The following is a 55,459-nucleotide window of genomic DNA, read 5'->3' as shown; positions in this document are numbered from 1 at the left end:
GAAGAGCCCCGGCCGGGCCACCTCGTCCACCGCTCCGTCCGCCCCGACCAGATCACGCAGGTGCACCACGCCGATCACGTCGTCCAGACCGGCCGGGCCGATCACCGGGGCCCGGGAGTGCCCACCCTCGATCAGCGTCCGCAGCGCGTCCGCCGCCGGGCTGCCGCTGGCCAGGGTGAGTACGTCCCGCCGGGGCACCAGGATCTCCCGCAGGATCCGGTCGGCGATCTCGAAGGCGCCGGAGATGATCTCGCGTTGCTCGGCGGAGAACTCCTGCTGGGCCGCCACCATGTCGCGGATCTCCTCGGTGGTGACCTCGTCGCGCTGGGCGTGCGGGTCCACGCCGGCCAGGCGTACCACCCCGTCGGTCACCCGGCCGAGCAGCCACACCGCGGGCCGGGAGAAGGTGGCGATCACGTCCAGTGGCCGGGCCATCAACAGCGCCCACCCCTCGGCGCGCTGCATGGCGATCCGTTTCGGGGCCAGCTCACCGAGGACCAGGGTGACGAAGGTGAGCACGATGGTGAGCAGCACGGTGGAGACCGGCTGGGCGGCCGAACCGAGGGCGCTCAGGTGCTTCTCCAGCGGCTCGGAGAACGACTTGGCGACGACCGCGGAGGCCAGGAAGCCGGCGAGCGTGATGCCGATCTGGATCGTGGCGAGAAAGCGGTTCGAGTCGCGGCTCAGGCGGGCCAGCACCTGGCCGCCGCGGGACTCGCGCTCCAGACGGTGCAGCTGGCTTTCCCGGAGCGAGATCACCGCCATCTCGCTACCCGTGAAGACGGCGTTGACCAGGGTCAGCACCAGCACAAGCAGGACTGGACCGACAAAGCCATCCATTCGTACGCCCTTCGGACTTTTTGATCATGCCGGACCACGGTAGCGAGCGGGACGGGCACACACCCGGCACTGCGCCGGATCAGAACCGGGCGAAGGACCGCACCGGCATCCGCGGGCCGAACTTCGGCGCGCCGAGACCGCCGAGGGCGAACAGATCGCAGACCCGTCCCCGATGTCCACGGAAGGGTTCGAGCAGTTCGAGCATCCGCTCGTCGGTACCGCGGGCCTCACCGGCCAGCGCCCACGCCACGGTGTTCGGGATGTGGAAGTCGCCGACACTCACCGCGTCGGGGTCGCCGTAGGCGTACCGGACCGTCTCGGCGGCGGTCCACGGGCCGATGCCGGGCAACGCCGTCATCCGGGCCGTCGCCTCCGGCGAGTCCGCGCACCTCTCCAGCCGCTCCGCGACCTGCGCCGCCCGCAGTAGTGCCTGGGTGCGGCGCTGCTCGACACCGAAGGGATGGAACGTCCAGTAGGGCGTGGCCGCCACCGCGGCCGGATCCGGCGGCAGCATCAGCTCCACCGGGCCCGGGGCGGGCTCGCCGAAGTGCCGGCAGATCGCCCGGTAGGACCGGTGCGCCTCCTTGCCGGTGACCTTCTGCTCCAGGATCGCCCGGAGCAGGCGCGGGAAGAGGCGGCCGGTGGCGGGTAGGCGTACCCCGGAAAAGGTCTTGGCCAGGCGCCCGACCAGCGGATGCCGCATGGCCAGCGGGAGAAAGTCGCTCAGATCGTCGCGCAGCCCGGCGATCGCGTCCGCGCGATCGGTGATCCATCGCGCGCCCGGCCCATGGCCGGTCGCGATCAGATCCCCGCCGGCGCGGGCCAGGTGCAGAGTGGCCGGACCATCCGGGGTACGCGCGGCGAGCCAGAAGTCGCCGTCGCGCCAGAGCCCGCAGGGGTCGTGCTTGGGCACCAGCAGCGGCCGCACCGAGGCGCCGAACTGATACCGCTCCGGCGGTGTCAGGCGGCGGATCACCTCGGACGTCACCGGAGAACTATGACACCGCGGCCCGGCTCAGGAACAGGCCGATGGCCCTGACCGTGCTCCTGGGTCAGGGCCATCGGGCGGTGACCGGACACCCGAGAAAGGTCCGGTCACCCGGTACGGAGCCTGCCCGGTGGTGGCCGGGCAGCTGCCGCATCACTCGTCCAGCAGGGGGAGGGACGGTCGCCGGTACCGAAGGGGGGCCCGGACCGGGCTGGGAGCGCCCGGTCCGGTTCGGCACCGGCGAAGCGGCAGTTGCTCCGCGTTCGTTGTCTTACGCCGGCTGGGTCAGCGGACGCGGACCCGGACCGAGTCGAAGGCCGGCGTCTGGTTGGCGCGCTCCATCATCGGGATCCGGTGCGAACCGTCACCCGCCCACGAGGAGCACTGGAAGGTGCCGCGCTCCGGCAGACCGGGCACCTGGATGGCGACCGTGTCCGGCTGGGCGCTGCCGCGGCTGTCCTCGGTCGCGACGAAGAACGCCGGGACCGGAGCCGGGTCGGGAGCCTGGCTGCGGCTGTTCAGAATGCGGCAGGCGGAGTGGAAGTGACCACGCACCAGGCCGTTCTGCAGAACGCTGCTCTCCACGTAGTAGCCGCCCTGGCCGGCCGCGAGGAACCGGTCACGGATCAGGTTGCGGGTGCTGACCTGGATCGTGAAGGGCTGGTTCACCCGCACCTGGGCCGGAGCCTGGGTGATCAGCAGCGTCGGGTTGTTGGCGGCGGCGCCGACCTCACCGAACTCGGTGGAGACGCAGCGGTCGCCACGCTGGAAACCGTCGTGCGGCGTCAGGTTGCTGGTGTCGCAGCTGTTGGTCAGGATGCCGAGGCCGGCACCGGGCGGCGGGGTGGTCTGGCCCGGGTCGGGCTGGTCCTGGTCGCCGCCCTGGTCGCCGCCCTGGTTCTGGTCGCCACCCTGGTTCTGGTCGCCACCCTGGTCGCCGCCCTGGTTCTGGTCGTCCTCGGCGGGCGGGGCGGACGCGCCGGGGTTCTCGGCCGGAGCGCTGGGGTCCTCCGCCGGAGCGGACGGGTCCCCGGCCGGCGCGGACGGGTCCTCGGCCGGCGCCGACGGCGGGGTGCTGCCGTTGTTGCCGCCGTTGTTGTTACCGCCGTTGTTGCCGCGGCCCCGGCGAGCGTTGGTGGTGGCCTCGTCCGTGGCCTCCTCGTTGGCGACGTTGTTCATCACCCACTCCCGGCAACGGGCCCGCACTTCGGCGCTGGTCGCCACATCGCCGGCGCCGTCGTCCGCGTGCTGGGTGACCTGGCCGTTGTTCGTGGTCCACGTGCCCCGCCGAGTCTCGGTGGACAACCGGGACTGGTTCGGGGCGGCCAGGTCGTCACAGGCTGCCAAGGCCCGCTTCGTGGTGCGGTCAGTGCTGGCATTCGAGACCTGGGTCACGGTCACGATGCCGCCGAACGCGACAAGCGTGGCCGCGACGGCGATGATGCGGCGCCGACCGCTGAACCACGTCGGGGAACTGGCGCGCCGGTACTTTGACCTTCGCATGGGTGACACCTTTCTTGGTCGCCGTGGGCGAGTGATACCTACCGCGCGCGGAAGATGCGCATGGTCGTGACAACCCCGACCACCAGCGCGGCGGCGAGGACGATGAGGATGACGGTGTTGCTGAGGCCCGGCACGCTGCCGCCCTCGGTGGCCGCGACGAGCATCTGGTTGTCGACCGGAACCGGGCCCTGTCCGGCCGCGGCCTTCGGCGCGGGCGCGGTGGGCAACGCGGCGTAGTCGACGATGCCGCTGCTCTCCAGCAGGGTCATGTGCGTCATGACGAACTGGTTGGTGTGCTGGGCCAGCTTGCGGACCGTGTCGTTGCGGGTGGTGGCCCGGATCGTGCCGATCGCCGGGAAGATGTTGCCGTGCGCGGCGCGGAGCCGGTCGATGAAGATCTGGTCGAGTTGCTCCGTGGTCGGCGCGTTGCGCATCTCGCTCAGCCAGAACTGCTGATCGCCGTTGGGCTGGTTCGGCAGGCTGATGCCGAGCTTCTTGGCGGCCGCGCGGGTCAGGTTGTCAAGCGACACGTGCTGCTTGGCGATCTCCTGACCGATCTTGACGACCTTCGGGTTCTCCGACTTCTCGGCGACGATGTTGCCGGCGGGAACCTCCCAGAGGCCGGCGAGCCGGACCTTGATGACGAAGTCACGGTCGGACGCGGTGAGCGTGCCGGTTCCCTTGTCGGTGAGTCCGGTGTTCGGCGGCACGGGCACTGCGTCTTCGGCGTGAGCGACCCCGGCCGGCGTCACCATGAACGCCAGGGAAAGTGCCAGGGTGGCGACCAGCCATCGGGGGATACGGCGGGCCTTCATCTTTTCCTCGAACCTCCAATGCCTCGTGAGCCGGATCAGTAGCTGTAGTCGCTGCCGGAGTCCTCAGCCGCGCCTGCGGCTTCGTCGTCGGCGGGGGGCGCGACCGGCTTCGAGATGGCGGGCAGACACGTCAGGTTCTTGGTGCCGTCCGGGTTGATGACGAACCACTTGCCGCCCACGTTCTGGCCCTTCCACTGACCCGGCTTCTTGTCGCCGAGGTAGCGGTAGAGCGGCCAGCCCTTGAGGGTCAGCTGCTTGGTGCCGTCCGCCCGGGTGACCGTGCCGACGAGATCCGCGCTGACGCCCTTGAGCTTCGGCTCACCGTCGTTGGTGAGCGCCGGCGGCCAGACCTCGGCGCAGTCGCCGTTGCAGTTCGACTTGGCCGGGTCGTCCTTGTCGTCGTCGAAGCGGTACAGGACGAAACCGTCCTGGTCCTCGACGACCTTGCCCATCCGGGGCACCTTCGTGCCGGTCAGCGAGGTCGTCGCGAGCTCGTCGCTGACCTCGGGCGTGTTCGCCTCGCCACCCGCGGGATCCGCGGGCGCCGTGGCCTCCGCGGTGCCCTCCGGCTCGGCCGTCGCCCCCGGCGAGGCGGCGACATCGTTGGACGCAGGTTCAGCCGCGTTGCCGTAGTCGGCCGCGTTGTATCCGGCCGGGGCGCAGCCGGGCAGTGCTACCACCGCCGCCAGCGCAGCGCCGACAACCATCAACTTTCGCTTCTCCGGTGCCACTGGCCCTCCAGCTGATTCAGCTCGCCTATTCCGGGCAGTAGTACGGAGAGCGTGTGAAGTCGGTTGAACAATCGACGCGATCAAATCAGGAAATTTTCTTTTGAACCTTCCGCGTCACCCGTCCGTAAGACCAAGACCACCGCGCGTGAAAATAGGCCCGGCCGCATCAGCAGCCGGGCCTATTCGTGTTCGTACGGTTACGGAACGCGAACCAGAGTCTCGCCCGGGCCGCTCTCGGTGATCTCCTGCACCTGGATGTGCGCGATGTCCTCACGGGCGGTCGCGGTGATCGCCTGGAAGAGCAGCGGGTTGGGGTTGGCGGTGGTTCCCCAGCCACCCTCACCCACGGTCCAGGTGGCGAGCTGCTCCGAGGTGCCGTCCCGGCGGACCGCGACGAGGGCGCACTGCTTGGGTCCGGTGACGTTGGAGACGGCGAAGGAGATCTGGGTGCCCCAGTCCTTCTTCTCCAAGCCGACGGCCATGGCCACGCCACTGCGCGGGTCGGTGCCGTTGAACGGCTCACCGGGCAGCTTGGTGCCGCCGATGCCCACCCCGTCGCCGTTCGGCAGCGGGTCGAGCTGGCTGCTGTTCTGCGCCTGAGGGGCCTGCGGGGTCGACTCCGGCCCGAGCCAGCGGCCACCGGCGAAGAGCGCGCCGATGGACAGCATGGCGAACACGACCACCGCGGCGGCCAGCGAGTAGAGCCGGTGGCTGTTCGCCCGCCGACGCTCGACCCGGACCTCACGGAGCATCTTGTTCAGCACGGCGCCGTCGCGCTCGGACTGCTCGGCGGCGATCAGCGCCTCCGCGTCGACAGTCGCCAGCACGTCCGCCACCTGGACGAACGACTCCAGCTCGAACGCGCACTGCGGGCAGTCGATCAGGTGGTCCTCGAACAGCGAGGCGTCCCGGTCGTCGAGCACGCCCAGCGCGTACGACGCCACGTCGAAGTGCTGTTCCTGTGTCATTCGGTCACCCCCCGCTGCTGAAGAGCCGTCCGCAGCGCCCGCAGCGCGTAGTACACCCGGGACTTGGCCGTGCCCAGCGGCAGGTTCAGCGCCTCCGCCGCTTCCGGCACGGTGCGGCCACGGAAGTACGTCTCGATGAGGATCTCCCGGTGCGAATGGCTCAACTGGCGCAGAGCATCCGACACCGTCATCGACTGAAGGACCTTGTCGGTCTCGTCGGAGGTGGTCGGGAAGCTCTCCAACTCCCGATCGTACGTCTCGGCGGGCCGGGCGTTGGCGCTCCGGTGCTCGTCGATCGCGATCCGCCGGGCCACTGTGACCAGCCACGGACGCAGCGACTGCTGGCCCTGCGCACCGAGACGGTGCGCGTTGCGCCAGGCACGCAGAAGCGTCTCCTGCACGATGTCCTCGGCGCGCTGCCGGTCACCGCCGGTCAGCCGCAGCACGAACATCAGCAGCGGTCCCGCGTGCTCCTCGTAGAGCAGCTTGACCAGCGTGTCCTCGTGGCTCGGGCTGCTGCTCGGAGCGGCCTCGTGCCGCGGCGCCTGCCGCGGGATCACCGTGCCCTCGTCGCGGTGATTGCCACCGTCGAGAGCCTGCCACCTACCACCGGAGTGTTGCCGCGCCATCACACGCACCCTCTCCGGCGCGAGCCGATACTCGGCCACCGCATGCATCGATACCTCCGCCCGGACCCTTCCCCGTCGCCTGTAGTACGGCTGGGGGGCCCGGCCGGGATCAAAGCCGGCTCGAGATTTTCCGGGGCACTCGGTCTCAACGGTCCTCCGCTGCGATCTTGATCATGAAGGCGCCCCGTCGCGGATCACCCTCCGTATTGATCTACGCCGATTCGGACGCCAGGTAAGCCGGAATGATACTCAGTGAGAAGGGACCGCAGACATGTCCGCGAGAATAATTCTCCCGGCGGCAGGAGAGCGTGATCTCGTAGCGTGAACACGCGATTCCTCAGCGTTGTCGATGCTGAGTATTGTGTGGTGAATGGCGACGTCGGCGAACCGTTCGGGTGATGCCTTTATGCCAGTCGGACTCTTTCGGGCGTCGCCCGTCCGGGAGCGCTCCCATTTATGATCGCCCTGCTCACGACGGCGTGATCCTTTCCGTGGAGCCGGCGGACAGCCCTTTCCCGGCCGCCTCGTGAAACTTTCCGCGATTTCCCGGACGATGTCCCACCGCCCGGAAGCTCGCGCCACGATGTGGGACCGTGCACACACCGGATCGGCTCAGCGCGACCGGGCGGTTGCCAGCGCGAGCGCCCGGTGCAGCACCCGGGCGTCCCCCAGCATCCCGCGCAGGCGGCGCTCCAGCCCGGCGATCGGCACCAGGTTCTGCGGCGCACGCGGATCCTTGTACGCCGACGACGCGAACCGGGGCAGGGTCACCCCGGACACCTCGGCCAGCTCGATCGCCTGATCCGCGGTGAGATCCGGCGAACACTCCACCCGGACCACCCCGGACCAGGGTGCACCGGACGAACCGGGCAGTCGCAGGTACCACGACCAGCCGCCCCAGACCGTCCCGAGGTGGAACACCGGGGTCCGCTGGCTCGGCCGCAGGCGGGGGACGATGGCCTCCTGCGCGGCCGGCAGATAGTGCTTCTGCTGGGTCTTCACATAGCCGATCGTGCGCGGCAGCTGCCGCCGGTTGCGCAACGGACCGTCCACGATCAGCAGGTCGGCTCCGTCCGAGCCGCCGTCCCGGGCCGCCGCCGAGATCTCGATCTCCAGCGCGGTCAGCGGGCCCTGCACCGCGGCCGGCAGCTTGCTGGCCTCACCGGTGCCGTGGATCCGGTGCACCTCGTAGCGCACCGAACCGGCCTGCACGTCGGTCGCCGTCGGGCTGGCGGTGAACAGGCCGCGGGCGACCCGGGCCCCGGCCAGCTCGGCGATGCCGTTGGCCAGGTCGCAGCGGACCACCCCGGCGGCGTACGAGGCGGCGAGCCCGGCGTACGACGTGCCGTCCTCCTCCGCCGTCCACAGCCCGGCGTCGTTACGCCGCACCCCGTCGACCAGGAACACCACGTCGGGCATCCGGGTCCGGGGCGAGACGTCGATCGGCGCCCACTCGGCGGCCGGCACCTCCACGTCCAGGTCGACCTGGGCGCTGCTGGACGACCCCGGCCCCTCGCCACCGTCGCCGCCCTCGTACGACGCGCCGTACGACGGGTCCCACGCGTCGACGTACATCCTGGTCACAGGCCGACCCTCTCGACGTACGCGGTCCGTGCGTCCTTGTGCACCTCGAACCGGACCGGCACCCGCTCGGCCAGTGCCTGCACGTGGGTGACCAGGCCGACCATCCGGTCACCGCGAGCCGCCAGGTTCTCCAGCGTGGCGGCGACCACGTCGAGGGTGGCCGCGTCGAGGGTGCCGAAACCCTCGTCCAGCACGATCGACTCCAGGCTGGCGGCGGTGGTGCTCATCCCGGCCAGCTGCTCGGAGAGAGCCAGCGCCAGGGCGAGCGAGGCCTGGAAGGTCTCGCCTCCGGAGAGCGTGCGCACCCCGCGCTGCAGTCCGGCGTCGTGGTGGTCCACCACGAAGAACTCGCCCTTGGTGTGGATCAGCTCGTACTGCCCGCCGGTGAGTTCCCGCAGGATCCGCGACGCCCCGTCGACAAGCAGGTCGAGGGCCTCCTCGAGCAGCCAGCGCTCGAAGTTGTTGGCCCGCAGATGGCCGGCGAGCGATTTCGCCACCCGGCCCTCCCGCAGCAGCGCGTCCCGCTGCTCGGCCGCCTCCCGGGCCTGCTGCCGCCGCTCCACCAGCCGCTGCCAGCCCGCCTCGGCCCGCTCGGCGGCGACCGCGGCGGCCCGGATCAGCCCGGCCTCGGCGTCGGCCACCGAGGTGGCCCGCTCCGCGGCGCGCGACGCGGAGACACCCGGCCGGATCACACCCGGAGCCGGACCGCCCGGCGGGTTCAGCCCGGCGGCGGTGAAGAGCTCGACGATCGCCGTGTACGCCCGGACCGTCGACTCATGCGCCGCGGCGACCGCTCGGTCCGCCTCGTCCCGGGCGGCCAGCCGGGCCTCGTGCTCCCCGCCGGCCCACTCGACGAGCGTCCGCCAGGCGCCGGCCAGGTCGTCCCGGTCGGTCGGCGGTGGTCCGAACCGGGCCAGCCCGTCGCGGACCGTGTCGAACTTGCGCCACGCCGTACGCTGCTCGTCCTCCGCGGAGCGGACCGCGTTCTGCGCACGGCGATGCGCGTCGCGTGCCGCCCGCACCGCAGCGGTCGCGGCCTCCAGCTTGTGCTGCAACTCGGCCAGGTCGGCCAGCCGGGCCTGCACCGCCTCCACCGGCGGCAGCCCGGCGACGGCGGCCCGCACCTCGGCCAGCCGGGACAGGTGGTGCTCGTACTGCCCGCGCTTGCGCTCGAGGTCGCTCTCCAGGTTGCGGGCCACCGCGTCGCGCTGCTGCCAGCGGGTGGTGGCCTGCTCGGCCGCCTCGCGCGCCGCGTTGCCGGCCGCCTCGGCCAGCCGGACCGCCGACTCGCGCGGCACCTCCGGAACGACCGTGACCGGCTGCTCGCAGACCGGGCAGGCATGGCCGGCGACCAGGTGCCCGCGCAGCGCGGTCGCCCGGTCCCGCTGCTGGGCGTCCCGGTAGTCCTGCCGGGCCTGCTCCAGCAACTGCTGCGCGCCGGTGTGCTCGGCCTGCGCCAGCTCGGCGGCGGAGAGCGCGTCCCGGTACTCCACCTCGGCGACCGACACCTTGCCGGCGAACCACTCCTCCTGCTCGACCAGCCGGGCCAGCTCGGTGTGCCGGTCCAGCATCAGCCGCAACGACCCGGCGTCGCCGGCCGCGGCCAGCTCACCGCGGACCTTCTCCTCGGCCTCCTCGGCCGCGTGCACCTCGCGCGAGGCCTGTTCGGCGGCGGCACGAGCCGCGACGATCGCGCCGGTCGCCTCGGCCAACCCCGCGGGCGTACGCACGGACGACAGCAACGTCAGCTCCGCGTCGAGCGTGTCCCGGGCGCCGAGCGCCGTGGTCTCCGCCTCCCGGGCGGTACGCAGTCCCGGTACGGCGCTCTCCACCTCCCGGGTCAGCTCGCGCATCCGCTCCAGGTACGCCCCGGCCGCGTCGACCGCCTCGTCGGTGGCGTCGTCCAGCGCGTCCATCTGCTGCTCGATCACGCCCAGCTTGGCCTCCGCGGTCTTGCCCCGCTCGGCGGCCCGGACCTGCACCTCCTCGTAGACGTGCAGGCCGAGCAGGTTGACCAGGATCTGCTGGCGAGTGGCCGGTTTCGCGTGCAGGAAGTCGGCGAACTGGCCCTGCGGCAGCACCACGCAGCTGGTGAACTGCTCGTACGGCAGGCCGACCGCGTCCTGCACGGCCCGGTCCATCTCGGCCGGGGTGCCGGCCAGCGCCTCACCGAGGTCGTCCAGGTCCATGCCGGTGTCGAGCTTCGTCACGTCGAAGCCGGGCGGCATCAGCTGGAGACCGGCACCAGCCGTCTTCACGTTGCCCCGGCCGTCCCTGCGCACCACCCGGGTGGCGATGTACCGATCGCCGGCCGACTCGAAGCAGAGCCGCACCTTCGCCTCGACGGCCGAGGGAGCCAGCGCGTTGCCGATGCCGCGGGTGCCGCCCCAGCGCGGGACCGTGCCGTAAAGAGCGAAGCAGATCGCGTCCAGCACGGTCGACTTGCCGGAACCGGTCGGTCCGACCAGCGCGAAGTAGTCGGCGTCGGTGAAGTCCACCGTGGTCGGATCGCGGAACACCGTGAACCCCGCCATGTCGAGCCTGAGTGGCCTCATTGGTTGCTGCTCACCTCGTCGTACAGCTCGTCGAATAGCTCGCGGACGCCCTCCTCGGCGTTGCCGCGACTGTCCAGGTAATCGCCGAAGAGCTCGCGCGGGGACCGGCCGGCCCGTTCCGCCGCACGCTCGGATGTCCGGTTCGGCAGCATGTCCGGGTCGATGCGCACCTCCAGCGCGTTCGGCAGCAGTTCCTGCACGTCCTCGCGGAGGCCGGGCCGGGGCGCCTCCCGGACCAGGACACGCAGCCAGGCGTCCGGAAGGTTCACCTTGGCGAGCTGGTCCAGCGAGCCGCGAACGGTGCGCAGGGTGAGCGCCGAGGTGACCGGTACGTCCCGGATCCGGGCGGCCTGGTCGGCGGCGACGTCCACGATCGCGACCGAGCTGATGTTCTCCTCCTCGCCGAAGTCGACGGCGAGCGGGCTGCCGGAGTACCGCGTCGGGCAGGGCGAGATCACCTGCTGGGAGCGGTGCAGGTGGCCGAGGGCCACGTAGTGCGCGTTCGGCGGGAAGACGGTGGCGGGAACCGCGTACCCCATGATGGTGTGGGCCTCGCGCTCGCCCCCGCCGGCGCTCGCTCCGACGATGGTCAGGTGTGCGGTGAGCAGGTTGACCACACCGGCCTCGGCGAACGGCTCGCTGAGCTTGGCGATCAGGCGGGCGACCAGGTCGGCGTACGTCTGGTTGGCCTCGGCGGCGGACAGGTCGTACATCTCGGCGGCGCGGATCGCGTACCGCTGGGAGAGGAACGGCAGGGCGACCAGCCGCCAGCGCTCACCGCCCTCGGTGGTCCCCTCGATCAGCAGATCGCTGAGATCACCCTTCGGGTACGACCCGCGCAGCTCGATGCCGGCCGCGTCGGCCCACGGCCGCAGGGCGTCCAGCGCGGCCCCGTTGTCGTGGTTGCCGCCGATCGCCACCACCCGCGCGCCGGTCTTGCGCAACGCCGAGAGTGCCCGGGTGACCAGCCGCGTCGCGTCCGCGGTCGGCGCGGCGGTGTCGTAGAGATCACCGGCGACGATCACCAGGTCGGGGCGCTCCGCCTGGGCGATCTCGATCACCTGGGCGAGCACCTTGGTGTGCTCCTCGAACCGGTTGCGGCCCTTGAGGACCTTGCCGACGTGCCAGTCGGAGGTGTGCAGGATGCGCATCGCGAAACCTTAGAACGGGATGTCGTCGTCGGATCCGCCGCCGCTGCCGACCACGGCGAACGGATCGGCGCCCTGCACGATCGATCGCATGGTCTCAGCGGGTGGCGGACCGGACTCCGACTTGCGGGTGGCCCAGGCCGGGAAGGGGAACTCGACGCAGAGCGGGACCGGGATGTCCGGCTGGTTGACGAACATCGTGCCGGGGCGGGCCAGCAGGGCGCGCTGGCGCATCGCCGGAGGAAGGAAGCCGTACTCCGGGCGGGAGGCCTCGGCCGGGTCGAGCCGGCCGACCACCCGGATCGCCGAGTTGGTGACGATCCGGCGCTCGACCTCACTGGCGGTCTGCTGGGCGCCGATCAGGATGACGCCGAGCGAGCGGCCCCGCTCGGCGATGTCGAGCAGCACCTCCTTGATCGGCGAGGACCCCTCGCGAGGTGCGTACTTGTTCAGCTCGTCGAGGACGACGAAGAGCAGCGGGCGGCCGGTGCCGGACTTCTCCTTCTCCTCGAACTCGGTCTTCAGCGTCACACCGACCACGAAGCGCTGCGCCCGGTCCGGCAGGTTGTGCAGGTCGACCACGGTGACCTGGGCACTGTTCGCGGTCTTGATCTGGTGCGGGCGGCGGGACGCCAGATCGCCGCGGATCAGCCGGGCCAGGTCGCGCTTGCTGCCGATCAGCCGCCGGGCGAACGCGTTGACGGTGCCCATGTTGATCGCGCTGCCGGCCCAGGTGGACCGGGTCTCGTCGTCGGTGAGCTGCTCGACGATGTGGTCCACCAGGTCGCCGTAGGAGTTGATGCGGCGGCCGTCGATGCTGATCCCGCCCTCGGCCGGGACCGCGAACCGGTTGAGGTGGGCGGTCACCGAGTGGACGACCATCGTGTACTGCTGGCGCTCGTCGTCGGCGTCGGCGAACACGTAGGGCAGCAGCTTGGCGGAGCAGAACTCCTCGAGCGTCCAGTAGAACGAGTCGACCCCGGTGAGGCGGCTGCTCACGTCCGGCGAGCCGGAGGAGTCGCCGGCGCGCGGCGGTGCGTAGACCCGGACGTCGGAGAACGGGCCGGCGGGCAGATCGAGCAATTTGTACGCCGCGCGGGTGGAATCGTCCAGCTTTGTATTGGGATGGTCGAGGAAGAGCAGGTCCTCGCCCTTCACGTTGAAGATCAGGGCGCGGGCGTTGGTGCCGTCCGCCCCCAGCTGCCCGGAACGGAACACCGAATAGAGCAGGAACGTGGCGAAACTGGTCTTGGTGGCCACGCCGGAGATGCCGGAGATCGACACGTGCGCGCCACGCGTCCCGTCCAGGAAGTCGGCGTTGAGGAAGACCGGCACCCCGTCGCGGCCGGTGCCCATCGGGACCCGCCGCTCCATCCGGTCGAAGTGCAGCGCCGCGTCACGGGCCGCACCGGAGGCGCGGTGCACGACCGCCCCGGGAGCGGGCGGCACATACAGCTCCGGGTCGACCCGGGTGGTGGTGATCTCGGCCGCCTCCTGGACCATCGCCGGCAGGGTGCCGTCGGCGATGGCGAAGACGTCCGAGTCGAACTGGGCACCCTCGTGGCGGGCCCGGACCTGGGTGACGACCCCGGCGATGGTCACCGGCTCGCGGTCCGGCAGATCACGCTTGGTCACCACGACGTCGTCGAGTTGCAGGTAGTTCCCGGGGGTCACGGCCGTCCAGAACTGCAACGGGGTGGCATCCGCTGTACCTAGCACTCGGCCGACGGGGTCCACGTCCGGGTTTGCATTCAGTTTTCCGCCGCGGACGGGCACAGTTTCGTCAGACACGCGGATCATGTTGCCTCAGATGTACGACAAAAAGCCTGCCAGCTTCGTTGTCCACAACTTATGGGGTCCATCCACAGAGTTATGCACAAGATATTGATCATCGGGTGGAGGCGCGCGCGTACCTCAGGAAGAGCATGTCGTCGCGCGTGAGTGCGTGCCGCAGCGACATCCGGCGCGGCGGCGCCGGCGTGCCCTGCGCGATGCGGCCCGCCGCGCCGCCCACCAGCAGCGGAGCGACCGTCAGGCACAGCTCGTCCACCAGATCCTCGGCGATCATCGAGCCCAGCAGGCCCGGACCGCCCTCGCAGAGCAGCTGGGTCGCGCCGCGTTCGTGCAGGTGCCGCACCGCCGCCGCGAGGTCGACCCGGTCCTCGCCGACCGCGATCACCTCGGCGACCTCGGCGATCCGGGCGGCAGCGGGCGCCCGGCGGCAGGTGAACACGATCGGGTGAATCGGCGCGTCCGCGAAGATCAGCTGCTCGGGGTCGAGGTCGAGGGAACCCGAGACGATCACCATGAGCGGGAACTCGGACAGCCCGTTCGCCAGCCGCCGGGCCGGATCGGGCCGCAGCGCGTCGTACTTCTCGGCCCGGACGGTGCCGGCGGCGACGATCAGCGCGTCGCAGGAGACGCGCAGCAGGTCGAAGATCTCCTTGTCGCCCGGCCCCTGGAGGCCGGCGGAGAGCCCGTCCACGGTGACCGCGCCGTCCGCGCTGGCGATGAAGTTGACGCGCAGCGTCGGGTGCGGGTTGCGCGGGTACAGCCGGGCCAGGCCGTCAGCATCGGACGGCCAGCTGTGCAGTGCGGTCACGGGCCGGCCGGACCGGTGACCGGTGGAGTCGGCTTGATCTCCCGGTGCTGGCAGTCACACCACGAGCCACCCCGGCACTCGTCGTGCCGCCGCTCCCGGCACGCCTGGCAAATCATGTCATCGACCCTACGGCAGCTTGACGACTGGGACACGACCACGCAACCAGTCAGAAACGGCGGTTCGGCAGGCTGTAGGCCGGCGGCCTCACCGGCCGTCCGCGACGGGAGGAGATTCATGTTGCTGCGGGTACGAGTCACCCTGCCGGACCGTCCCGGTGCCCTCGGACAGGTCGCGCGCACCCTCGGGGTGGCCGGCGCGGACATCGTCCAGGTCGTGGTGCTGGAACGGCTCGGCGGCCGGGCTGTCGACGACTTCACCGTCGTGTGGCCCGGCGCGTCCCGCGTGGAGCGCCTCCTCGCCGGGCTCGCCGCCATCCCCGGAGTCCAGGTGGACGGCGTGTGGAAGGCCATCGGCGCACCGGTCAACGGCGGGTACGACGCCGAGCTGCTCGCCCAGGTCGCGGCGAACCCGGTCGACGGCCTGGCCACGCTTGTCGACGCCGTACCGGGGCTGCTCGCCGCGGACTGGGCCGCCGCCGCCGTGGTGCCGGCCGACTGGGCCACGCGCAGCGGCTCCGGCAACCCGGCCGGTGAGCCGCCACGGGTGGCGTACGCGAGCTGGCGCGCCCCGTCCCCGCTGCACCTGCCCGAGGTGACCCCGCTGCGCGCCCGCCCGCTCACCGAACCCGGCGGCGCCCGGTACGCGGTCGCCCCGTTCGGCCGGGCCGGACTGGTCCTGGTGGTCGCCCGCACGGACGAGGACGACCTGACCGCCGCCGCCTTCCACATCACCGAGGTGGACCGGGTCGCGCAGCTGGTCCGTGCCGCCGCGACCATCCTCGGCGACCGGCTGGACGCCGCCGGAGTGGCTGCCGCGGCCACCCACATGTGACCGTCGTAACGCCAAAAGCCCAGCTCAAGCAATATCTAGGCAACAACGAGGGTGCACCCTTGAGGGAGGAGGAAAGGAGAGCCCGAAATGGCGTTGTGGCGAGTCAGGGCAACGGTCGACGACCGTCCCGGATACCTCTCCGTGCTGACCGCGAGTCTCGCTCTGCGATCGGTGAACATCCTCGCCGTCCAGGTGCACACCACCGAAGAGGGCGCGGTCGACGACTTCCTGGTCGACGCGCCGGACATGCTGACCGAGTCGGACATCATGGCCGCCGTGGTCAAGGGCCGCGGGCGGGACGCCTTCGTGACCCGGGCCGACCCGCAGAGCCTGGCCGATCAGCCCACCCGGGCCCTGGCGCTGGCCGGCCGGCTGGTGCACGAGCCCGAGTCGCTGGGTGAGACGCTCGCCGCCCTGCTCGACGCGACCGAGGTGCGCTGGCGGCCGGCCGCCACAGCCGACCGGCCCGGTTTCCACGGCGGCCGGATGACGCTGGCCGATCCGGCCGGCGGGGCGTACGAGGTGCTCCGCGCCCTGCCCGCGTTCACCCCGGCGGAGTACGCCCGGGCGCAGTCCCTGGTCGAGGTCGCCGGCACCGTCCTGCGACAGCACCGGGAGCAGGTCACCATGCTGCTGCCGGACGGCACCGAGCTGGTGCTCCGCCCGGCCGGCAAGGACGACCTGGCCGCGGTCCGCGAGCTGCACGAGGACTGCTCGCCCACCACCCTGCACCGCCGCTACCTCGGCGGTGCCGTTCCGGACGAGTCCCGGCTGGGCCGGATGCTGGAGCCGCCCGGCGGGGTGACCCTGCTCGCGGTCGCGCCCGGCGGGCCGGTGGTGGCGATGGCGACCCTGCTGGCCGAGGGCGACCTGGGCGAGGTCGCCGTCCTGGTCGAGGACGCCTGGCAGCGGCGCGGGCTGGGTACGGCTCTGCTGCGGCGCCTGCACGCGCACGCCGGGCGGGCCGGGCTCGCCGCGCTGGTGGCACACGTGGCCGCCGGCGATGCGGCGATGCTGGACACGCTGCGCCGCCTCGGAGCGGAGCGCTTCGAGCGCGACGGCACGGTGGTCAGCGCGACCCTGCCGGCGGCCGGACGGCCGGTCGGCGACGAGACTCCGGCCACCTCCGGGTGACTGGGTGAGAGGGTGGCGGCGGGCCCGGTTCGGACCCGCCGTCACCCATGGGTCGTGCCGTGCTCCACGCAGGTGGCCGTCCAGCCGGTCGGGACGACCTGCACCTTCATCCGGCGGCGGCACCGCGGGCAGAACCGCGGCGGCTCCAGCGCACGCGCCGCCGCACAGGCCGCGTGGTCACCCTCGGTGACCGGGAGCCCGCACCGGTCGCAGAAGGTCTGCGTCGGGCACTGCATCAGAACGTGGCCGAGAGCGACTTGACCGGCATCTTCAGGTCCTGGAGCAGGTCCAGGTCGGCGGTGGCCGGGCGGCCCAGCGTGGTCAGGTAGTTGCCGACGATCACCGCGTTGATGCCGCCGAGCAGGCCGTCACGCGTACCCAGGTCGCCGAGGGTGATTTCGCGGCCGCCCGCGTACCGAAGAATGGTTTTCGGCATCGCCAGCCGGAAGGCGGCGATCGCGCGCAGCGCGTCCTTGCCCTCCACCACCGGGCGGTCGCCGAGCGGGGTGCCGGGCCGGGGGTTCAGGAAGTTCAGCGGGACCTCGTGCGGGTCCAGCTCGGCCAGCTGGGCGGCGAACTCGGCGCGCTGCTCGATCGTCTCCCCCAGGCCGAGGATGCCGCCGCAGCAGACCTCCATGCCGGAGTCGCGCACCATCTTCAGCGTCTCCCAGCGCTCCTCGAAGGAGTGCGTGGTCACCACGTTCGGAAAGTACGACCGGCAGGTCTCGAGATTGTGGTTGTAACGGTGCACGCCCATCTCGACGAGCTCGTCGACCTGCTCCTTGGTGAGCATGCCGAGGCTCGCGGCGACCTGGATGTCCACCGCCTCCTTGATCGCCTTGACGCCGGCACGCATCTGATCCATCAGCCGCTTGTCCGGCCCGCGCACCGCCGCCACGATGCAGAACTCGGTCGCGCCGGTGGCCGCGGTCTGCTTCGCCGCCTCCACGAGAGAGGGAATGTCCAGCCAGACCGCCCGCACCGGGGAGGCGAACAGGCCGGACTGGGAGCAGAAGTGACAGTCCTCGGGGCAGCCGCCGGTCTTCAGCGAGATGATGCCCTCGACCTCGACCTCGGGTCCGCACCACTTCATCCGCACGTCGTGGGCCAGCTGCAACAACGCCGGCAGATCCTCGTCGGGAAGCCGAAGAACCTCGAGGATCTGCTCCTCGTCGAGTCCGGCACCTGATTCGAGGACCCGGGTCCGGGCCCGGTCGAGGATCTCTGACATGCCCGTACCCTACCGAGTTCCGGGCTCGGCGGAACTGTCGGTGGTGGGTGGTAGTTTCCCCTTCTCGTGATCTGTAGGGGGTGTCTTGGCGGACTGGTTGGAGGCGCTCGATCGCCTGGCCGGTGACCGGGCCAAGGCGGGTCTCACACGCCGGCTGCGGCCGCGGGCCGCCGGCGACGCCGTCGTCGACCTGGCCGGAAACGATTACCTCGGCCTCTCCACTCACCCCCGGGTCGTCGCCGCGGCGCGGCAGGCCATCGAGGCGTACGGGCTGGGGGCGACCGGCTCGCGGCTGGTCCGCGGGTCGACCGACGCGCACGCCGCTCTGGAGCACACCCTGGCCGCCTGGACCGGCGCGCAGGACGCGCTGGTCTTCTCCTCGGGATATCTGGCGAACCTCGCGGTGGTCCGGGCCGTCGGCGCGGTCTGCGACCTGGTCGTCTCGGACGCGTACAACCACGCGTCCCTGATCGACGGCTGCCGGATCTCCGGGCTTCCGGTGACGGTGGCGCCGCACAACGACCCCGGAGCCGTCGCCGCGATTCTGGACGCCCATCCCGGGCGGGCCGCCGTGGTGACCGAGTCGGTCTTCTCCGTCGACGGTGACCTCGCCCCGCTGGCGGAGCTCTACGAGGTGACGTCGGCCCGAGGCGCACTGCTGATCGTCGACGACGCGCACGCGCTCGGCCTGCTCGGGGCCGCGGGCGCCGGCGGCGTGGCGGCGGCCGGGCTCGCCGGGCGGTCCGACGTGATCGTCACGGCGACGCTCTCCAAGTCGCTCGGCGGCGCCGGCGGGGTGATCGCGGGTCCGGCGCCGTTCATCCGGCACCTGGTGGACACCGGCCGCACCTTCATCTACGACACCGCCCCACCGCCGGCCGTCGTCGCCGGCGTGCTCGCCGCGGTCGAGGTCGCTCGGGCCGCCGACGACCGGCGGCAGGTGCTGTTTCGCCGGGGCGCCGAGGTCGTCACCCGGCTGCGGCAAGCGGGCTTCGACGTCCGGAAACCGGCCGCCGGGGTGCTCTCGGTGCCGGCCCCGGGCCCGGAGGCGGCCGTGGCGTGGGCGGCGGACTGCCGCGACCGAGGGGTCGCGGTCGGCTGCTTCCGGCCCCCGTCGACCCCGGACGGCAGCTCGCGTCTGCGGCTGACCTTGAACGCGGGTGTGTCCGCTGCGGACTTCGCCCGAGCCTTGAACGTGATCGTGGAGTGCGCACCATGACCCCCTCCTATTACGCCGGCATCTCGATGGTTCCGCCGCCTCGCGGGACCCAGAGCCGCGGGCATGGCCTGCCACTCGGGCCACCACCCACCCGGAAGCCGGACGAGATGGATCCGTTGCAGACTCACGGCGGAGGCCACCCGGCCACGCCAGGCGGCACAGCCACGCCAGGCGGCACAGCCACGCCAGGCGGCACAGCCACGCCAGGCGGCACGACCACGCCAGGCGGCACGACCACGCCAGGCGGCACGACCACGCCAGCCGACCCGGTCACGCCAGGCGGCACGACCACGCCAGCCGACCCGGCCACGCCGGCCTGGACCACGCCTGCTGAGCCGGCCGAAACCGTGCCAGCTGGGCCGGCCGTGCCCGCCGGACCGGGCGAAACCGTGCCGGGCGCTGAGCCCACCGCCGAGCCCATCGCCGCCTCCGAGGTGGACGGCGAGGCCCTCGCCGAGGAGATCGACACCGAGCTCGCCGCGCAGGCCGCCACCACCACCGCCCAGCCCGCGCCGAGCCGCCCCGAATCCGCCGAGTGGCGCGGGATCGTGCTGGTCACCGGCACCGACACCGAGGTCGGCAAGACCATCGCCACCGCTGCCATGGCCGCCGCCGCACAGGGCGCCGGGCTGCGTGTCGCCGTGATCAAACCCGGTCAGACCGGGATCGCCACCGGCGCGCCCACCGACGCCGAGGTGGTGACCCGGCTAGCAGGACCGGCCACCGTCCGCACGCTGGCGGAGTACCCGGAGCCGCTCGCCCCGCTCGCCGCCGCGAAGGTGGCCGGCCTGCCCGCGCTGGACCTGTTCGACGTGGTCGACGCGATCCGGGCCGAGGCCGGGAAACACGACCTGGTGCTGGTCGAGGGCGCGGGCGGGCTGCTCGTGCCGATGGGACTGCGCCCGTCCGGCGAGCCGTGGACCTTCGCCGACCTGGCCACCACGCTCGGCGCCAACATGATCGTGGTGGCCCGGGCCGGCCTCGGCACGCTGAACCACACCGCGCTCACCCTGGAGGCGCTCAACCGCCGCGGCGTACCGGCCCGGGTGATCCTCGGCGCCTGGCCGGCCGAACCCGAGCTGGTCCACTGGGCCAACCTGAGCGAGCTGGTCCCGCACCTGGTCGGCGCCCTGCCGGCCGGCGCCGGGTCGATGGATCCGGGGGTGTTCCGCCGGTCCGCGCCGGGGTGGCTGACGCCGGCTCTGCACGGCGTCCTGGACAACTGGCGCGTCTGGGCGGAGGAAGCAGGATAACGGGACACCAGGCACAATTACTGTGCCGGGAGGTGGTCCACATGCAAACTGGCGGCGTGGCTTTCACCCTGACGATCGATTGCGGCGGCGGCGGCATCAAGGGCTCGGTGCTGGACGAGGCCGGCACGATGCGGGCACACCCGATCCGGGTCCCGACTCCGTACCCGCTACCGCCCGACCTCTTCGTCAAAACCCTGGTGAACCTCGGTGAACAGTTGCCGAACGCGAACCGGGTCACGGTCGGGATGCCGGGGATGATCCGGCACGGGGTGGTGGTGGCGACGCCGCACTACGTGACCCGCAGCGGGCCGCGTACCAAGGTGGATCCGGAGCTGCTCGAGGCGTGGCAGGGGTTCGACGCGCGTACCGCGCTGGCCGAGGCGTTCGGCCTGCCCACCCTGGTGCTCAACGACGCCGAAGTGCACGGCGCCGGTGTGGTCGCGGGCACCGGCTGCGAGCTGGTGCTGACCCTCGGCACCGGCCTGGGCTGCGCACTCTTCGACGGCGGCGAGCTCGCCCCGCACCTGGAGATGTCGCAGGCCCCGGTGCGCTGGGGGATGTCCTACGACACGTACATCGGTGAGCACGAACGCCGCCGCCTGGGCGACGCGCTCTGGTCCCGCCGGGTGCGCAACGTCGTCGAGGGCCTGCGCCCGGTCTTCCTCTGGGACCGGGTCTACCTCGGCGGCGGCAACTCGCGACTGATCACCCCGACACAGCTGGCCCGGATGGGCGACGACGTGGTCGTGGTGCCGAACACGGCGGGCATCGTCGGCGGCGTCCGCGCCTGGACGCTGGGCCACATGAAATGACGAGTCAGGTGCGATGACGCCGGAAGCCGTGCTGTTCGACTTCGGTGGTGTGCTCGCGGACGCTCCGTACCGGGCCGCCCCTCCGGAACTCGTCCTGCGGATCTACAACCTGGCGCGGGGTGCGCTCACCCCCGGGCAGATTCAGCGATCGCTCACCGAGGGCGGCGAGGCCTATGCCCGCTGGCGTGATGAGGACTGGCCCGACGAGCTGCCACAGGCGGAGGTCTGGGAACGGTTCGTGATCGGCGGCTGGCCCCCGCTCGCCCAGGTCCGGGTGCGCGGCGCGGTGCCGCGCCTCAGCTACGACTGGGCCTGGCGGGAGGGCTGGGCGCTGCGCCCCGGCATTCCCGAGGCCCTGGCGGCGCTGGCCGAGGCGGGCATCCCGATGGCGGTGGTCAGCAACACCCTCTGCGGCGCGGCGCACCGCGATTTCCTCGCCAAGGCCGGCGTGGGCCGGCTCTTCGCCGCGCAGATCTACAGCGACGAGGCCGGCGTCCGCAAACCCAACCCGCAGATGATCTGGAACGCCACCGACAAGCTCGGCGTCTCCCCCGCGGCCTGCTGGTTCGTCGGCGACAGCCGCCGCCGCGACATCCTGTGCGCCCGCCGCGCCGACATCGGCACGGCGATCCTCATGCCATCCGGCCGCGACGACCCGGCGGACCCATCACCCTGGCCCGCACCCGACGCCGTCGTCACCGACGGCTTCGCCCTCCGAGACTTACTCTGAGCCTTCCGCTCACGCCCATTTTCCGGTACGCGTTTCCACCGTCCCCGAAACCCGGCCGTCCCCGCCGGCCACGCGACCTGGACGCATCCCCGGGCCCCAGCGCGCCCGCCGGGCCCATGCAGCCACTTGCGCTTCAGCTCAACGACCTGCGGTTACCTGCCAGACGGTGGTGCGGCGGACCGGGACGCTCTCGAGTTCCTCGTTGACCGGGACGTCGTACACGGCTCGCTGGATCAGGCCGTCCGGGAGGTAGGCGCGGCCCGGGTCGCCGACCAGGACCAGGGAGCCGCGGCCGGCGGCACGCCGCAGGAACGGGAGGACGCGGCCGGCCATCTCCCGGCTGTAGAAGACGTCACCGGCGAGGATCACGCCGTACTTGTCGTCGGTGTCCAGCAGGTCGCCTTCGACCGCCTCCACCTGGACGCCGTTGGCCTCGGCGTTGGCCAGCGCCGCGGCGAGCGAGAACGGGTCGATGTCGTTGGCGGTGACCGGGTGTGCGCCGGCGCGGGCCGCCGCGACCGCGACCAGCCCGGATCCGGTGGCCAGGTCGAGCACGCTGCGCCCGGCGACCAGGTCCGGTTCGTCGAGTACATGCCGCGCGAGGGCCTGGCCGCCGGCCCAGGCGAACGCCCAGAAGGGCGGTGGCTGCGGCGTGCCGCCCGACTCGGTGGCCTCCCAGAGCGCGATCGGCTCCTCGGCCTGCCGGAGGAGGATCTCCGGGACGAATGGCACCGGCGCGGGAACGGTGTGGGCGCGGACGAAGTCGAGAGGCACCTCCCGATTGAACCCCGGTTCGACGTGTCCGGGGCCATCGGGTCCGGCACCGGCCTCCGTCGCCCGGGTGAAAAGGGTTCATCGTGCCGCTATCGCTCAGATCATCGGCTGGCGGGCCGATCAGGCCGATATCGGGGTAGCGCGGAAGGGAGCAGGATGCCGACACGGTGGCCCGCCGCCCTATTCGGCGCCTGGATGGCGGTGCTCATCGTCGCCGTGGCTCTGCAACCCGGCCTGGAGATACCGCTGCGGCTGGTCGGCGGGGTCTCGACGGTCGCCGTCGTGGCGTACGGGATCCGTCGCAGCCACCCCGACGACGTCCGGCCGTGGTGGCTGCTCGCCGCGGCCGTGGCCCTGTCGGCGATCGGTGGAGCCGCCGCCGACGCACCGTCGTTCATCACGAACTGGGCGCTCTGGCTGGCGCCGACCGGCACCGCGCTGCTGCTGCTCGCGTACCCGGTCCTGGCCGTCGCCCTGGCCGGTTTCGTACGCCGCCGCACCAACGCCGCCCGGGACCACGCCGGCCTGCTGGACGCGCTCACCGTCACCTCCGGAGTGGCGCTGCTGATCTGGACGTTCGTGATCGGGCCACGGATGGACGGCTCGGTGGGCGAGGGCTGGATGGGCCTGGCCATGCCGCTCGCCGACCTGCTCTGCCTGGGTCTGCTGATCCGGCTCGCCACGATGCCCGGCCGGCTCGTCGCGCCCGGTCACTGGCTCGGCGCCGGGGTGTTCGCGATGCTGGTCGCCGATGTGGCCCGCCAACCTGTCCTCGGCCACCTGGCCTTCTACGCTGCCGCCGGTCTGGCCGCGTCGATCCCGTCGATGGCGGAGCTGACCCGCCCGTCCGAGGTGCCGCCCGCCGAGACCAGCCGGAGCCGGCTCGCCCTGCTCGGCGTGGCGGCTCTGGTCGCGCCGGCCGTACTCGTGCTGAAGATGTTCCGGGACGGGCAGGTCGCCGGCCTCACCACGGTGGCCGCGCTGAGCATGCTCATGCTGCTGCTGGTCCTGGCCCGGATGGCCGGGATCATGACGAGCCACCGGCAGGCGATGGCCCGGGAACGGGCCCTGCGCGAGGCCTCGGCGGCTCTGGTGTCGGCGGTCGACGCCGAGGGTGTCGGGCTCGCGGTACGCACCGCGGTGGCCCAATTGCTCCCCGGCGACGTGCCGCACGGCGTCGTTCTGGCGATCGCGATCGCCCAGGCGGAACCGCAGTCGGCAGAGGCCGCCGCGCAGGCCGCCGTGGACCGGGCCACCGGCACCGCCGCCCGCCTGGTCACCACCCGCGACGTCGACTGGGCCGTCGCGGTACGGCTCACCCAGTTCACCAAGACGCTGCGCTGCCCGATGGTGCTCAAGGACCGGCCGGGCGGCGACCCGCTGGTCGGTGTGCTGCACGTCGGCGCGCCCACCTGGGCGTTGCTGGAACTCCAACGCTCGGTGGAGGTGCTGGCCGGACAGGTCGCGCTCGCCCTGGAGCGGATCGCGCTCGGCCAGGAGGTGGCCCGGCGCAACAGCGAGACCTACTTCCGCACCCTGATCCAGAACACCGCCGACGTCATCGTGATCCTCGACGAGCAGGACCGGATCCGGTACGCGAGCCCGTCGGCGGTCGGCGTGTTCGGCGGCGACCCGACCGGGGCACTGCTCCCCGAGGTGATCCACCCGGGCGAGCGGAACCGGCTCGCCGAGGTGCTGACCGCGGTCCGGGGCGGTGACCAGTTGCAGCAACAGCTCGACTTCCGCGCCCGCGGCAACCGGCGTACCGAGGTGCTGCTGGAGCTGCACTGCCGTGACCTGCGGGCGGAACCGACCGTGTCCGGCCTGGTCATCACCATGCGGGACGTGACCGAGCAGCGCCGTCTCGAGCAGGAGCTCACCCACCAGGCGTTCCACGACGCGATGACCGGTCTGGCCAACCGAGTGCTCTTCAACGACCGGCTCAAGCACGCGCTGGCCCGCGGTGCCCGGGACGGTTCGGTGGTCGGCGTCCTCTTCATCGACCTGGACGACTTCAAGATCGTGAACGACACGCTCGGGCACGCGGTCGGCGACCAGCTGCTGATCGAGGTGGCGAGCCGGATCGCCGGGGCGCTGCGGGCCGACGACACGGCGGCCCGGCTCGGTGGTGACGAGTTCGCGGCGCTGGTGGAGAACGTCAACGATCCGGGCGCGGTCGAGGAGACCGCGAACCGCATCCTGGCCGCGCTGGCCCCACCGATCCAGACCGACGCCAAGCCGCTGCACGCGGTCGCCAGCATCGGCATCACCACCACACCCGAGGCGAGCGACGCCGACGAACTGCTGCGCCAGGCGGACCTCGCCCTCTACGTGGCCAAGGGCGCCGGCAAGAACCAGTGGCGGCGTTACCAGGCGCACCTGCACAACGAGATGGTGGAGCGGCTGGAGCTGCGCTCGGCGCTGGACCACGCGGTCAACGAGGGTCACTTCCTGCTGCACTACCAGCCGATCGTCGACCTGGCAGCGGGTACGCCGGTCGGCTTCGAGGCGCTGGTCCGCTGGCATCACCCGAAGCGGGGCGTGATCACGCCGGACCAGTTCATCGAGGTGGCCGAGGAGAGCGGCCTGATCGTGCCGATGGGACGCTGGGTGCTGGAGGAGGCGCTGCGTACGGTCGCCGAGTGGCGGCGCATCCTGCCGCCCGAGCTCGCGCCGTACGTCAGCGTCAACGTCTCGGTCCGGCAGTTCCGGGAGAACGGGTTCGTCGACCAGGTACGCAACGCGCTCCAGCACACCGGGGTGCCGCCGCAGGGCCTGATGCTCGAGATCACCGAGACCATGCTGGTCAAGGACGACGAACAGGTCTGGACGAACCTCGCCACGCTGCGCGACCTGGGCATCCGGATCGCGATCGACGACTTCGGCACCGGCTACTCGTCGCTGGGCTACCTGCGCCAGCGTCCGATCGACGTCGTGAAGATCGACAAGACCTTCATCGACGACATGATCACCAGCCATCAGCCGCTCGCGCTGGTCACCGGCATCGTGAGCCTGGCCCAGTCACTCGGCCTAATCGTGGTGGCCGAGGGCATCGAGAGCCCGACGCACCGGGAGCTCCTGGTCCGGATGGGCTGCCCGTTCGGTCAGGGCTATCTCTTCTCCAGCCCGCTCGGCCCGACCGAGGTGCTGGCCTGGATGCGCGGCGTTCAGCCGATCGCCGTCTGACCCGCTGTTTCCCGGCGGCCGCGCTGGGGCCGGAACCGGCAGGCGGTCGCGTCCGTAGTTCGGGACGGCCGGTGGGTTCGGGGGCGGCCGATCACTCGTACCTCAATAGGGGTTTCCGGTGCCTGGCAGGCGGCCGCGCAGTAGGCCGCCCATCCGTCCGGGCAGGTCGGCGTCGTCGCGAAGCGGTGGGGTGTCGGCGTGCGCGCGCGCGGCCAGGCCCGCGACGAGCTCGCGCAGCGCGCTCACCGCATCGACGCGCGGGCGCCAGCCCAGCTCGGCCGCGGCCCGGTCGCAGCTCATCAGCGGCGCCTTCAGCGCCAGCCGGACCCAGCCTCGATCGACCGGCTGGAGCCGCAGCCACCAGCTGAGCGAGGCGGCACCCTCCAAGAGCAAACCCGGAACCGGCAGGGGTACGCCGTGGAAAGCGTCACCCACGACGTGTGGATCAAGCACCGGCCCGGCCGCGATGTTGAAGGCGCCACGCACGTCGGCCCGGAGCGCCCGCAGGTACGCGTCCGCGACGTCGTCGGCGTGCACCGCCTGCATCTTCAGCCCCGGATGCCGCGGCAGCAGCGGGATCCAGCCGAAACGCAGCAATCGGGCGGGCAGGAGCGGACCGGCGAAGTACCGCCCGATCTCGGTGCCCGCGTCCCGCTGGAAGATCAGGCCGGGGCGGAGCCGCACCACCCGCAACGTCGGATGGTCCGCCTCGATCTCGTCGAGCATCCGCTCCACCAGCGCCTTGTGCCGGCTGTACGAGGATTCCGGCACGCCGGTGCGCAGCCACGTCTCCTTGACGAACGCCCACTTCGGGCCGGGCGCGTAGACGCCGACCGAGGACGCGTGCACCAGCGACGGCACGCCCGCGCGCAGTACGGCCCGGAACACCGACCGGCTGCCCAGCACGTTCGTCCGGTACAGCTGGCGCGGGTCGTGACTCGGCTGGATCTGCCAGGCCAGGTTCACCACGGCGTCGGCGCCCTGGAAAATTCCGGTCAGCCTCTCGGTGGCGTCGTCCGCGCCGACATCCACCGCGTGCCAGGGCAGCTCGACGCCGTCCGGCAGCCGGCGGGACACGCCGGTGACCTCGATGTCGGGTTCGGTCTCGAGGCGACGCAGCAGGGCGATTCCGGCGTTGCCGCTGGCACCCACGATCACTACACGCATGGTTTTTTCGTGTACCCAGCGTGTCGGGGTTGAACCACGGTTATCGGTTGCGGCCGGCCGGATTGTGTTTCCCGGGCAGTTTTCGGATGCCCGTCCGGGCCCGATGTTTCGGTTCGAAATCCGGGCCTTCGCTATCGAGCCATGTCGCTCGACGTACGACGGCGCCACCGGGATCCCGGTGGCGCCGCCGTGCGTGCGGTTCGATCTAACGCTTGCTGTGGTACGCCTCCACGACGTCGCTCGGGATCCGGCCCCGCTCGGAGACGGTGTACCCGTTCTTGTTGGCCCACTCGCGAATAGCCTGGTTCTGATCGCGGCTGGACCGGCTCGTCGCAGCCGGTGCGGCCCGCCGGGCGGTGGCCTGGATGCTGCCGTTGCGGCCCAGCCGGGTCGCCGCGGAGAGGAACGGTTCCAGGGCCTTGCGCAGCTTGCCGGCGTTCTTTTCGGACAGGTCGATGGTGTAGTTCACGCCGTCGAGCCCGAATTCAACGGTGCGGTCGGCTTCGCCCCCGTCGAGGTCGTCGGTGAGAAGGGTAATTATCTGCTTGGCCATGTGTGTCGCTCCTACCGCGATGTCATTCGGGTGACAGTGCGCGAATGGTCGTCGTCGTCGCATTCATTCTGGCGGGTTAGCGGTATCGAATGCAAATTGTGCGTTCTGGCATGTCGCAATTGCAGGTGGTGAGGGCGCTTTTGAGCCTCGTGAATGCGTATCCCTCCCGGGTCGCCACGCCGCCGGTGCTCTAACCTTCCCTGGTAGGGAGGTTTGAGGAAGTTGAGGGAACTTTTCTCCGCGGAGGAGGTGGCCGAACTGCTGGGCTTGCACGTCAAGACGGTTCGCGCCCACGTCCGCTCCGGCCGCATCAAGGCCGTACGGGTGGGCCGCCGATACCGGATTCCGCGCAGTTCGCTGGCGGCGTTGACTGCCGAAGCCGGTAACCCGGCGGAACCGGCGCCGGTCGAGGTGTCCTCCGTGGTCCGGATCGCGGGTGTGGATTTCTTCCGCGCGGAACGGTTCGACGCGCTCATCCAGGCAGCGATCGCGGCGCCGGCGGGAGCGCCACATGTCCAGACGATTCATGACCGGGAGCGGGCCACGCTCACGGTGGTCATCGTCGGGACGCCTCGGGCCACTGCCGAACTGCTCCAGGTGATCGAGAACTTCGCGGAGGCGCCCTGACCGCGATCGGGCCCGGCCGGGCGGTTGCGGGTCACCGCTCGGCCCGCTACCTGGCGCACTCCGCGGATCCGTGGGGCTCACCGCGCCCCACCTGCTACCCCCTGCACTGCTCCTGCTACCCCCTGCACTGCTCACCGCGCTCCGCCCGCCACCCGGCGCACCCCCGCGCGGCTCACCGCGCCCAGACCGCAGCCCAGCGCACCCCGACCTGCGGCCCAACGGAACCCGGCCCGCTGCCCGGCACCACTCCGGACGCGCCCCCCACCGTGCGCGGCGCAACCTGGCCGGGCGCCGCAACCATCGGCACCCCGCCAACCGTGGTTCGCCCACTGCGAACATGGCTGCCACATTCGCTTGCAAGGGTGTAAGTATGTAATCACGTAAGTGAGGCACCATTGGGAGGTTGGAAATGCGCCTTCGAGTTGCTCCGCCCGGTGGGCGGGCCGAGCCACCCAACGCTGACGACGCGGCCGCCTGGGTGACCGGCGCCGTACCGGACGGATGGTTCACCGAACCGCCCGAGGTCGTCGTGGATCGTGACGAAATCATCATCTGGGGTCGTCTGCCACGGCCCGAGCTGGCCGCCGAGGCGACCGAAGCCGACCAGGCGGCCGGTCAGGCCGGGCGGATCACCCAGTTCCGGGAGGACACCCGGGACGCCCGGATCAGGGTCGCCCGCCAGGTCGAACACCGCTACCAGCGCAAGGTCGCCTGGGGCATCCGCTGCGGTGACACCTCCGAACTCTTCACCCACCTCGCCGCGCCGGTGATGACCCGCCTGCGCCAACCGGAACGGCAGGTCCTCGACACACTCGTCGACGCCGGCGTGGCCCGCTCCCGCTCGGAGGCGCTGGCCTGGTGCGTCAAACTGGTCGGCCGGCACACCGAGGACTGGCTCGGTGAACTTCGCAACGCGATGACCCGAGTCGACGAGCTGCGCCGGCAAGGCCCCGACGCCTGACTCGCGCGGCGCCTGCTGCCCTTGACTCTCCCGCCTGCAAGCACACCGAGCCGCACGACGGGCGTCCCGCCCAGCGAAGACGCGGCAAGGCGGCAGGCGGGTGGCTGCGGGTGCAGGCGCCGCCGGGAATCAGGTAGGGGCGCACGGAACCAGGCCGGAAACGGAACCAAGCTGGGCACGGAATCAGGCCGGGCACGGAATCAGGCCGGCGCGCGCCGCAAAAAGGGCGGCCCGCGGCATGTGGCGGGGCGCCACAGCGGGCAGCCGCAGGCCGGCCGTAGGGTGATCACGTGCTGCGTGAGGTCACCGCCATCCGATATGTCACCCCGCTCCGCGAGGGCGGCTCGCTTCCGGGTGTCGTCGAGGCCGACGACTTCGGGACGTACGTGGTGAAGTTCCGCGGCGCCGGGCAGGGGCCGCGGGCGCTGGTGGCTGAGGTGATCGCCGGGGAGCTGGCGCGACGGCTGGGGCTGCCGGTGCCGGAGCTGGCCCGGGTCGAGCTCGACCCGGTGGTGGCCCGGGCCGAGCCGGACGAGGAAGTCCAGGAGCTGATCAAGGCCAGCGCGGGCGGCAACCTCGGGATGGATTTCCTGCCGGGCGCACTCGGCTACGACCCGAACGCCCACCCGGTCGAGGCGGGCCTGGCCAGCCGGGTCGTAGCGTTCGACGCCTTCGTGGAGAACGTGGACCGCAGCTGGCGCAACCCGAACCTGCTGATCTGGCACGGCGACCTCTGGCTGATCGACCACGGGGCCACCCTCTACTTCCATCACAACTGGGCTCGGGCCGCCGCCGTGGTGCACCGGCCGTACCGCTGGGACGACCACGTGCTGAAGCCGTACGCCACCGGGCTGGCCGAGGAAGGTCCGGCCCTGGCGGCACGGATCACCCCGGCACTGCTCGGCGAGGTGCTGGCGCTCATCCCGGACGAGTGGCTGGACGACGAAGCGGACCGGGACGCGTACCTGAACCACCTGTCGCAGCGCGCGGCCCGGCCGGAAGCGTGGTTGCCGTGAAGGTCCCCTACGAGTACGCGATCATCCAGGCCGTTCCCCGCATCGAACGCGGCGAGCTGATCAACGTCGGGGTGCTGCTGTACTGCCAGCGCCACGACTTCCTCTCCGCCCGCACCCACCTGGACGAGGCCCGGCTGCGCGCGCTGGACCCGGCCGCCGACGTGCCGGCGATCCGGACCGCGCTGGACTCCTGGGAACGAACCTGCTCCGGTGGCGGCGCGGCCGAGCAGATGCGCCTGGGTGAACGCTTCCGCTGGCTGGTCGCACCGCGCAGCACGGTGCTGAGGGCCGGTCCGGTCCACATGGGGCTGGCCGAGGACCCGGCCGCCGAGCTGGAGAGGCTCAGTGACCTGCTGGTCCGCTGATAGAACGGCCGAAGAGCGAAGACCCGCAGTGCCTCAGGCCATGGTCGAGGTCCGCCGCCGCAGGTCGACCTCGGAGCGCACGCCGCGCGGCGAATAGCAGGCGATGGTGTCGCCCGGACGCAACCGATCGTCCTCGGCGTAGCGGCGGGCCAGCTTCTCCTCGGCGGACCGGTCGCCGGCGTCGGCGGCCACGAGCAGCTCGGCGATCTCGTCGACGAGGGACAGCTCCTCGGGCCGCCACGGCGGCAGATCCGCCCAAGCCTCCTCGATCGGGCGCCCGGCGATCTGGTCGGCTACTTCGGCCACATAGCCCCACATGTCCCAGAGCAGCAGCTCGTCGCCCCGGCGATGGGCCAACTCGAGCAGCACATACTCCGCCACTATCCGCAGACCGCGCAGAGGGCTCCCGCCGCCGACGCCGAACGTGTCCGGGTCGGCATCGCCGCGACGGCAGGTGACCCACGACTGCGCCGCGGTGCGTAGACCACCGGGCCCTAGCAGCACGTCCTCGACGGCCAGTTGCGCGTCGACCGCGATCCAGCGTCGGCCGTCGTGGTACTCCGCCACCACGTGGTCGACGTGGAAGTCCGGCTCCAGATAGTCGGCGAAACCGACCCGGCTGCGCGCCGGGATGCCTTTCGCCCGTAGCGCCGAGACGGTGAGCAGGGTGAAGTCACGGCAGCAGCCGACGATCCGCTGCTCCTCGGGCCGGGGCACGTCGAGCGGCTCGGAGAACCGGGACGCGTCCGCGTCGAGCATGCGGTCGACCCAGCGGCTGTCGATCTCGGAGAGGCGCGCGGGCGGGAACTCCAGCCCGGAGGCCCGGTAGTGCACCACGAGGTTGCGCACCACGGCTGCGATGCCGGCAACGTCGTCCGGCAGTGCCGCGAGCTGCGCGAGATGGTGCCGCGGGTCGGAGAACGCCGTCTGTCGTGTGTAGTCCAATGCCTTCACCCTTCGATAGGTTGCGCGACGAGCGCGAACGGGTCGGTCCCGGCGAGCCGGTCCCAAGAGTCGAGGTAGATCTCCCGAGGAGGGCCGGACAGCAGGTGGCCGGCCGTGGTGACGAACTCCCACACCGCCTCATAGGCCTGCGTGATCCGCGGGTAGAAGCAGTCGTCCCGGGTCACCACGGCGAACGCCACCAGTCGCTCCGGCTCTCTGCGGAGTGTGATCCGCTCGACCGGCTCGACCGAACCCGAGTACGGCACGCAGACCTCGATGGCCGTCTCACTGTCCGGCGTGACCGGGTGGGGATAGACCACCCAGTGCTCGCCGGTGGTCGCGGCACCCTGCTCCTCGAGGTGCCGGCGGATCTCCCACTCGGCGGAGCCCATGGCGGTGACCAGGCTCTGCTGATCCACAACGGTCTGGATCGTGGCCACCTTTCGCGCGGCGCGCAGCTCCACCCGTACCGAATAGGTCTGCTCTGGCTCGCCGCCGTGCACCCACCGTGTACGCAACCAGATGTAGCTCTCCCGCCGGGCGGCGATAGCCGCCTCCTCGGTCGCCCACCAGCGATCCAGGCGACGTCCCGCCTCCTCCTCGGAAAGGTCGATCACCTCCGCGATGACCGCCAGCGGCATGCCGAGACGGCGCAGCAGGCTGATCCGGGCGGCCCGCTCGAGTTGGTCGGCCGTGTAGCGCCGGTAGCTGCTGGCGGCGTCGACCTCGGCCGGTGGGAGCAGACCCGAGACGGCATAGAGCCGTAGCGCCTTGATCGACAGACCGGACCGCCGCCCGAACTCGCCGATCGTCATCGACTCGATCCCCCGCGATGTCATGGATCGATGGTGAAGCCTCCCCCAGGGGCCGAGTAAAGGGGCAGACTGAGCGGATGCAGCTGCCGCTCAACCCACCGGTCAAGCCGATGCTCGCCAAGCCCGTCGCCGATATCCCGCCGGACCAGGTCTACGAGCCCAAATGGGACGGATTCCGGTCGATCGTCTTCCGCGACGGTGACGAGGTGGAGATCGGAAGCCGCAACGAGAAGCCGATGACCCGCTACTTCCCCGAGGTCGTCGAGGCCGTGCTGGCGAACTTCCCGGAGCGGGTGGTGATCGACGGCGAGGTGATCGTCGCCGACACCGAGCGCAACATGCTCGACTTCGAGGCTCTCCAGCAGCGCATCCATCCCGCGGCGAGCCGGGTGAAGCTGCTCTCCGAGCAGACGCCGGCCAGCTTCGTCGCCTTCGACCTGCTGGCGATCGGCGACGAGGACCTGTCCGAGCTGCCGTTCAGCGAACGCCGCGCCCGCCTGATCAAAGCGCTGGAAAATGCCAAACCTCCGGTGTACGTGACACCCGCGACCGACGACCTGGAGACCGCCCGCCGCTGGTTCGACGAGTTCGAGGGCGCCGGTCTGGACGGGTTGATCGCGAAGGCCCGGGATCTGACCTACCAGCCGGACAAGCGGGTGATGACGAAGATCAAACACAAGCGCACGGCGGACTGCGTGGTGGCCGGCTACCGCGTGCACAAGTCGGCGGAGAACCGGATCGGCTCGTTGCTGCTCGGCCTCTACGACGAGCGTGACGTCCTGGTGAGTGTCGGGGTGATCGGCTCGTTCCCGATCAAGGTGCGCGAGGAGCTGTTCGAGGAGCTCCAGCCTCTGGTCACCTCCTTCGAGGGGCACCCGTGGGACTGGGCGGCGCACATGCAGGGCGAGCGCACCCCGCGGAAGAACGAGGTGAGCCGCTGGAACAACGGCAAGGACCTGTCCTTCACGCCGCTGCGCCCGGAGCGCGTGGTCGAGGTGCGTTACGACTACATGGAGGGCGTCCGCTTCCGGCACACCGCCCAATTCGAACGGTGGCGGCCGGACCGCGAGCCCCGCACCTGCACGTACGAGCAGCTGGAGCGACCGGTCCGGTTCGACCTCGCCGAGGTGCTGACCAGTCGTTGACCGGATGACCGGATAGGGTCGTCTGGTGCAAAGACGTCTGGCCACCGCACTCGTCACCGCGATGACCCTGATTACCGCCGGGTGCACCATGCCCACGTTCGCGCCGGAGGGCGCCGACGAGCCGGCCAGGCCGGGCGGCGCGGTGAGTTCGGTGGGCTCTCCGGCTCAGTGGACACCCTGCCCGGACGTGCCCGAGGGCCTGGTCGGACGGGCCGCGAGCGGGATGACGTACGAGTGCGCCTCGGTCGCCGTGCCCCAGGACTGGGCGGCGCCGAACAGCGGGGAGACGTACGAGATCGAGCTGCTCCGGATCCGTTCCAAGAAGCAGAAGAACCGGATCGGGTCGCTGCTGCTCAACCCGGGCGGCCCGGGCGCCTCCGGCATCGACACCGCCGTCTACCTCTCGTTCGGTCAGGCGCAGGGCGGCCTGCCCACCGAGGTCACCGACCGGTTCGACATCGTCGGGTTCGACCCGCGCGGGGTCGGCCGGTCCAGCCCGGTGAAGTGCATCAGCGACAAGGACCAGGACGCCAGCTTCGGTGCCGACCCGGACCCGGCGAGCTCGACCGACTTCAACGAGGTCGCCGCGCTGAACAAGCGGATCGCCGAGAACTGCGCCAAGCGGTACGGGCCGCGCCTGCCCACCTTCTCGACCGAGCAGGCCGCCCGCGACCTGGACGCCCTGCGCTCCGCGGTCGGCGACCCCAAGCTGACCTACCTGGGCTACTCCTACGGCACCCTGCTCGGCGCCACGTACGCCCAGCTGTTCCCGCAGAACGTGCGGGCTCTCGTGCTCGACGGCGCGGTGGACCCGACGGAGAACTACGTCCAGGGTTCCGAGGCGCAGGCCAAGGGCTTCGAGCGGGCGTTCACCAACTTCACCGAGTGGTGCTCGCAGACGCCGGCCAAGTGCCCGATCGCGCCGGACGCGCGGGGCGCGGTGACCGACGCGCTGGCCAAGGCGGAGGCCTCGCCGGTGCGCGGCGCCGACGGGCGGGACGCCACTCCCGGCTGGATCTTCCTCGGTCTGATCTCGTCGCTCTACACCGAGTCGGGCTGGGCAAGTCTGGCCGCCGCGATCGACGACCTGCAGGGCGGCGACGCGTCGGGAGTCTTCGCCCTGGCCGACCAGTACGCCGACCGGAAGCCGGACGGCAGTTACACCAACCTGTTCGACGCGAACCTCGCGGTGAACTGCGCGGACACCGACGACGCGCCGAGCGTCGAGGAGATCCGCCGGTTGCAGTCCGAGTGGCGGACGAAGTACCCGTTGTTCGGTGCGACGCTCGCGGTCGGCATGCTGCCCTGCAGCTTCTGGACCGGCAAGCGCGACCCGTACCCGACCGGCCCGGCGACCGGCGCGCCGCCGATCCTGGTGGTGGGCACGACCGGTGACCCGGCCACGCCGTACGAGAACACCGCCGACCTGGCGAAGATGCTGGGTGTGGGGCAGGTGCTGACGTGGGAGGGCGAGGGGCACACCGCGTACCCGTCCACCCCGTGCATCCGCCAGGCGGTGGACGGTTACCTCATCGACCTGGAGCTCCCTCAGGAGGGCCTGCGCTGTCCGGCACGCTGACGCCCTGCCGCTCGGCCAGCTCCTCCAGCAGCTGCCGGACGTGCCGCAGGTTCGCCTTGAGCTCCTCCTGCTCCTCGTGGCGGAAGGCGTCGGTGTCGACGATCAGCTTGCTGGCGAACTGCGCGGTGATCAGCGGGATGACCAGCAGAACCATCAGCGAGATGAGCAGGCCGGCCATCAGGCGCGCCTGCCAGGTCACGGGTGAGATGTCGCCGTAGCCGACGGTGGACGCGGTGACGACGGCCCACCAGATCGAGTCGCCGAGCGACGTGTCCGGCTCGAAGCGGTCGTAGAGGGTGCCGCACACAACGAGCAGGATCAGGTAAGCGAGTAACAGCTTCCTCGGCGAGTTGGCCAGCCAGACCACCGCGCGAAAGACCATCCGAGGCACCGTGAGCAGCGCATTCATTCCGTCATCGTGCCCGACGCGGGGCCGGCGCGACAGACCGTGCCAAGCTTCGGATCATGCAGATCCGGATTGCCACCCGCGCCGACGTGCCGACCGTACTCAACCTGCTCGCCGACGACGACCTCTCCCGTGAGCGCGGCTTCGGGACGGTGCCGGAGGAGGTGGATCCCGCCGTCTGGGCCGCGTTCGAGGCGATCGACGCGGACGAGCGCAACGAGCTGATCGTGGCGACCGACGACGGCGAGGTCATCGGCACCTGCCAGCTCACCTTCATCCCCGGGCTGAGCCGGGGCGGCGCCGAACGGCTGCTCATCGAGGCCGTCCGGATCCGCTCCGACCAGCGCGGCCGCGGCCTCGGCGGCGAGCTGATCCGGTGGACCGTCGAGCGGGCACGGGAGCGCGGCTGCAAGATCGTGCAGCTCACCACCGACAAGCGCCGCACCGACGCGCACCGCTTTTACGCCGCGCTGGGCTTCGTCGCATCGCACGAGGGCATGAAACTCACGCTCTGAATTTCAAAACCCATTCTCGGTACGCGTTCCGGCCGTCACCGAAACACCACACCTCCCCGCCGCCACCACGCGATCGGCTGCCACCGCACGGCCGCGACGCGACCGCCGGGAAAGGGTGCCGGGCTGGGCTAACGCTGGGCCTTGAGGTCGCGGTCCTTGGAGGGCTGGACCCGTTTCGGCTCGCCCGGCATCTTCGGATGGTCGGGCGGATAGGGCAGGTCGCCGAATCCGGCCTTCTCGTCGCGCTCGGACCACTCCAGCAGCGGGGTGATGTCATGCTCGACGTCGTCGATGGCGGCGTGCGCGTCGCCGATCGAGGCGATCCGTGCCGGCACCGTGCGCAGGTCGAAGTCGTCCGGTTCGACCCGGGTCAGCTCCTCCCAGGTGACCGGGGTGGAGACGGTGGCCCGGGCGTTGGCGCGCACCGAGTACGCACAGGCGATGGTCCGGTCCCGGGCCATCTGGTTGTAGTCGATGAACACCTTCTCGCCGCGCTCCTCCTTCCACCAGGAGGTCGTGATGCGGTCCGGGTCGCGCCGCTCCACCTCGCGGGCCAGGGCGATCGCTGCCCGGCGCACCTCGACGAACGACCAGCGGGGCGCGATCCGCACGTACACATGCACCCCACGCCCGCCGGACGTCTTCGGGAACCCGGTCCAGCCGAGGTCGGCGAGCACCTCGCGGACCACGCCGGCCGTGGTCACCACGTCACCGAAGTCGAGGCCGGGTTGCGGGTCGAGGTCGATGCGCAACTCGTCCGGGTTGTCGACGGCGGTGCCGCGGACCGGCCAGGGGTGGAAGACCACGGTGCCCATCTGCGCGGCCCAGGCGACGTGGGCCAGATCGGCGGGGCAGAGCTCGTCCGCCGTACGCATGCTGGGGAATTTGATCTTTGCGGTTTTGATCCAATCGGGCACGCCGCGGGTCGGTATGCGCTTCTGGAAGAACATCTCCCCCTCGATCCCGTCGGGGAAGCGTTGCAGCGTGGTGGGACGGTCGCGCAGCGCCCGCAGGATGCCGTCGCCGGCCGCGACGTAGTAGTCGAAGACGTCCCGCTTCGTGTAGCCCTTGGCCGGGAACATGATCTTGTCGGGGCTGGTCAGGCGAACGGTGTGGCCGGCGATCTGGAATTCTTCCGCGGCGGCTTTCGGCATGTCCTCGACCATATGCCCACCGACGACGAAGGGCCGCCCGGCGAACCGGACGACCCTTCGCGAAATGGACGTCAGGCGGTACGCCGCCGGCGGGTGTACCAGAGGGCCACGCCGCCCGCCGCGACCAGCAGGCCACCGACTCCCAGCGTGCCGGCGAGCGGGGCGCCGGTGACCGGGAGGGTGCTGCCGGAGCTGACGCCCGCACCGTGGGTGGTGACGGCCGGAGCCGGCGTCACGGAATCGGAGGCGACCCCGCCCGGCGGTACCGAGTTGACGGTGACGGACGGGACGCTGACGCTGACGCTGGGTGTCGGGGTAGGGGTGGGGCTCTCCCCGCCGTAACCCGGGTTCCCACGGGTCGGGGTGGTCGCGACCACCCCGGGAACCTCCGCCGCGTTCCCTCCGTATCCGGCGTTACCGCGCGTATCCGAAGCCGGATCAGGACTGGTCATGACCGCCGGATTCGCGCCCTGGACGACGGGCTCGGCGGCAGTCGCCGGCGTTCCGGTCAGGGCGAACGCGGCGAAGGCGGTGACAGCGGCCGCGGGCAGTCCAGCAGCCAACCGACGCGAAAAGCTCATGAGGAGTATCCGTTCTGTTGCGAAAGGTACGGTTCCATGGTCGCACGGGAGCTTAACGGTAATTGCCCGTTTTACCCGGAAACATCCCCCGGCGGGTCATCAACTCGGAAGACCACCGAAACGGTGACTTCGCCACAAATGGGACAGAGCGATCACTTTGAGCTCAAACCGCGGGTCAGCTGCGAAAAGTCCCCCGTCGTACGGTGCGTGCAGCTGCACGCTTGTCCCCGAATCGAGGTACACGGAGACCACGTTGCGCCGGCCTCGCCGCTCGGCCCGCAGGTCGACGACCCGGTGCCAGGGAGCCACACCCTCGGCGAAGACCGACGACGTCCGGATCCCCCGCGCACCCACCTCGACGCCGGTCCGCCGCCCCGCCACCAGGCCGATCGCCGCGCCCAGCAGCATCGGCGCCAGAATCAGCAGCGGCCACGTCCATCCCGGTGGTCCACCCGCCCGGGGCCAGGCGAGCGACACCAGCAGACCGGTGGTGACACTCGCCACCGCGCTCAGCGCGCCGAGGTAGAGACCGTGGCCGAGAACCTGCTGCCAGGTCGGCCGGAACGTCGCCGGGGATGCACCTTCCATAGAGTTCTCAACGGTCCGGACGCCCTCTTCGGCGCACCCCCGGTGCGACAGGCCCGCGACGTACGGTTGAGGCATGGCATCTGATGAGACCACGCTGCCCAGCACCGAAGACGAGTGGCGGATCCGCCTCAGCCCCGCCGAGTTCCGCGTTCTCCGCGAGGCGGGCACCGAGGCGCCGTTCAGCGGCGAGTACGTGAACACCAAGACCGAGGGCATCTACAACTGCCGTGCCTGCGGCGCCCAGCTCTACCCCAGCGACACCAAGTTCGACAGCCACTGCGGCTGGCCGTCGTTCGACGACGCCATCCCGGGCGCGGTCAAGGAGATCGAGGACCGCGGCCTCGGCATGGTGCGTACCGAGATCAGGTGTGCGCGGTGCGACTCGCACCTGGGCCACGTGTTCCGGGGCGAGGGATTCACCGCCAAGAACACGCGGCACTGCGTGAACAGCCTGTCGATCAGGCTCGATCCGAAGTAATGCGGGTCAGGTCGTCGATGACGTAGCGCTGCCCGTCCGGCGTGGTCAGCCAGCCTGAGGAGGCGGACACCGTCCACTCCGGGCCGAGCTCCGGGGCGTACGTGTCCCCCGCCACCTCCAGGTCCACGGTGGTCCGGACGATGTGCGTGGCCCGGGGCAGGAAGGCCCGGTAGATCGCGGCGCCGCCGATCACCCAGAATTCGTCGTCGGCGACCTCGCCGGTGGAGTGCGCGACGACGGCGCCCTCGGCCGTCCAGCCGGGGTCGCGGGTGAGCACCACGTTCCGCCGGCCCGGCAGCGGGCGGAACCGCTCCGGCAGCGAGTCCCAGGTGGCCCGGCCCATCACCACGGTGGCGCCTATCGTGCGTTCCTTGAACATGCGCTGCTCACCGGGGAGGCGCCAGGGGATCGACCCGTCCGCGCCGATCACCCCGTTGCGGGCCTGCGCCCAGATCATGTGCACGGTCGCGGTCATACCGCGACCGGGGCCCGCAGCAGCGGGTGGTGCTGGTAGTTCACCACGGTGAAGTCGCCGTACTCGTACTCGAAGAGGCTGGGCCGATCGGCGATCTCCAGCTCCGGGAACGGGTACGGCTCCCGGCTCAGCTGCTCGGTGACCTGCTCCACATGGTTGTTGTAGATGTGGCAGTCACCGCCCACCCAGATGAAGTCGCCCGGGGCGAGCCCGGCCTGCGCCGCGATCATCCGGGTCAGCAGGGCGTAGCTGGCGATGTTGAACGGCACGCCGAGGAAGAGGTCGGCGCTGCGCTGGTAGAGCTGGCAGGAGAGCTTGCCGTCGGCCACGTAGAACTGGAACAGCGCGTGGCAGGGCGCGAGCGCCATCTCCGGAATGTCGGAGACGTTCCAGGCGGACACGATCATGCGCCGTGAGTCCGGGTTCGTCCGCAGCGTGTCCAGGATCTCGGAGATCTGGTCGATCGAGCCGCCGTCCTTCGCCGGCCAGGACCGCCATTGGTGGCCGTAGACCGGACCCAGCTCACCGTCCGGAGATGCCCACTCATCCCAGATCGTCACGCCCTGGTCGCGCAGCCAGGCGACGTTCGTCTCACCGCGGAGGAACCAGAGCAGCTCCACCGCGATCGACTTGAAGTGCACCCGCTTCGTGGTGATCAGCGGGAAACCCTGGGACAGGTCGTAGCGCAGGCGCTCGCCGAAGAGGCTGCGCGTGCCCGTACCGGTGCGGTCGCTCTTCGGAGTGCCGGACTGCAGAACCCTGCGGAGCAGATCTTCGTACTGGGTGTCGACAGGCATGCCAGAACGTTAGCGGAGCTTCCCCCCGATGCTGACGACGCGGCGAGCCAGATGGTCGAGCGCGGCGAACTGCACCTCGGTGAGCGGCGCGTCGTTGCTGCCGCCCGTGACGTGCGAGACGCCGTACGGATTGCCGTCCGCGAACTTCAGCGGATCGGTGTACCCGGGCGCCACGACCACGCCACCGAAGTGGTAGATCGTGTGGTAGAGCGCCAGCAGGGTGGACTCCTGCCCGCCGTGCTCGGTCATCGAGGCGGTGAACCCGGCGTACGCCTTGTTCGCCAGCTGGCCCTGCGCCCACTGCGGTCCCAGCGTGTCGAGGAACTGCTTGAGCTGGCTGGTCACGTTGCCGTACCGGGTGGGTGTGCCGAACAGCACCGCGTCCGCCCACACCACGTCGTCGGCGGTGGCCCGCGGTTCGTCCTTGGTCTGGTCGAAGTGCCGGTTCCAGGCCGCGTTCGAGGCGATCGCCTCGGCCGGCGCGAGCTCGGAGACCTGGCGCAGGCGCACCTCGGCACCCGCCTTCTCGCCCGCCTCCCGCAACCGTTGCGCCATGCCGTGAACGGTTCCGGTGGACGAGTAGTAGATGATCGCCAGCTTGACGTCGGCCACGGTTCCCCCTTGACTCACCTGACGGATCAAGCAAATCCCCTCGACGGGGTCCGTGAATCGTTTATAGGCGGAGTTCGCTGCCTCGTGGCCCGACCGCGTCGGCCTCCTCGTCGTCCAGCCAGACGCCGTCGCTGGCCAGGTAACGGAACGCGTAGTGGCCCGGCTCGAGCGGGACGCTCACCGTACGCGTGCCGTTGCGCCGCGCCTGGAGCTCGTGCAGACCCGGCTGCCAGTCGTTGAAGTCGCCGACCACACTGACCCGCCCGGCGGGCTGGTCCGCCGGAAGGCAGAACGTCACCCGGGTCTTGTTGCCGAACAGCTTGCTGCGTTTGATCATGGTTTCCTCCGCGGTCCGAGCCTCATCCGTATAACGGCGGGAACGGCTCAGAGGTGAGGACACGCCGCGTATGTTGTGTCGATGCATCCGGAACCACACGACGAGATACGCGTGGCATCCTTCCGAAACCTGGACACCACCACCCTGTACGGCATCCTCAAGTTGCGTGCCGACGTCTTCGTGGTCGAGCAGGACTGCGTCTATCCGGATCTGGACGGACGGGACACCGAGCCGGGAACCCGGCACGTGTGGGCCGAGCGGGACGGTGCGGTCCGGGCGTACCTGCGCATCCTCGACGACGGCGGGGTGGAGCGGATCGGCCGGGTGGTCACCGCGCCGGACGCCCGCGGCAACGGCCTGGCCGGCCGGCTCCTCGCCGAGGCGCTGACCATCATCGGGAGCCGGCCCAGCGTGCTGCACGCGCAGGCACACCTGGCCGCCTTCTACTCCCGGTACGGTTTCGTCCAGACCGGCCCGGAGTACGTGGAGGACGGCATCCCCCACGTACCCATGGCGCGCGGCTGACGGGTCAGGGCAGGTTGGCGACGATCTCGGTGACCGAGCGCCGCCGGCCGGTGTAGAACGGGACCTCCTCGCGGACGTGCCGCCGCGCCCGCGAGGCCCGCAAGTCACGCATCAGGTCGACGATGCGGTGCAACTCGTCGGCCTCGAAGGCGAGCATCCACTCGTAGTCGCCGAGCGCGAACGACGCGACCGTGTTGGCGCGCACGTCCGGGTAACCGCGCGCCATCTTGCCGTGCTCGGCCAGCAGCTCGCGGCGCTCCGCGTCGGGCAGCAGGTACCACTCGTAGGAGCGGACGAACGGGTAGACGCAGACGTACGGCCGGGGCTCCTCGTCGGCGAGGAACGCCGGCAGGTGGCTGCGGTTGAACTCGGCCGGGCGGTGCAGCGCCATCTGCGACCAGACCGGCTCCAGGTGGCGGCCCAGCGCGGTACGGCGGAACAGCCCGTACGCGTCCTGGAGCGCGTCCGACGACCCGGAGTGCCACCAGATCATCACGTCGGCGTCGGCCCGCAGCCCGGACACGTCGTAGGTGCCACGGACCGTCACGTCCTTGCCGGCCAGCTGCTCGACGAGCGCGTCCACCTCACCGGCCAGCTCGTCGCGGAGCGCCGGCAGCGGCGACGAGGCCCGGAACACCGACCACATCGTGTAGCGGATCGTCGCGTTCAGCTCGTTGATCCGGGACGCGTTGGTCTGCTGCTCGCTCATAGTTCCTCCAAGTACTCGCACACATCGTCCGCCGCACGCTCACCACTCGCCACACACACCGGGATGCCGACCCCGTCGAACGCCGCCCCGGCCAGCGCCAGCCCCGGCGGCAGACCGGCCCGCGCCGCGGCCACCCGGCCGGAATGTCCGGGGGCGTACTGCGGCAGGCCGCCACCCCACCGCTGGATCCAGAAGCCGGACGGCTCCGGCAACGCGCTACCGACCAGCTTGCTCAGCTCGGCGTGCGCCTGCGCGAACAGCGTCCGGTCGCTCGGCTGGAGACGCGCCTCCTCACCGGCACGACCCAGCGAGGCCCGCACGATCACCGGGCCGTCCGGACCGGCCAGGTGCGGCCATTTCCGGTTGACGAACGTCGCGGCCTTGACCAGCGTGCCCTCGCCGGGCGGAACCAGGAAACCGGAGAGGTCCGGCAGGCCGGCGCCGGGCGGCAGGGCCATCGCGACGAGCGCCACACTCGCGTACTCCAACGCGCCGACCGCCTGCGCCGCCTCCGGCGCGCCATCGGCCAGCAGCCGGGCGGCCGGCTTCGCCGGCACCGCCAGAATCACGGCATCCACATCATCGGTCTGCGGCGCGGGCACCGGACCGAGCGTCAACCGCCAACCATCGCGGGTACGCGTGAGCTCACGCACCGGAAGTCCCAGGCTGATCCGGGCGCCACTGGCCGAGGCGGCGCTCGCCACGAGGCGGCTCATCCCGCCCTCGACGGCCGCGAAGACCGGCCGCCCCGGCACCCGTTTCGACTGCGTCTGGGCGGCCCGGACCGCGTCCCGCAGGGTGTGCTCGGTCTCCGCGGTGCGGGCCAGCTGCGGCATCGTGACCCGCAGGGACAATCCGTCGGCGCGGCCCGCGTAGACCCCGCCGAGCATCGGGTCGACCAGCCGCTCCACCACCTGGTCGCCGTACCGGGAGCGGACCAGCTCGCCGACCGAGACGTCCTCGCCCGGGGCGATCAGTGGCCGGCCGGTGTCGCGATCGGCGTCGCTCGCCGGCAACGCCACGCCGTCCAGAGTCGACAGGTCGCCGGGCACACCGACCAGGGTGCCGGCCGGGATCGGGGCGAGCCGGCCGCCGATCGCGAGCGCGGCCGGCCGCGCCGCCGGATGCACCAGCGACCCGTCCAGCCCGAGCCGCCGGGCCAGGGACACCGCCGCGGACTCCCCGCCGTCCGGGGCACCGAACAGGAACGACTCGGCGCCCCGCTCGACCGGCACACCGGCCAGCTCACCGGTGCGCAGCTTGCCGCCGAGGGCGCCGCTCTGCTCGTACACGATGATCTCGGTGCCGGCCGGGGTACGGTCCCGCAGCCGCACGGCGGCCGCCAGTCCGGCGACACCACCGCCGATGACCGCGATCCGCTTCCGCACGCCCCTCACCCTCCCAGGCCCCGCCCCCGGTTGCCCACCGGGGTCCGCCAGTGTGAGCTTCAGCGGGCCGAGACCTCGTGCACCAGCGCGACCAGGCGGGTCAGCGTGTCCGGGTCGGTCTCCGGCATGACGCCGTGTCCCAGGTTGAAGACGTGACCCGGCGCGGCCCGGCCCTGCTCGACGACCCGGCGGGCCTCCCGCTCCACCACGTCCCATCCGGCGAAGAGGATCGCCGGGTCCAGGTTGCCCTGCACCGCGCGGTCCGGCCCGATCCGCTTGGTGGCGACGTCCAGCGGGGTACGCCAGTCGACGCCGACCACGTCCGCACCCGCCTCGCCCATCGCCTCCAGCAGCACGGCCGTGCCGACACCGAAGTGGATCCGCGGCACCCCGGCGTCCCGCAGACCGCGCAGCACGGTGGCCGAGTGCGGCATCACGTACTCCCGGTAGTCGGCCTCGGAGAGCGCGCCGGCCCACGAGTCGAAGAGCTGGACCGCGCTGACGCCGGCGTCCACCTGGGTACGCAGGAAGGTCAGCGTGATCTCGGCGAGCCGGGACAGCAGGGCGTTCCAGAGCTCCGGAGCGCCGTACATCATCGCCTTGGTCTTCAGGTAGGTCCGCGACGGACCGCCCTCGATCAGGTAGCTGGCCAGCGTGAACGGCGCCCCGGCGAAGCCGATCAACGGGGTCTCGCCGAGCTCCGCGACAAGCAGCTTCACCGACTCGGCCACGAAGTCCACGTCGGCCGGCGTGATCGACCGCAGCCGGGCCAGGTCGCTCTCGGCGCGGACCGGCTCGGCCACCACCGGCCCGGTGCCGGCCACGATGTCCAGGTCGATCCCGGCCGCGGCGATCGGCACCACGATGTCGCTGAACAGGATCGCCGCGTCCACACCGTGCCGGCGCACCGGTTGCAGGGTGATCTCGGTGACCAGATCCGGCCGCCGGCACGACTCGAGCATGCCGATCCCCGCCCGGATCTTGCGGTACTCGGGCAGCGAGCGCCCGGCCTGCCGCATGAACCAGACCGGCGTGTGCGGGGCCTCCAGCCGCCGGCACGCACGGACGAAGGGGGAATTCTCAAGAACGGTCACCGACTCATGGTGACACGTGAGTGAACCGGCCCGGCGGCGCGGCGACCACGGAGCGGCCGGTTGATCGGCATAGGCTTTGCCCCATGGCGTCACCCTCCGCTCCCCCCGAGGCGTTCACCCGCGCCGTGGCCGGGTTGCGCGCGGAATCGCCGCGGCCGGAGATCCTTCTCGAAGAGATCGCCGCGCCTCAGCGGCTCGCGCCGTACTCGTTCGCGCTGAGCGCCACGGTGCTGCGCGACGGGGACGAGGTGGCGAGCGGCCGGCTGATCCTGCTGCACGAGCCCGAAGGGCACGAAGCCTGGCGCGGTGACCTGCGCCTGGTCACCCTGGTCACCGCCGAGCTTGAGGCGGATCTGGCCACCGACCCGCTGCTGCCGGCGGTGGCCTGGACCTGGCTGACCGACGGGCTGGAGCAGTACGCGGCGGCGTACACGGCCATCGGCGGCACGGTCACCCAGACCGCCTCCACCCGCTTCGGCGAGCTGGCCGGCCCGGCGCCCACCGCGGACCTCGAGGTGCGCGCCTCCTGGACCCCGACCTCCGGCGACTTCGGCGCCCACCTGCGCGGCTGGTGCGCGATGCTGGCCTCCACCGCCGGCCTGCCCCCGCCCGGCGTGGCGTCTCTCACCGACCGGCACCGCGCCCCGGCCTCCTGAAGCCCGCGCCCGTGCTGTTTCCCGGCGGTCGCGCTGGGGCCGCGGCCGGGCGGCCGGCTCGCGCGGGGAGAGCGGGGACGGTCCGCCACGCGTACCGGAAAATCAGTTGTTTCCGCAGACCTTGAGGGTGTCGCAGGCTGTCTCGATCGGGATGGCCAGGCCGATGCCCTCGGCGCCGCGGGCTTTCGCGGTGGCGATGCCGACCACCTGCCGGCTGGAGTTGACCACCGGGCCGCCGGAGTTGCCGGGGTTGATCGGGGCGTCGAACTGGATCGTCGGACCGTCCGAGTCACTCGGCCGGAACGCGCTGATCACGCCGGTGGTGACCGAGTCCTCCAGGCCGAGCGGCGCACCGACCACGACCACCTGCTGGCCGGGCTTGACCGCGCCGGCGGCCGGCGCGAGCACCTTGATCTCCTTCTCGGTACGGAGCAGGGCCAGGTCCCGACCCTCGTTCACCCGGACGATCGTCGCGTCGATGCGGGTGTCGCCGCGCTCCAGCGAGACCTTGCGGTCGCCGCTCGCGAAGACCTCCTCCACCACGTGGTAGTTGGTGAAGAGGTTCGTCGCGCCGCCGTTGGTCTTCCCGACCGCGAAGGCGGTGCCGGTGAACTCGCCGGCCCGGACCCGGAAGACGCTAGGCAGCACGGCCGACGAGATGCCCTCGGGGTCGAAGACCGTGGCGAGCTGCTTTTCCAGTTCCTGGGTGCGGCCCTGCTCCGCGGTGACGGCGGAGGCCAGCGCCGAACTGTTCTTGATCATGCTCTCCACCCGGAACGCCTGCCAGGCGGAGACCAGCAGCAGCGCGGCGACCAGGCCGATGATCATGATTCGGCCACGGCCGATGCGCGCGGCCGGGGCCGCGGCCGGCTCAGGAGTGGCGAGCTGCGGCTCGGGCGCCGTCCATTGCTGCTGGTATTGCTGCTGCTGGTACTGCTCCTGATACTGCTGCGCCGCCGGCCACTGCGGCTCCTGCCATTGCTGCTGCTGAGGCCATGCCTGCTGCTGCTGAGGCCATGCCTCCTGCTGCTGCTGAGAGTAGGACCAGCGAGGCTCCTCGACAGCCGGTTCGGCGCTCCAGCGCTCGTCCGCACGCCGCCGCCCCCCGGACCGGTAGTGATCGGATCCGTTGGCAGGGGTGAAGGGCTCGTAAGGTGCGGACATCAGGCGCGGCCTCCCCGGGGTCTCGGCGCTGACAGGTGATACGGAGCGGAGGGCTCTGCGGATGAACTCCAGACAAGATCGAAATGACGCGCCGGACCCCGGCTGCGCACGGCAGGGGTGCCACCCCCGTACGGTTACGGAGTGACCGACGAAGCACCCCTGCGCCGTCGGGACTCGCCGGACACTGCAGGGGACGGACCGCACGCAGTGCCGCCCGGCCCGAATTCTGGCGGCCCCGAGGCAACACCACTGACCGCACCCCGCGACGGCACCCCTCGACCGGTGGAGACCGCGGACGAGCTGGCCGACGTCGTCGCCCGGATGACGGCGGGCACCGGCCCGATCGCCGTGGACGCCGAACGCGCCTCCGGCTACCGCTACACGCAGCGCGCCTACCTGGTACAACTACGCCGCGCCGGAGCGGGCACGGTGCTGATCGACCCTCTTCCGCTGGACGACCTGCGCACCCTGGACACCGCGCTCGCCGACACCGAGTGGGTCCTGCACGCCGCCAGCCAGGACCTGCCGTGCCTGGCCGAGATCGGCATGAGGCCGCGCCGGCTCTTCGACACCGAGCTGGCCGCGCGCCTGGCCGGGTTCGAGCGTGTCGGCCTGGCCGCGCTCACCGAGCAGCTGCTCGGGTACTCGCTGGAGAAGCATCATTCGGCGGCCGACTGGTCGACCCGGCCGCTGCCGGAGTCCTGGCTCACCTACGCCGCCCTCGACGTGGAGCTCCTCACCGACCTGCGGGACGTGCTCGCCACCGAGCTGGACCGGCAGGGCAAGACGGCGTGGGCGGCCGAGGAGTTCGCGTCGCTGGTGGCCAGTACCGACCGGCCGCCCCGGGTCCGTCCCGATCCGTGGCGCCGCACCTCCGGCATCCACCGGGTCCGCGGCGCCCGCGCCCAGTCCCGGGTGCGTGCCCTCTGGTATGCCCGGGACGGCGTCGCCGCGCGCCGCGACTCGGCGCCCGGCCGGGTGCTGCCCGACTCGGCGATCGTCGCGGCCGCCGAGGCCGACCCGAAGGACGAGCGCACCCTGCTCGGCATCCCCGGCTTCGGCGGCCGTTCGGTACGCCGGCTGGCCAGGATCTGGCTGGACGCGCTCGACCAGGCCCGGTCGTTGCCGGACGACGCGCTGCCGGTGAACCAGCCGGTGGAGGGCCCGCCGCCACCGCACCGGTGGGCCGAGCGCGACCCGATCGCGGCGGCCCGCCTGGCCCGGTGCCGGCAGGTCGTGGTCGGCCTGGCCGAGAAGCACAACCTGCCGCCGGAGAACCTGATCAGTCCCGACTTCATCCGCCGGCTGGCGTGGTCGCCGCCGGACGACGTCTCGGAGCGGACGGTCAGCGACACGCTGCTCGGCTTCGGCGCCCGCAACTGGCAGGTGGGCCTGCTCGCCGCACAGCTCAGCGAGGTGCTGCCGGACGACTGACGGTTTTCGGTCAGGTCCTGGCCTCACGGGCCGATTCGTGAGCCCGGCCAGGACGTTTGTGAAGTTCCCCCAGGGCCTGGCAGCCGCTAGTTACCGGCGAGTAGCATTGCCGACACATTTGGGTTCACGCCCGCAAGGAGGCTTGCTGTGCCCCGTGAAGTACGCGAGGTCGTCTTCGTCGACGGCGTCCGCACCCCGTTCGGCAAGGCGGGCGGCATGTACGCCGAGACCCGCGCCGACGACCTGGTGATCCGCTGCATCCGAGAGCTGCTTCGGCGCAACCCCCAGCTACCGCCGGAGCGCGTGGAGGAGGTCGCGATCGCGGCCACCACCCAGACCGGCGACCAGGGCCTGACCATCGGCCGTACCGCCGCACTGCTGTCCGGTCTGCCCAAGACCGTTCCGGGCTACGCCGTCGACCGCATGTGCGCCGGCGCGATGACCGCGGTGACGAACGTCGCCGGTGGCATCGCGATGGGGGCGTACGACATCGCGATCGCCGGCGGTGTCGAGCACATGGGCCGGCACCCGATGGGTGAGGGCGTCGACCCCAACCCGCGGATCCTGGCCGAGAAGCTGGTCGACCCGTCCGCGCTGGTGATGGGCTCGACCGCGGAGAACCTGCACGACCGCCTGCCGAACATCACCAAGGAGCGGGCCGACCGCTTCGGGCTCAACTCGCAGCTGAAGACCGCGAAGGCGTACGCCGACGGCAAGCTCCAGCCGGACATGGTGCCGGTGGCGCTCCGCAACGCCGAGCTGGGCTGGGGTCTGGCCACCGTCGACGAGGCGCCCCGCGCCACCTCGATGGAGAAGCTGGCCACGCTGAAGACCCCGTTCCGCCCGCACGGCCGGGTAACCGCCGGTAACGCGGCCGGCCTGAACGACGGCGCCACCGCGGCCGTCCTGGCCGACGAGGCGACCGCCCGTGAGCTGGGCCTGCCGGTCGCGATGCGCCTGGTGTCGTACGCGTTCGTCGGCGTCGAGCCGGAGGTGATGGGCTACGGCCCGATCCCGGCGACCGAGAAGGCGCTGAAGAAGGCCGGCCTCACGATCGACGACATCGGCCTGTTCGAGCTGAACGAGGCGTTCGCCGTCCAGGTGCTGGCGTTCCTGGACCACTACGGCATCGCCGACGACGACCCGCGGGTCAACCCGTGGGGCGGTGCGATCGCCATCGGTCACCCGCTCGCCTCCTCCGGCGTGCGGCTGATGACGCAGCTCGCGCGGCACTTCGAGGAGCACCCCGAGGTCCGCTACGGCATCAACGCCATGTGCATCGGCATCGGCATGGGCGGCACCGTGATCTGGGAGAATCCGCATTGGGAAGGCGCTGACAAGTGATCGAGAACCCGAACGAGGTAGTGACCAAGGCGATCGTCCGCCTGGTTCAGGTACCCGGGCTCGACCAGCCCGCCGCCCTCATCACGCTGGACAACGGCCTCGACTACAAGAAGCCGAACAGCTTCGGCCCGGCCGGCCTGAAGTCCCTCGACGAGGCGATCACCGCCGCCACCGAGGCGAACCCGGCGTTCATCGCGCTCACCGGCAAGCCGTACATCTTCTGCGTCGGCGCGGACATCACCGGCATGCCACTGATCAACTCGCGGGAGCAGGCCGTCGCCCTCGGCGAGCTCGGCCACCGGGTCTTCGCCCGGCTCAAGAACAGCGAGATCCCGACCTTCGCCTTCGTGAACGGCGCGGCGCTCGGCGGCGGCCTCGAGGTCGCCCTGCACTGCCACTACCGGACGGTCTCCACCGGTGCGGCCGCGCTCGGCCTGCCCGAGGTCGCGATCGGCCTGATCCCCGGCTGGGGTGGCAGCCAGATCCTGCCGAACCTGATCGGCGCGCCCGGCGCGGCCCAGATCATCCTGCAGAACCCGCTCACCCAGAAGGTGCTGCGCCCGAAGCAGGCCAAGGAGATGGGCGTCGCCGACGCGCTCTTCGAAGCGGCCGACTTCCTGGAGGACTCGCTGGCCTGGGCGGCCGGCGTGGTCAAGGGCGACGTCACGGTCGAGCGTCCGGAGATCGACCGCGACATGTGGGACGCGGTGCTGTTCTTCGCAAAGCAGCAGCTCGACGAGAAGCTGCACGGCGCGGTCCCGTCCGCCAACAAGGCGCTCGAGCTGCTCGCCCTGGCCAAGGAGGCGTCCTTCGAGGACGGCACCGCGGCCGAGACCGAGGCGCTCGCCGACCTGATCATGGGCGATGAGGCCCGGGCCAGCCTGTACTCGTTCGACCTGGTCCAGCGCCGGGCGAAGCGGCCGGTCGGCGTGCCGGACAAGTCGCTGGCCCGCAAGGTCACCAAGGTCGGCATCGTCGGCGCCGGCCTGATGGCCTCGCAGCTCGCCCTGCTGTTCCTGCGCCGTCTCCAGGTGCCGGTCGTGCTGACCGACCTGGACCAGACCCGCGTCGACAAGGGCGTGGCGTACGTGACCGAGCAGATCGACAAGCTGGTCGCCAAGCGCCGGATGGACGAGGGCACCGCGGCCAAGCTGCGCGGCCTGATCAGCGGCTCGGTGGACAAGTCGGTCTTCGCCGACGCCGACTTCGTGATCGAGGCCGTCTTCGAGAACCTCGAGCTGAAGAAGCAGATCTGGGCCGAGTTCGAGAAGATCGTCTCCCCGGAGGCGATCCTCGCGACCAACACCAGCTCGCTGTCGATCACCGACATGGCGGCCGGCCTGGAGCACCCGGAGCGGGTCGTCGGCTTCCACTTCTTCAACCCGGTCGCGGTCCTCCCGCTCCTGGAGATCATCCGGGGCGAGCAGACCGACGACGCCACGCTGGCCACCGCGTTCGAGGTCGGCAAGACCCTGAAGAAGTCGTCGGTGCTGGTCAAGGACGCCCCGGCGTTCGTGGTCAACCGCCTGCTCACCCGGGTCACCAGCGAGATCTTCCAGGCCGTCGACGCGGGCACCCCGCTGGACGTGGTGAACGTGGCGATGGACCCGCTGGGTCTGCCGATGCGCCCGATCGCCCTGCTCCAGCTGGTCGGCCCGGCGGTCGCGTACCACGTGGGCGAGACGCTGCACCGGGCGTTCCCGGAGCGGTACGTGGAGTCCCCCAACCTCAAGAAGATCGTCGACGCCGGCCTGCCGGTGATGGTGGACGACGAGATCAACCCCGAGGTGGTCAAGCTTCTGGAGACCGGCTCGGCGCCGTTGACCGCCGATGAGGTACGCCAGAAGGCGCTGGACGGCCTCGCCGAGGAGATCCGCCTCATGCTCGACGAGGGCGTGGTCGCGGAGGCGCAGGACATCGACCTGTGCATGATCCTGGGCGCCGGCTACCCGTTCCACCTCGGTGGCGTCACGCCGTACCTGGACCGCAGCGGCACCGCCGAGCGCGTCACCGGCCAGCGTTTCCTGCCGGACGGCGTGGCGAACGTCCGCCGCTGAGATGAACCCGAGTGATGCCCGTCCGGCCTTGCCGGGCGGGCATCACCGCTTTCCGGGGACGCTGGCGGTGGCGGCGACCACGGGCGTGGTGTCGGCGGCCGGCAGCGAGACTGTGACCTCCAGGCCACCGCCCTCCAGGGCCACCGCGGAGACCGTGCCACCGTGTGCGTCACAGACCGCGCGGACGATCGAGAGCCCCAGACCCGACCCGCGTGACCCGGTCCGCTCCCAGCCACCCCGCTGGAACGGCTCGAACAACCCGGGCACATCGACCGGATCCACCTCGTAGCCGGTGTTACCGACCACCAGCCGGGCCTGCCCGTTCACCGACTCGGTACGCAGCCAGAGGCTGCCCAGCAGATGGTTGTACCGGATCGCGTTCTCGATCAGGTTGCCGGCCAGCCGGTCGAGCAGACTCGGGTCGCCGACCACCGGCGCCGGTTCCAGTTCCGTGTTCACGTCCAGCTTCAGCCGCCCCGCCTCGGCCTTCACCGCGGAGAGCGCGTTGTAGACGCTCGTCGCCAGGTCGGCCGGTACCTTACGGACCAGCCGGCGGCCGGACTGCGCCTCCGATCGGGCCAGCACCAGCAACGCGTCCACCAGCCCGTTCGCCCGTTCCGACGCGTTGCGGACCACCTTCGCCATCCGCCGGTACTCGGCCACGTCCGCCTCGTCGTCGCTGAGTGTCACGTCGATCTCGGTACGCATCACCGCGAGCGGGGTCCGCAGCTCGTGCGAGGCGTTGGCGACGAACCGTTTCTGCGACTCGAAAGCGGCCGCCAACCGGTCAAGCATGGCGTCGAACGTGCGGGCCAGCTCCGCCACCTCGTCGTCCGCCCCGGAGTAGCGGATCCGCTGGTCCAGCGTCTCCTCGCCGAGCCGCTGCGCGGTCTGCGTCACGCTGTGCAGCGGCTTCAGGGCCCGGCCGGCCACCGCGTACGCCCCGGCGATCCCGATGATGCCCACCGCGACCAATGCGCTGAGCCCCTTGAACAGCAACTCCTGGGAGGCCTCCTTGACCATCGCGGTCTGCCAGGAGAGCGCCTCCTGGGTGGTGCCGTCGGCCAGGGTCACCGTCGACCCGGCCCGCAGCTCGTCGACCGGATGCAGCGACTCGCTGACCAGCAGCCAGGCCAGCAGCACCAGCGCGACACCGGCCCCGACCAGCAGAATGCCGTTCAGCAGGGTGAGCCGCAGCCGCAGCGTGGGCCGCAACTGGAGCCGGAGCGGCCGGCGGGTCCGCCTGAGATAGACGGTCACGAGGCCACGACCGGCTCGGGGATCCGATAGCCCGCGCCGACCACCGTCTCGACCAGCGGCGGGTCGCCGATCTTCTTGCGCAGGGTGTTGATGGTGACCCGCACGGTGGTGGTGAACGGGTCGGTGTTGGCGTCCCACACCCGCTCCAGCAGTTCCTCGCTGGAGACCACCCCGCCACGCGCCTTGAGCAGCTCCAGCAGGACGCAGAACTCCTTGTTGGTCAGCTCCAGCGGGGCGCCGCCACGGGTCACCACGCGCCGCGTCTGGTCCAGCACCAGGTTGCCGGCGGCGAGCACCGGCGGCGCCGCGGGCGTGGCCCGGCGGCCGAGCGCCTGCACCCGGGCCACCAGCTCCTCGAAGGCGAACGGCTTGGCCAGGTAGTCGTCGGCGCCCAGCTCGAGCCCCTCCACCCGGTCGGCGACCGTGCTGCTCGCGGTGAGCATCAGCACCCGGGTCAGCGCCTCCGACTCGACCAGCGCCGCACAGATGTCGTCGCCGTGCATGCCGGGCAGGTCACGGTCCAGCACCACCACGTCGTAGCGGGTCACGTAGGCCATCTCGTGGCCTTCCAGCCCGTCGTAGGCGACGTCCACCGCCATGCCCTTGCGGCGCAGCCCGCGCGCGATCGCGTCGGCCAGATTCCGCTCGTCTTCAACCACCAGCACGCGCATACCTGAAGGTTAGCGAAGCCGCCACACCCCGACCGACGCGTCGATCCGGCGGCAGACCAGCACACCGGCCGTGAAATGGCAGTCGCCGGCGACCCGCTCGGCGGCTCCGAGCACGCGGATCCGGAGCCGGTCCAGCAGCAGTACGCCGTACCAGAGCCGGTCCTCGCCGGAGACCGTACGTCGCACGTACGCGGTCCCGGGTTCCGGCCCCGGCCCGGAGCTCTGCCAGAGCCCCACGTCGCCGAGCACGTCACCGGTCGCCGGGTCGAGAACGTAGAGCCGTGGGTAGGCGGTGCCCGGCATGCCGGTCAGCAGACGGTCGCCGACCCGCTCGGCGTAGTCCCAGCGGTCCGACGACCAGCGTTCCCGCCCGGTCGTCGGATCGATCACGAGGATGCCGCGCTGCGGCAGGAACGCGCAGATCAGCTCGCCGCACTGGGCGGGTCCGCGGTACCAGCTCAGGTTCATGCCGGTGTGCCAGCGCGGTTCCAGCCCGGCGGTGACGTCGTACCCGGTGGTCCCGGAGCCGCCGGCGCCGATCATGACCAGGTCGCCGGCCGGCCAGAGGGATGTGCTGGCACCCTGCCGCTGAGGCACGTGCACCGAGGCCACCGTCCGCCCGGTACGCGTGTCACGGGCCACCAGCTGCCCGTTCCCGGTAAGCGTGTAGAGCCACTTCGGATAGCCACCGGTGTAGCTGGACACCCCGATGTCGTCCCGGTCGCCCTGATGCACGGTCCAGCGCACCGTGCCGGTACGCAGGTCGACGCCGTGCCAGTCGGCGTCCCCGAAGGGGGCGCCCTCCTCCCGGACCAGGGCCAGCCCGTCGGCCACCGACAGGCCCTGGAGCTGAACGGGGCGCTGCCAGAGCGGCTGGTCCAGCCCGGGGCGCAGCGCGATGGTGCCGAACGTGACGGTCCGCTCGTCCTGCACGGTCACCAGCAGGAGATCACCGGCCGCGTCGACGCTGAGCACGTCGCCGGTGACCATGACGGTGTGCTCGGAGAGCAGGGTCGCGTCCGGCAGGGCGTACGTCCGGATGGTCCGTTTTCCCTCGGCCGCGCCCCGGCCGATCACGAAGAGCCGGTCACCCACCACCCGGATGGCGTCGCCGAGCCTCGCCGATATCACCGTCGGCGGCGCGGGTTCGGATCGGACGCCGGCTCCGCCGAGCGAGACGACGAGCGCGACGGAGAGGATCGCGAGCAGCAACCGGTACGGCACCGGAGGCGCCGGGGCGTCGGCCGCCGGTCCCGAGCCGAAGCGTGCCACCTCACCGAGGTCGATCAGGACACCGCTCATCGCAAGCCTCCCGGTCTCTGCGATGACGACCTCATTGTGCCGGGTGGACGGTCAGATCCGGTACGCCCAGATACGCATCCCGTCACCTTCCCGGCAAACCAGGTGGTGTTCGTCGGCCGCGCACTCGCCGGAGTCCACCGTGGCCGTGCCCAGCACCCGCGGCTGCGGATGTCCGGGCAGGACCGCCGCGAAGGTCTGCTTGCCGCCCGCACCGGCCCGGCGCAGCACCAGCGCCCCGTCCGGCTCCGCGCCGAACGCCTCGTCCCAGCCGCTCAAATCGGCCAGGTCCCGCCCGGTACGCGGATCCGCCAGCCGGACCGGCCGGCCGGTCCGGGTCTCGGTCTCCAGCACGAAGCCCGCGTGCCTGGCGAGGCCGACCTCCCCGGTCACCGGCCAGGCCGTCGCACCGGTGACCGGGTCCAGCACCGACAGACCGTCGCGGGATCCCGAGCAGAGCACGTCCCGGCAGTCGGCCCGGTCCTGCGAGGTGGCCGGGAGAGGCCGGTCCCAGAGCCGGCGCAGGGTCCGGGTGTCGTAGCCGACCTGCCGCCCGGGATCCTGATAGCCGACCAGGGCGACGTCTCCCACGACCGACGCCGTGGCCGGTCCGGCGCCGTTCAGCTCCGGGAGGGCGACCTCGGCCAGGGTCGTCCCGGTCGCCCCGGCGAGCAGGGTGAGCCGGTCCGAGGCGGTGATCAGGACAGCCGGGCGGTCGCCGCGGACGGCGTCGACGGTGACCGAGCCAGGCGGCGTCACGGTCCACACCACCCGGCCGGTCGCCAGGTCGGTGCCGCGGACCTCGGTGCGGATCGGCGGCTCGGTGTGCGGCACGCCGTCGGCCGAGAAGTAGAGCGGTCCCGGGTCGCCGGAGGCCTGGTCGTAGTCGGTACCCGGCCGGAAGACGCGTTCCACGACCACCCCGGTCCCGCCGCCGGTCAGCAGGGTGACCATGACCGGTGAGGTCCACCGGACGCGCCCGTCGCGGGCGTCGATCGCGGTGGTCACGAAGCCTTCGGAGAGCAGCACGACGTCACCGGACTGGCGGATCGAGAACGATCCGAAGACGCCGCGCCCGGGGTCGTAGCT

55 protein-coding genes (2 of these 55 only partly in view) are annotated in these 55,459 nt (G+C 71.3%); 20 read left to right on the top strand and 35 right to left on the bottom strand.

The annotated features are described in order from the left end of the window. The 12 genes from I4J89_RS01045 to I4J89_RS00990 all read right to left on the bottom strand — a co-directional run. Positions 1 to 840, bottom strand: partial view of a hemolysin family protein gene (locus I4J89_RS01045; protein ID WP_196411872.1) — the 5' portion only. It extends 429 nt beyond the left edge of the window; 840 of the gene's 1,269 nt are visible here — the first part of the coding sequence; it begins with the start codon at positions 838 to 840; its stop codon lies beyond the left edge, outside the window. 79 nt (positions 841 to 919) lie between these two features. Further along, positions 920 to 1,828, bottom strand: a complete 909-nt coding sequence (locus tag I4J89_RS01040) for a DNA-3-methyladenine glycosylase family protein (protein ID WP_196411871.1) — start codon at positions 1,826 to 1,828, stop codon at positions 920 to 922. 285 nt (positions 1,829 to 2,113) lie between these two features. After that, on the bottom strand, positions 2,114 to 3,331 hold the full coding sequence (locus tag I4J89_RS01035; protein WP_196411870.1) for a Pecanex-like protein 1: 1,218 nt from the start codon (positions 3,329 to 3,331) through the stop codon (positions 2,114 to 2,116). 38 nt (positions 3,332 to 3,369) lie between these two features. Continuing rightward, a complete protein-coding gene (locus I4J89_RS01030; RefSeq protein WP_196411869.1) occupies positions 3,370 to 4,146 on the bottom strand; it encodes a DUF4142 domain-containing protein in 777 nt (258 codons plus the stop codon). A gap of 35 nt (positions 4,147 to 4,181) precedes the next feature. Then, positions 4,182 to 4,853: a hypothetical protein gene (locus I4J89_RS01025; RefSeq protein ID WP_196411868.1), complete on the bottom strand. Its 672-nt coding sequence runs from the start codon at positions 4,851 to 4,853 to the stop codon at positions 4,182 to 4,184. Between the two features lie 221 nt (positions 4,854 to 5,074). Beyond that, the gene (locus I4J89_RS01020; RefSeq protein WP_196411867.1) at positions 5,075 to 5,845 is read right to left on the bottom strand and encodes a zf-HC2 domain-containing protein; all 771 of its coding nucleotides are present in this window, start codon (positions 5,843 to 5,845) and stop codon (positions 5,075 to 5,077) included. Continuing rightward, on the bottom strand, positions 5,842 to 6,522 hold the full coding sequence (locus tag I4J89_RS01015; RefSeq protein ID WP_196411866.1) for a sigma-70 family RNA polymerase sigma factor: 681 nt from the start codon (positions 6,520 to 6,522) through the stop codon (positions 5,842 to 5,844). Before I4J89_RS01015 ends, I4J89_RS01020 begins: the two co-directional genes overlap by 4 nt. A gap of 564 nt (positions 6,523 to 7,086) precedes the next feature. After that, positions 7,087 to 8,058: a hypothetical protein gene (locus I4J89_RS01010; protein ID WP_196411865.1), complete on the bottom strand. Its 972-nt coding sequence runs from the start codon at positions 8,056 to 8,058 to the stop codon at positions 7,087 to 7,089. Next, positions 8,055 to 10,613 carry an AAA family ATPase gene (locus tag I4J89_RS01005; protein ID WP_196411864.1) on the bottom strand — a complete coding sequence of 853 codons (2,559 nt, stop codon included), beginning with the start codon at positions 10,611 to 10,613 and terminating at the stop codon, positions 8,055 to 8,057. Before I4J89_RS01005 ends, I4J89_RS01010 begins: the two co-directional genes overlap by 4 nt. Beyond that, entirely contained in the window at positions 10,610 to 11,764 is a 1,155-nt protein-coding gene (locus I4J89_RS01000; protein WP_196411863.1) for an exonuclease SbcCD subunit D, read from the bottom strand. Before I4J89_RS01000 ends, I4J89_RS01005 begins: the two co-directional genes overlap by 4 nt. A 9-nt stretch (positions 11,765 to 11,773) precedes the next feature. Next, a complete protein-coding gene (locus I4J89_RS00995; RefSeq protein WP_230858154.1) occupies positions 11,774 to 13,561 on the bottom strand; it encodes an ATP-binding protein in 1,788 nt (595 codons plus the stop codon). A gap of 88 nt (positions 13,562 to 13,649) precedes the next feature. After that, positions 13,650 to 14,363 (bottom strand): pyrimidine reductase family protein, encoded by a 714-nt coding sequence (locus I4J89_RS00990; RefSeq protein ID WP_196411862.1) that lies wholly within the window; start codon positions 14,361 to 14,363, stop codon positions 13,650 to 13,652. Positions 14,364 to 14,597: 234 nt separating this feature from the next. Here I4J89_RS00990 and I4J89_RS00985 point away from each other — a divergent pair, with 234 nt between their 5' ends. Both I4J89_RS00985 and I4J89_RS00980 read left to right on the top strand, forming a co-directional pair. Then, positions 14,598 to 15,314 carry an ACT domain-containing protein gene (locus tag I4J89_RS00985; protein ID WP_196411861.1) on the top strand — a complete coding sequence of 239 codons (717 nt, stop codon included), beginning with the start codon at positions 14,598 to 14,600 and terminating at the stop codon, positions 15,312 to 15,314. 87 nt (positions 15,315 to 15,401) lie between these two features. Beyond that, on the top strand, positions 15,402 to 16,448 hold the full coding sequence (locus I4J89_RS00980; RefSeq protein WP_196411860.1) for a GNAT family N-acetyltransferase: 1,047 nt from the start codon (positions 15,402 to 15,404) through the stop codon (positions 16,446 to 16,448). 41 nt (positions 16,449 to 16,489) lie between these two features. On the opposite strand, the gene bsaP is transcribed toward I4J89_RS00980, so the two are convergent. Continuing rightward, entirely contained in the window at positions 16,490 to 16,684 is a 195-nt protein-coding gene (gene bsaP / locus I4J89_RS00975; RefSeq protein WP_196411859.1) for a biotin synthase auxiliary protein BsaP, read from the bottom strand. Then, positions 16,684 to 17,679 (bottom strand): biotin synthase BioB, encoded by a 996-nt coding sequence (gene bioB / locus I4J89_RS00970; RefSeq protein WP_196411858.1) that lies wholly within the window; start codon positions 17,677 to 17,679, stop codon positions 16,684 to 16,686. Before bioB ends, bsaP begins: the two co-directional genes overlap by 1 nt. 85 nt (positions 17,680 to 17,764) lie before the next feature. Here bioB and I4J89_RS00965 point away from each other — a divergent pair, with 85 nt between their 5' ends. The 4 genes from I4J89_RS00965 to I4J89_RS00950 all read left to right on the top strand — a co-directional run bounded on the left by I4J89_RS00965 (position 17,765) and on the right by I4J89_RS00950 (position 21,693). Continuing rightward, positions 17,765 to 18,898, top strand: coding sequence for an 8-amino-7-oxononanoate synthase (locus tag I4J89_RS00965; protein WP_196411857.1), 1,134 nt, complete (start codon positions 17,765 to 17,767; stop codon positions 18,896 to 18,898). A 545-nt stretch (positions 18,899 to 19,443) separates the two neighbouring features. Then, positions 19,444 to 20,151, top strand: a complete 708-nt coding sequence (gene bioD / locus I4J89_RS00960) for a dethiobiotin synthase (protein WP_309238160.1) — start codon at positions 19,444 to 19,446, stop codon at positions 20,149 to 20,151. 56 nt (positions 20,152 to 20,207) lie between these two features. Further along, on the top strand, positions 20,208 to 20,963 hold the full coding sequence (locus tag I4J89_RS00955) for an ROK family protein (protein ID WP_196411856.1): 756 nt from the start codon (positions 20,208 to 20,210) through the stop codon (positions 20,961 to 20,963). A 13-nt stretch (positions 20,964 to 20,976) separates the two neighbouring features. After that, complete coding sequence (locus I4J89_RS00950) at positions 20,977 to 21,693, top strand: HAD family hydrolase (protein WP_196411855.1); 717 nt, start codon at positions 20,977 to 20,979, stop codon at positions 21,691 to 21,693. Positions 21,694 to 21,831: 138 nt separating this feature from the next. Here I4J89_RS00950 and I4J89_RS00945 read toward each other — a convergent pair whose 3' ends face one another. Then, positions 21,832 to 22,467, bottom strand: coding sequence for a class I SAM-dependent methyltransferase (locus I4J89_RS00945; RefSeq protein WP_196411854.1), 636 nt, complete (start codon positions 22,465 to 22,467; stop codon positions 21,832 to 21,834). Between the two features lie 156 nt (positions 22,468 to 22,623). Between I4J89_RS00945 and I4J89_RS00940 the strand changes: the two genes are divergently transcribed. Further along, positions 22,624 to 25,653: a putative bifunctional diguanylate cyclase/phosphodiesterase gene (locus tag I4J89_RS00940; RefSeq protein ID WP_196411853.1), complete on the top strand. Its 3,030-nt coding sequence runs from the start codon at positions 22,624 to 22,626 to the stop codon at positions 25,651 to 25,653. A gap of 102 nt (positions 25,654 to 25,755) precedes the next feature. On the opposite strand, the gene I4J89_RS00935 is transcribed toward I4J89_RS00940, so the two are convergent. Further along, entirely contained in the window at positions 25,756 to 26,820 is a 1,065-nt protein-coding gene (locus I4J89_RS00935; RefSeq protein ID WP_196411852.1) for an NAD-dependent epimerase/dehydratase family protein, read from the bottom strand. Between the two features lie 205 nt (positions 26,821 to 27,025). After that, on the bottom strand, positions 27,026 to 27,373 hold the full coding sequence (locus tag I4J89_RS00930; protein ID WP_196411851.1) for a histone-like nucleoid-structuring protein Lsr2: 348 nt from the start codon (positions 27,371 to 27,373) through the stop codon (positions 27,026 to 27,028). A gap of 222 nt (positions 27,374 to 27,595) precedes the next feature. Between I4J89_RS00930 and I4J89_RS00925 the strand changes: the two genes are divergently transcribed. From I4J89_RS00925 to I4J89_RS00910, 4 genes are all read left to right on the top strand, one after another. Then, on the top strand, positions 27,596 to 28,000 hold the full coding sequence (locus I4J89_RS00925) for a helix-turn-helix domain-containing protein (RefSeq protein ID WP_196411850.1): 405 nt from the start codon (positions 27,596 to 27,598) through the stop codon (positions 27,998 to 28,000). A 409-nt stretch (positions 28,001 to 28,409) separates the two neighbouring features. Continuing rightward, a complete protein-coding gene (abmR, locus tag I4J89_RS00920; protein WP_196411849.1) occupies positions 28,410 to 28,961 on the top strand; it encodes an ATP-binding transcription factor AbmR in 552 nt (183 codons plus the stop codon). A gap of 290 nt (positions 28,962 to 29,251) precedes the next feature. Further along, on the top strand, positions 29,252 to 29,977 hold the full coding sequence (locus I4J89_RS00915; protein WP_196411848.1) for a HipA family kinase: 726 nt from the start codon (positions 29,252 to 29,254) through the stop codon (positions 29,975 to 29,977). Further along, complete coding sequence (locus tag I4J89_RS00910) at positions 29,974 to 30,342, top strand: DUF3037 domain-containing protein (RefSeq protein ID WP_196411847.1); 369 nt, start codon at positions 29,974 to 29,976, stop codon at positions 30,340 to 30,342. The genes I4J89_RS00915 and I4J89_RS00910 overlap by 4 nt, the downstream gene beginning before the upstream one ends. Positions 30,343 to 30,375: 33 nt before the next feature. On the opposite strand, the gene I4J89_RS00905 is transcribed toward I4J89_RS00910, so the two are convergent. Together I4J89_RS00905 and I4J89_RS00900 are read right to left on the bottom strand one after the other, a co-directional pair. Continuing rightward, positions 30,376 to 31,296: a transglutaminase-like domain-containing protein gene (locus tag I4J89_RS00905; RefSeq protein ID WP_444876216.1), complete on the bottom strand. Its 921-nt coding sequence runs from the start codon at positions 31,294 to 31,296 to the stop codon at positions 30,376 to 30,378. Next, entirely contained in the window at positions 31,293 to 32,126 is an 834-nt protein-coding gene (locus I4J89_RS00900) for a MerR family transcriptional regulator (RefSeq protein WP_196411845.1), read from the bottom strand. Before I4J89_RS00900 ends, I4J89_RS00905 begins: the two co-directional genes overlap by 4 nt. A 53-nt stretch (positions 32,127 to 32,179) precedes the next feature. Between I4J89_RS00900 and I4J89_RS00895 the strand changes: the two genes are divergently transcribed. Beyond that, the gene (locus I4J89_RS00895; protein ID WP_196411844.1) at positions 32,180 to 33,247 is read left to right on the top strand and encodes an ATP-dependent DNA ligase; all 1,068 of its coding nucleotides are present in this window, start codon (positions 32,180 to 32,182) and stop codon (positions 33,245 to 33,247) included. A gap of 61 nt (positions 33,248 to 33,308) precedes the next feature. Beyond that, entirely contained in the window at positions 33,309 to 34,826 is a 1,518-nt protein-coding gene (locus tag I4J89_RS00890; RefSeq protein WP_196412216.1) for an alpha/beta hydrolase, read from the top strand. Here I4J89_RS00890 and I4J89_RS00885 read toward each other — a convergent pair. Next, the gene (locus I4J89_RS00885; protein WP_196411843.1) at positions 34,777 to 35,235 is read right to left on the bottom strand and encodes a potassium channel family protein; all 459 of its coding nucleotides are present in this window, start codon (positions 35,233 to 35,235) and stop codon (positions 34,777 to 34,779) included. The two genes, I4J89_RS00890 and I4J89_RS00885, sit on opposite strands and share 50 nt — an antisense overlap. Positions 35,236 to 35,291: 56 nt before the next feature. Between I4J89_RS00885 and I4J89_RS00880 the strand changes: the two genes are divergently transcribed. Continuing rightward, positions 35,292 to 35,747 (top strand): GNAT family N-acetyltransferase, encoded by a 456-nt coding sequence (locus tag I4J89_RS00880; protein ID WP_196411842.1) that lies wholly within the window; start codon positions 35,292 to 35,294, stop codon positions 35,745 to 35,747. 128 nt (positions 35,748 to 35,875) lie between these two features. Here the strand turns inward: I4J89_RS00880 and ligD are convergent, their stop codons facing one another. From ligD to I4J89_RS00865, 3 genes are all read right to left on the bottom strand, one after another. After that, positions 35,876 to 36,901 carry a non-homologous end-joining DNA ligase gene (ligD, locus tag I4J89_RS00875; RefSeq protein WP_196411841.1) on the bottom strand — a complete coding sequence of 342 codons (1,026 nt, stop codon included), beginning with the start codon at positions 36,899 to 36,901 and terminating at the stop codon, positions 35,876 to 35,878. A 71-nt stretch (positions 36,902 to 36,972) separates the two neighbouring features. Beyond that, positions 36,973 to 37,482 carry a hypothetical protein gene (locus tag I4J89_RS00870; RefSeq protein ID WP_196411840.1) on the bottom strand — a complete coding sequence of 170 codons (510 nt, stop codon included), beginning with the start codon at positions 37,480 to 37,482 and terminating at the stop codon, positions 36,973 to 36,975. Between the two features lie 99 nt (positions 37,483 to 37,581). Next, positions 37,582 to 38,070, bottom strand: a complete 489-nt coding sequence (locus tag I4J89_RS00865; protein WP_196411839.1) for a hypothetical protein — start codon at positions 38,068 to 38,070, stop codon at positions 37,582 to 37,584. 73 nt (positions 38,071 to 38,143) lie between these two features. Here I4J89_RS00865 and msrB point away from each other — a divergent pair, with 73 nt between their 5' ends. Beyond that, complete coding sequence (gene msrB / locus I4J89_RS00860) at positions 38,144 to 38,548, top strand: peptide-methionine (R)-S-oxide reductase MsrB (RefSeq protein WP_196411838.1); 405 nt, start codon at positions 38,144 to 38,146, stop codon at positions 38,546 to 38,548. On the opposite strand, the gene I4J89_RS00855 is transcribed toward msrB, so the two are convergent. The 4 genes from I4J89_RS00855 to I4J89_RS00840 all read right to left on the bottom strand — a co-directional run bounded on the left by I4J89_RS00855 (position 38,529) and on the right by I4J89_RS00840 (position 40,769). Then, complete coding sequence (locus tag I4J89_RS00855) at positions 38,529 to 39,023, bottom strand: dihydrofolate reductase (RefSeq protein ID WP_230858152.1); 495 nt, start codon at positions 39,021 to 39,023, stop codon at positions 38,529 to 38,531. The two genes, msrB and I4J89_RS00855, sit on opposite strands and share 20 nt — an antisense overlap. Beyond that, on the bottom strand, positions 39,020 to 39,820 hold the full coding sequence (locus I4J89_RS00850) for a thymidylate synthase (protein ID WP_196411837.1): 801 nt from the start codon (positions 39,818 to 39,820) through the stop codon (positions 39,020 to 39,022). Before I4J89_RS00850 ends, I4J89_RS00855 begins: the two co-directional genes overlap by 4 nt. A gap of 9 nt (positions 39,821 to 39,829) precedes the next feature. Beyond that, a complete protein-coding gene (gene wrbA, locus I4J89_RS00845) occupies positions 39,830 to 40,432 on the bottom strand; it encodes an NAD(P)H:quinone oxidoreductase (RefSeq protein WP_196411836.1) in 603 nt (200 codons plus the stop codon). 61 nt (positions 40,433 to 40,493) lie between these two features. Further along, positions 40,494 to 40,769, bottom strand: coding sequence for an isoamylase early set domain-containing protein (locus I4J89_RS00840; protein ID WP_196411835.1), 276 nt, complete (start codon positions 40,767 to 40,769; stop codon positions 40,494 to 40,496). 81 nt (positions 40,770 to 40,850) lie between these two features. Here I4J89_RS00840 and I4J89_RS00835 point away from each other — a divergent pair, with 81 nt between their 5' ends. Further along, a complete protein-coding gene (locus tag I4J89_RS00835) occupies positions 40,851 to 41,294 on the top strand; it encodes a GNAT family N-acetyltransferase (protein ID WP_196411834.1) in 444 nt (147 codons plus the stop codon). A gap of 4 nt (positions 41,295 to 41,298) precedes the next feature. Here the strand turns inward: I4J89_RS00835 and hemQ are convergent, their stop codons facing one another. From hemQ to hemE, 3 genes are read right to left on the bottom strand one after another with little or no spacing between them, the layout of a single operon-like run. Next, a complete protein-coding gene (gene hemQ / locus I4J89_RS00830) occupies positions 41,299 to 42,003 on the bottom strand; it encodes a hydrogen peroxide-dependent heme synthase (protein ID WP_196411833.1) in 705 nt (234 codons plus the stop codon). After that, positions 42,000 to 43,391, bottom strand: a complete 1,392-nt coding sequence (gene hemG / locus I4J89_RS00825) for a protoporphyrinogen oxidase (RefSeq protein ID WP_309238133.1) — start codon at positions 43,389 to 43,391, stop codon at positions 42,000 to 42,002. The genes hemQ and hemG overlap by 4 nt, the downstream gene beginning before the upstream one ends. Positions 43,392 to 43,450: 59 nt before the next feature. Next, complete coding sequence (gene hemE, locus I4J89_RS00820) at positions 43,451 to 44,485, bottom strand: uroporphyrinogen decarboxylase (RefSeq protein ID WP_196411831.1); 1,035 nt, start codon at positions 44,483 to 44,485, stop codon at positions 43,451 to 43,453. Positions 44,486 to 44,568: 83 nt separating this feature from the next. Between hemE and I4J89_RS00815 the strand changes: the two genes are divergently transcribed. Next, on the top strand, positions 44,569 to 45,141 hold the full coding sequence (locus I4J89_RS00815; RefSeq protein ID WP_196411830.1) for a DUF3000 domain-containing protein: 573 nt from the start codon (positions 44,569 to 44,571) through the stop codon (positions 45,139 to 45,141). Between the two features lie 102 nt (positions 45,142 to 45,243). Here I4J89_RS00815 and I4J89_RS00810 read toward each other — a convergent pair whose 3' ends face one another. Further along, positions 45,244 to 46,305, bottom strand: coding sequence for a S1C family serine protease (locus I4J89_RS00810; protein WP_196411829.1), 1,062 nt, complete (start codon positions 46,303 to 46,305; stop codon positions 45,244 to 45,246). 141 nt (positions 46,306 to 46,446) lie between these two features. Here I4J89_RS00810 and I4J89_RS00805 point away from each other — a divergent pair, with 141 nt between their 5' ends. The 3 genes from I4J89_RS00805 to I4J89_RS00795 all read left to right on the top strand — a co-directional run bounded on the left by I4J89_RS00805 (position 46,447) and on the right by I4J89_RS00795 (position 51,140). Further along, entirely contained in the window at positions 46,447 to 47,739 is a 1,293-nt protein-coding gene (locus I4J89_RS00805) for a ribonuclease D (RefSeq protein WP_196411828.1), read from the top strand. 147 nt (positions 47,740 to 47,886) lie between these two features. Then, a complete protein-coding gene (locus tag I4J89_RS00800) occupies positions 47,887 to 49,083 on the top strand; it encodes a thiolase family protein (RefSeq protein ID WP_196411827.1) in 1,197 nt (398 codons plus the stop codon). Next, complete coding sequence (locus tag I4J89_RS00795; protein WP_196411826.1) at positions 49,080 to 51,140, top strand: 3-hydroxyacyl-CoA dehydrogenase NAD-binding domain-containing protein; 2,061 nt, start codon at positions 49,080 to 49,082, stop codon at positions 51,138 to 51,140. Before I4J89_RS00800 ends, I4J89_RS00795 begins: the two co-directional genes overlap by 4 nt. Before the next feature lie 42 nt (positions 51,141 to 51,182). Here the strand turns inward: I4J89_RS00795 and I4J89_RS00790 are convergent, their stop codons facing one another. The 4 genes in view from I4J89_RS00790 to I4J89_RS00775 are tightly spaced (at most 51 nt apart) and all read right to left on the bottom strand, a layout consistent with a single transcriptional unit that may run on beyond the window. Continuing rightward, positions 51,183 to 52,400, bottom strand: a complete 1,218-nt coding sequence (locus I4J89_RS00790) for a sensor histidine kinase (RefSeq protein WP_196411825.1) — start codon at positions 52,398 to 52,400, stop codon at positions 51,183 to 51,185. After that, a complete protein-coding gene (locus I4J89_RS00785) occupies positions 52,397 to 53,071 on the bottom strand; it encodes a response regulator transcription factor (RefSeq protein WP_196411824.1) in 675 nt (224 codons plus the stop codon). The genes I4J89_RS00790 and I4J89_RS00785 overlap by 4 nt, the downstream gene beginning before the upstream one ends. A 9-nt stretch (positions 53,072 to 53,080) precedes the next feature. After that, positions 53,081 to 54,373: an outer membrane protein assembly factor BamB family protein gene (locus I4J89_RS00780; protein WP_196411823.1), complete on the bottom strand. Its 1,293-nt coding sequence runs from the start codon at positions 54,371 to 54,373 to the stop codon at positions 53,081 to 53,083. Positions 54,374 to 54,424: 51 nt separating this feature from the next. Next, positions 54,425 to 55,459: the 3' portion of an outer membrane protein assembly factor BamB family protein gene (locus I4J89_RS00775; RefSeq protein ID WP_196411822.1), read on the bottom strand. It continues 321 nt past the right edge of the window; 1,035 of the gene's 1,356 nt are visible here — the last part of the coding sequence; its start codon lies beyond the right edge, outside the window — the gene reads right to left on this strand; its stop codon occupies positions 54,425 to 54,427.

The organism is Actinoplanes aureus (assembly GCF_015704865.1).
Taxonomy (GTDB): domain Bacteria; phylum Actinomycetota; class Actinomycetes; order Mycobacteriales; family Micromonosporaceae; genus Actinoplanes; species Actinoplanes aureus.
This window is presented reverse-complemented; position numbering and strand designations above follow the sequence as displayed.

Excerpts from the sequence above, each read along its gene's own strand:
- I4J89_RS01035 (WP_196411870.1), bottom strand. The coding sequence starts at position 3,331 with ATGCGAAGGTCAAAGTACCGGCGCGCCAGTTCCCCGACGTGGTTCAGC.
- I4J89_RS01030 (WP_196411869.1), bottom strand. The coding sequence starts at position 4,146 with ATGAAGGCCCGCCGTATCCCCCGATGGCTGGTCGCCACCCTGGCACTT.
- I4J89_RS01025 (WP_196411868.1), bottom strand. The coding sequence starts at position 4,853 with ATGGTTGTCGGCGCTGCGCTGGCGGCGGTGGTAGCACTGCCCGGCTGC.
- I4J89_RS01020 (WP_196411867.1), bottom strand. The coding sequence starts at position 5,845 with ATGACACAGGAACAGCACTTCGACGTGGCGTCGTACGCGCTGGGCGTG.
- I4J89_RS01015 (WP_196411866.1), bottom strand. The coding sequence starts at position 6,522 with ATGCATGCGGTGGCCGAGTATCGGCTCGCGCCGGAGAGGGTGCGTGTG.
- I4J89_RS01005 (WP_196411864.1), bottom strand. The coding sequence starts at position 10,613 with ATGAGGCCACTCAGGCTCGACATGGCGGGGTTCACGGTGTTCCGCGAT.
- I4J89_RS01000 (WP_196411863.1), bottom strand. The coding sequence starts at position 11,764 with ATGCGCATCCTGCACACCTCCGACTGGCACGTCGGCAAGGTCCTCAAG.
- I4J89_RS00995 (WP_230858154.1), bottom strand. The coding sequence starts at position 13,561 with ATGATCCGCGTGTCTGACGAAACTGTGCCCGTCCGCGGCGGAAAACTG.
- I4J89_RS00985 (WP_196411861.1), top strand. The coding sequence starts at position 14,598 with ATGTTGCTGCGGGTACGAGTCACCCTGCCGGACCGTCCCGGTGCCCTC.
- I4J89_RS00980 (WP_196411860.1), top strand. The coding sequence starts at position 15,402 with ATGGCGTTGTGGCGAGTCAGGGCAACGGTCGACGACCGTCCCGGATAC.
- bsaP (WP_196411859.1), bottom strand. The coding sequence starts at position 16,684 with ATGCAGTGCCCGACGCAGACCTTCTGCGACCGGTGCGGGCTCCCGGTC.
- bioB (WP_196411858.1), bottom strand. The coding sequence starts at position 17,679 with ATGTCAGAGATCCTCGACCGGGCCCGGACCCGGGTCCTCGAATCAGGT.
- I4J89_RS00950 (WP_196411855.1), top strand. The coding sequence starts at position 20,977 with ATGACGCCGGAAGCCGTGCTGTTCGACTTCGGTGGTGTGCTCGCGGAC.
- I4J89_RS00940 (WP_196411853.1), top strand. The coding sequence starts at position 22,624 with ATGCCGACACGGTGGCCCGCCGCCCTATTCGGCGCCTGGATGGCGGTG.
- I4J89_RS00935 (WP_196411852.1), bottom strand. The coding sequence starts at position 26,820 with ATGCGTGTAGTGATCGTGGGTGCCAGCGGCAACGCCGGAATCGCCCTG.
- I4J89_RS00930 (WP_196411851.1), bottom strand. The coding sequence starts at position 27,373 with ATGGCCAAGCAGATAATTACCCTTCTCACCGACGACCTCGACGGGGGC.
- abmR (WP_196411849.1), top strand. The coding sequence starts at position 28,410 with ATGCGCCTTCGAGTTGCTCCGCCCGGTGGGCGGGCCGAGCCACCCAAC.
- I4J89_RS00900 (WP_196411845.1), bottom strand. The coding sequence starts at position 32,126 with ATGACATCGCGGGGGATCGAGTCGATGACGATCGGCGAGTTCGGGCGG.
- I4J89_RS00895 (WP_196411844.1), top strand. The coding sequence starts at position 32,180 with ATGCAGCTGCCGCTCAACCCACCGGTCAAGCCGATGCTCGCCAAGCCC.
- I4J89_RS00890 (WP_196412216.1), top strand. The coding sequence starts at position 33,309 with ATGACCCTGATTACCGCCGGGTGCACCATGCCCACGTTCGCGCCGGAG.
- I4J89_RS00885 (WP_196411843.1), bottom strand. The coding sequence starts at position 35,235 with ATGAATGCGCTGCTCACGGTGCCTCGGATGGTCTTTCGCGCGGTGGTC.
- I4J89_RS00880 (WP_196411842.1), top strand. The coding sequence starts at position 35,292 with ATGCAGATCCGGATTGCCACCCGCGCCGACGTGCCGACCGTACTCAAC.
- ligD (WP_196411841.1), bottom strand. The coding sequence starts at position 36,901 with ATGCCGAAAGCCGCCGCGGAAGAATTCCAGATCGCCGGCCACACCGTT.
- I4J89_RS00870 (WP_196411840.1), bottom strand. The coding sequence starts at position 37,482 with ATGAGCTTTTCGCGTCGGTTGGCTGCTGGACTGCCCGCGGCCGCTGTC.
- I4J89_RS00865 (WP_196411839.1), bottom strand. The coding sequence starts at position 38,070 with ATGGAAGGTGCATCCCCGGCGACGTTCCGGCCGACCTGGCAGCAGGTT.
- msrB (WP_196411838.1), top strand. The coding sequence starts at position 38,144 with ATGGCATCTGATGAGACCACGCTGCCCAGCACCGAAGACGAGTGGCGG.
- I4J89_RS00855 (WP_230858152.1), bottom strand. The coding sequence starts at position 39,023 with ATGACCGCGACCGTGCACATGATCTGGGCGCAGGCCCGCAACGGGGTG.
- I4J89_RS00850 (WP_196411837.1), bottom strand. The coding sequence starts at position 39,820 with ATGCCTGTCGACACCCAGTACGAAGATCTGCTCCGCAGGGTTCTGCAG.
- I4J89_RS00840 (WP_196411835.1), bottom strand. The coding sequence starts at position 40,769 with ATGATCAAACGCAGCAAGCTGTTCGGCAACAAGACCCGGGTGACGTTC.
- I4J89_RS00835 (WP_196411834.1), top strand. The coding sequence starts at position 40,851 with ATGCATCCGGAACCACACGACGAGATACGCGTGGCATCCTTCCGAAAC.
- hemQ (WP_196411833.1), bottom strand. The coding sequence starts at position 42,003 with ATGAGCGAGCAGCAGACCAACGCGTCCCGGATCAACGAGCTGAACGCG.
- I4J89_RS00815 (WP_196411830.1), top strand. The coding sequence starts at position 44,569 with ATGGCGTCACCCTCCGCTCCCCCCGAGGCGTTCACCCGCGCCGTGGCC.
- I4J89_RS00810 (WP_196411829.1), bottom strand. The coding sequence starts at position 46,305 with ATGTCCGCACCTTACGAGCCCTTCACCCCTGCCAACGGATCCGATCAC.
- I4J89_RS00785 (WP_196411824.1), bottom strand. The coding sequence starts at position 53,071 with ATGCGCGTGCTGGTGGTTGAAGACGAGCGGAATCTGGCCGACGCGATC.
- I4J89_RS00780 (WP_196411823.1), bottom strand. The coding sequence starts at position 54,373 with ATGAGCGGTGTCCTGATCGACCTCGGTGAGGTGGCACGCTTCGGCTCG.